General features: G+C 45.8%; 55 protein-coding genes (1 of these 55 only partly in view). 26 read left to right on the plus strand and 29 right to left on the minus strand.

The window, feature by feature from the left end:
- Positions 1 to 896 carry the 5' portion of a tRNA uridine-5-carboxymethylaminomethyl(34) synthesis enzyme MnmG gene (mnmG, locus tag ORJ00_RS13370; protein ID WP_306140094.1) on the minus strand. The gene continues 994 nt to the left of window position 1, outside the view, so the window shows 896 of its 1,890 coding nt (coding positions 1–896); the start codon lies at positions 894 to 896; the stop codon falls past the left edge of the window.
- A 579-nt stretch (positions 897 to 1,475) separates the two neighbouring features.
- Entirely contained in the window at positions 1,476 to 1,913 is a 438-nt protein-coding gene (gene mioC, locus ORJ00_RS13375) for an FMN-binding protein MioC (protein WP_027670553.1), read from the minus strand.
- Positions 1,914 to 2,076: 163 nt separating this feature from the next.
- On the opposite strand from mioC, the gene ORJ00_RS13380 reads away from it, so the two are divergent.
- The 6 genes from ORJ00_RS13380 (at position 2,077) to ORJ00_RS13405 (ending at position 9,318) form a co-directional block, all read left to right on the plus strand.
- On the plus strand, positions 2,077 to 3,849 hold the full coding sequence (locus tag ORJ00_RS13380; RefSeq protein WP_305975002.1) for a DEAD/DEAH box helicase: 1,773 nt from the start codon (positions 2,077 to 2,079) through the stop codon (positions 3,847 to 3,849).
- A 155-nt stretch (positions 3,850 to 4,004) separates the two neighbouring features.
- Complete coding sequence (locus ORJ00_RS13385; protein ID WP_306140095.1) at positions 4,005 to 6,512, plus strand: M1 family metallopeptidase; 2,508 nt, start codon at positions 4,005 to 4,007, stop codon at positions 6,510 to 6,512.
- The gene (locus tag ORJ00_RS13390; RefSeq protein ID WP_027670556.1) at positions 6,512 to 7,000 is read left to right on the plus strand and encodes a DUF6702 family protein; all 489 of its coding nucleotides are present in this window, start codon (positions 6,512 to 6,514) and stop codon (positions 6,998 to 7,000) included. Before ORJ00_RS13385 ends, ORJ00_RS13390 begins: the two co-directional genes overlap by 1 nt.
- Positions 7,001 to 7,066: 66 nt before the next feature.
- Positions 7,067 to 7,489: a thioredoxin TrxC gene (trxC, locus tag ORJ00_RS13395; protein ID WP_370304647.1), complete on the plus strand. Its 423-nt coding sequence runs from the start codon at positions 7,067 to 7,069 to the stop codon at positions 7,487 to 7,489.
- Between the two features lie 26 nt (positions 7,490 to 7,515).
- Entirely contained in the window at positions 7,516 to 8,007 is a 492-nt protein-coding gene (locus tag ORJ00_RS13400) for a YbhB/YbcL family Raf kinase inhibitor-like protein (protein WP_306140097.1), read from the plus strand.
- 84 nt (positions 8,008 to 8,091) lie between these two features.
- Positions 8,092 to 9,318: a YbfB/YjiJ family MFS transporter gene (locus ORJ00_RS13405; protein ID WP_306140098.1), complete on the plus strand. Its 1,227-nt coding sequence runs from the start codon at positions 8,092 to 8,094 to the stop codon at positions 9,316 to 9,318.
- Here the strand turns inward: ORJ00_RS13405 and ORJ00_RS13410 are convergent.
- The 7 genes from ORJ00_RS13410 to rpmH form a co-directional block, all read right to left on the minus strand.
- Entirely contained in the window at positions 9,311 to 10,084 is a 774-nt protein-coding gene (locus ORJ00_RS13410; RefSeq protein ID WP_306140099.1) for a sensor histidine kinase, read from the minus strand. The genes ORJ00_RS13405 and ORJ00_RS13410 overlap by 8 nt on opposite strands.
- A gap of 3 nt (positions 10,085 to 10,087) precedes the next feature.
- Complete coding sequence (locus tag ORJ00_RS13415) at positions 10,088 to 11,212, minus strand: PAS domain S-box protein (RefSeq protein WP_306140100.1); 1,125 nt, start codon at positions 11,210 to 11,212, stop codon at positions 10,088 to 10,090.
- A 193-nt stretch (positions 11,213 to 11,405) separates the two neighbouring features.
- Positions 11,406 to 12,770, minus strand: coding sequence for a tRNA uridine-5-carboxymethylaminomethyl(34) synthesis GTPase MnmE (mnmE, locus tag ORJ00_RS13420; protein ID WP_027670561.1), 1,365 nt, complete (start codon positions 12,768 to 12,770; stop codon positions 11,406 to 11,408).
- A 180-nt stretch (positions 12,771 to 12,950) separates the two neighbouring features.
- The gene (gene yidC / locus ORJ00_RS13425) at positions 12,951 to 14,588 is read right to left on the minus strand and encodes a membrane protein insertase YidC (protein ID WP_027670562.1); all 1,638 of its coding nucleotides are present in this window, start codon (positions 14,586 to 14,588) and stop codon (positions 12,951 to 12,953) included.
- A gap of 3 nt (positions 14,589 to 14,591) precedes the next feature.
- On the minus strand, positions 14,592 to 14,855 hold the full coding sequence (gene yidD / locus ORJ00_RS13430) for a membrane protein insertion efficiency factor YidD (RefSeq protein WP_027670563.1): 264 nt from the start codon (positions 14,853 to 14,855) through the stop codon (positions 14,592 to 14,594).
- Positions 14,810 to 15,178 (minus strand): ribonuclease P protein component, encoded by a 369-nt coding sequence (gene rnpA / locus ORJ00_RS13435; RefSeq protein ID WP_027670564.1) that lies wholly within the window; start codon positions 15,176 to 15,178, stop codon positions 14,810 to 14,812. Before rnpA ends, yidD begins: the two co-directional genes overlap by 46 nt.
- 18 nt (positions 15,179 to 15,196) lie before the next feature.
- Positions 15,197 to 15,334: a 50S ribosomal protein L34 gene (gene rpmH, locus ORJ00_RS13440; protein ID WP_027670565.1), complete on the minus strand. Its 138-nt coding sequence runs from the start codon at positions 15,332 to 15,334 to the stop codon at positions 15,197 to 15,199.
- A 437-nt stretch (positions 15,335 to 15,771) separates the two neighbouring features.
- Here rpmH and dnaA point away from each other — a divergent pair, with 437 nt between their 5' ends.
- The 6 genes from dnaA (at position 15,772) to glyS (ending at position 24,822) form a co-directional block, all read left to right on the plus strand.
- Positions 15,772 to 17,142 (plus strand): chromosomal replication initiator protein DnaA, encoded by a 1,371-nt coding sequence (gene dnaA / locus ORJ00_RS13445; protein ID WP_027670566.1) that lies wholly within the window; start codon positions 15,772 to 15,774, stop codon positions 17,140 to 17,142.
- 12 nt (positions 17,143 to 17,154) lie between these two features.
- Positions 17,155 to 18,258, plus strand: coding sequence for a DNA polymerase III subunit beta (gene dnaN / locus ORJ00_RS13450; RefSeq protein ID WP_306127036.1), 1,104 nt, complete (start codon positions 17,155 to 17,157; stop codon positions 18,256 to 18,258).
- 2 nt (positions 18,259 to 18,260) lie between these two features.
- Positions 18,261 to 19,379 (plus strand): DNA replication/repair protein RecF, encoded by a 1,119-nt coding sequence (recF, locus tag ORJ00_RS13455; RefSeq protein WP_305974985.1) that lies wholly within the window; start codon positions 18,261 to 18,263, stop codon positions 19,377 to 19,379.
- A complete protein-coding gene (gyrB, locus tag ORJ00_RS13460; protein ID WP_027670569.1) occupies positions 19,363 to 21,780 on the plus strand; it encodes a DNA topoisomerase (ATP-hydrolyzing) subunit B in 2,418 nt (805 codons plus the stop codon). Before recF ends, gyrB begins: the two co-directional genes overlap by 17 nt.
- 61 nt (positions 21,781 to 21,841) lie before the next feature.
- Positions 21,842 to 22,765 carry a glycine--tRNA ligase subunit alpha gene (gene glyQ, locus ORJ00_RS13465; RefSeq protein ID WP_027670570.1) on the plus strand — a complete coding sequence of 308 codons (924 nt, stop codon included), beginning with the start codon at positions 21,842 to 21,844 and terminating at the stop codon, positions 22,763 to 22,765.
- Positions 22,765 to 24,822 carry a glycine--tRNA ligase subunit beta gene (glyS, locus tag ORJ00_RS13470; protein WP_306140101.1) on the plus strand — a complete coding sequence of 686 codons (2,058 nt, stop codon included), beginning with the start codon at positions 22,765 to 22,767 and terminating at the stop codon, positions 24,820 to 24,822. Before glyQ ends, glyS begins: the two co-directional genes overlap by 1 nt.
- Before the next feature lie 74 nt (positions 24,823 to 24,896).
- Here glyS and ORJ00_RS13475 read toward each other — a convergent pair whose 3' ends face one another.
- The 4 genes from ORJ00_RS13475 to ORJ00_RS13490 all read right to left on the minus strand — a co-directional run bounded on the left by ORJ00_RS13475 (position 24,897) and on the right by ORJ00_RS13490 (position 29,813).
- A complete protein-coding gene (locus ORJ00_RS13475) occupies positions 24,897 to 27,026 on the minus strand; it encodes a carboxypeptidase-like regulatory domain-containing protein (protein ID WP_306140102.1) in 2,130 nt (709 codons plus the stop codon).
- Between the two features lie 203 nt (positions 27,027 to 27,229).
- A complete protein-coding gene (locus ORJ00_RS13480; protein WP_306140116.1) occupies positions 27,230 to 28,276 on the minus strand; it encodes a GGDEF domain-containing protein in 1,047 nt (348 codons plus the stop codon).
- Between the two features lie 156 nt (positions 28,277 to 28,432).
- The gene (locus ORJ00_RS13485) at positions 28,433 to 29,227 is read right to left on the minus strand and encodes a response regulator (protein WP_305974979.1); all 795 of its coding nucleotides are present in this window, start codon (positions 29,225 to 29,227) and stop codon (positions 28,433 to 28,435) included.
- A gap of 91 nt (positions 29,228 to 29,318) precedes the next feature.
- Positions 29,319 to 29,813 carry a GAF domain-containing protein gene (locus ORJ00_RS13490; protein WP_306140103.1) on the minus strand — a complete coding sequence of 165 codons (495 nt, stop codon included), beginning with the start codon at positions 29,811 to 29,813 and terminating at the stop codon, positions 29,319 to 29,321.
- A gap of 301 nt (positions 29,814 to 30,114) precedes the next feature.
- On the opposite strand from ORJ00_RS13490, the gene ORJ00_RS13495 reads away from it, so the two are divergent.
- Together ORJ00_RS13495 and ORJ00_RS13500 are read left to right on the plus strand one after the other, a co-directional pair.
- Complete coding sequence (locus tag ORJ00_RS13495) at positions 30,115 to 30,306, plus strand: hypothetical protein (protein WP_306140104.1); 192 nt, start codon at positions 30,115 to 30,117, stop codon at positions 30,304 to 30,306.
- Positions 30,307 to 30,424: 118 nt separating this feature from the next.
- Entirely contained in the window at positions 30,425 to 30,820 is a 396-nt protein-coding gene (locus ORJ00_RS13500; RefSeq protein ID WP_051219930.1) for a hypothetical protein, read from the plus strand.
- A 56-nt stretch (positions 30,821 to 30,876) separates the two neighbouring features.
- Here ORJ00_RS13500 and ORJ00_RS13505 read toward each other — a convergent pair whose 3' ends face one another.
- The 5 genes from ORJ00_RS13505 to ORJ00_RS13525 all read right to left on the minus strand — a co-directional run bounded on the left by ORJ00_RS13505 (position 30,877) and on the right by ORJ00_RS13525 (position 33,922).
- Positions 30,877 to 31,617 (minus strand): LytR/AlgR family response regulator transcription factor, encoded by a 741-nt coding sequence (locus ORJ00_RS13505; protein ID WP_306140105.1) that lies wholly within the window; start codon positions 31,615 to 31,617, stop codon positions 30,877 to 30,879.
- 26 nt (positions 31,618 to 31,643) lie between these two features.
- On the minus strand, positions 31,644 to 32,651 hold the full coding sequence (locus tag ORJ00_RS13510) for a sensor histidine kinase (protein WP_306140106.1): 1,008 nt from the start codon (positions 32,649 to 32,651) through the stop codon (positions 31,644 to 31,646).
- Entirely contained in the window at positions 32,651 to 33,235 is a 585-nt protein-coding gene (locus tag ORJ00_RS13515; RefSeq protein WP_306140107.1) for a hypothetical protein, read from the minus strand. The genes ORJ00_RS13510 and ORJ00_RS13515 overlap by 1 nt, the downstream gene beginning before the upstream one ends.
- The gene (locus tag ORJ00_RS13520; RefSeq protein ID WP_306140108.1) at positions 33,232 to 33,378 is read right to left on the minus strand and encodes a hypothetical protein; all 147 of its coding nucleotides are present in this window, start codon (positions 33,376 to 33,378) and stop codon (positions 33,232 to 33,234) included. Before ORJ00_RS13520 ends, ORJ00_RS13515 begins: the two co-directional genes overlap by 4 nt.
- Before the next feature lie 280 nt (positions 33,379 to 33,658).
- Positions 33,659 to 33,922: a type II TA system antitoxin, ParD family gene (locus ORJ00_RS13525; protein WP_027671930.1), complete on the minus strand. Its 264-nt coding sequence runs from the start codon at positions 33,920 to 33,922 to the stop codon at positions 33,659 to 33,661.
- Positions 33,923 to 34,114: 192 nt separating this feature from the next.
- Between ORJ00_RS13525 and ORJ00_RS13530 the strand changes: the two genes are divergently transcribed.
- Positions 34,115 to 34,414: an excalibur calcium-binding domain-containing protein gene (locus ORJ00_RS13530; protein WP_306127030.1), complete on the plus strand. Its 300-nt coding sequence runs from the start codon at positions 34,115 to 34,117 to the stop codon at positions 34,412 to 34,414.
- 9 nt (positions 34,415 to 34,423) lie between these two features.
- Here ORJ00_RS13530 and tusA read toward each other — a convergent pair whose 3' ends face one another.
- From tusA to fadB, 3 genes are all read right to left on the minus strand, one after another.
- Positions 34,424 to 34,672, minus strand: a complete 249-nt coding sequence (gene tusA, locus ORJ00_RS13535; protein WP_305974966.1) for a sulfurtransferase TusA — start codon at positions 34,670 to 34,672, stop codon at positions 34,424 to 34,426.
- Positions 34,673 to 35,107: 435 nt separating this feature from the next.
- The gene (gene fadA, locus ORJ00_RS13540) at positions 35,108 to 36,274 is read right to left on the minus strand and encodes an acetyl-CoA C-acyltransferase FadA (protein WP_440480649.1); all 1,167 of its coding nucleotides are present in this window, start codon (positions 36,272 to 36,274) and stop codon (positions 35,108 to 35,110) included.
- Between the two features lie 13 nt (positions 36,275 to 36,287).
- On the minus strand, positions 36,288 to 38,441 hold the full coding sequence (gene fadB / locus ORJ00_RS13545) for a fatty acid oxidation complex subunit alpha FadB (protein WP_027671926.1): 2,154 nt from the start codon (positions 38,439 to 38,441) through the stop codon (positions 36,288 to 36,290).
- A 190-nt stretch (positions 38,442 to 38,631) separates the two neighbouring features.
- Here fadB and ORJ00_RS13550 point away from each other — a divergent pair, with 190 nt between their 5' ends.
- Genes ORJ00_RS13550 through ORJ00_RS13560 form a run of 3 tightly spaced genes read left to right on the plus strand, consistent with a single transcriptional unit; the run spans position 38,632 to position 43,390 of the window.
- Complete coding sequence (locus ORJ00_RS13550; RefSeq protein WP_306140109.1) at positions 38,632 to 40,545, plus strand: transglycosylase SLT domain-containing protein; 1,914 nt, start codon at positions 38,632 to 38,634, stop codon at positions 40,543 to 40,545.
- Positions 40,546 to 40,590: 45 nt separating this feature from the next.
- Complete coding sequence (gene pepQ / locus ORJ00_RS13555) at positions 40,591 to 41,916, plus strand: Xaa-Pro dipeptidase (RefSeq protein ID WP_306140110.1); 1,326 nt, start codon at positions 40,591 to 40,593, stop codon at positions 41,914 to 41,916.
- Positions 41,917 to 41,938: 22 nt separating this feature from the next.
- Positions 41,939 to 43,390: a TrkH family potassium uptake protein gene (locus ORJ00_RS13560; RefSeq protein WP_027671923.1), complete on the plus strand. Its 1,452-nt coding sequence runs from the start codon at positions 41,939 to 41,941 to the stop codon at positions 43,388 to 43,390.
- Here the strand turns inward: ORJ00_RS13560 and trkA are convergent.
- Genes trkA through def form a run of 4 tightly spaced genes read right to left on the minus strand, consistent with a single transcriptional unit; the run spans position 43,387 to position 47,576 of the window.
- Entirely contained in the window at positions 43,387 to 44,763 is a 1,377-nt protein-coding gene (gene trkA, locus ORJ00_RS13565; RefSeq protein ID WP_027671922.1) for a Trk system potassium transporter TrkA, read from the minus strand. The two genes, ORJ00_RS13560 and trkA, sit on opposite strands and share 4 nt — an antisense overlap.
- Before the next feature lie 9 nt (positions 44,764 to 44,772).
- Positions 44,773 to 46,095 (minus strand): 16S rRNA (cytosine(967)-C(5))-methyltransferase RsmB, encoded by a 1,323-nt coding sequence (rsmB, locus tag ORJ00_RS13570; RefSeq protein WP_027671921.1) that lies wholly within the window; start codon positions 46,093 to 46,095, stop codon positions 44,773 to 44,775.
- Positions 46,092 to 47,048, minus strand: a complete 957-nt coding sequence (gene fmt, locus ORJ00_RS13575; RefSeq protein ID WP_306140111.1) for a methionyl-tRNA formyltransferase — start codon at positions 47,046 to 47,048, stop codon at positions 46,092 to 46,094. The genes rsmB and fmt overlap by 4 nt, the downstream gene beginning before the upstream one ends.
- 12 nt (positions 47,049 to 47,060) lie before the next feature.
- Positions 47,061 to 47,576, minus strand: a complete 516-nt coding sequence (def, locus tag ORJ00_RS13580; RefSeq protein ID WP_306140112.1) for a peptide deformylase — start codon at positions 47,574 to 47,576, stop codon at positions 47,061 to 47,063.
- 123 nt (positions 47,577 to 47,699) lie between these two features.
- Here def and ORJ00_RS13585 point away from each other — a divergent pair, with 123 nt between their 5' ends.
- The 4 genes from ORJ00_RS13585 to ORJ00_RS13600 are packed head-to-tail and all read left to right on the plus strand — an operon-like array spanning position 47,700 to position 50,956.
- The gene (locus ORJ00_RS13585; RefSeq protein WP_027671918.1) at positions 47,700 to 48,809 is read left to right on the plus strand and encodes a LysM peptidoglycan-binding domain-containing protein; all 1,110 of its coding nucleotides are present in this window, start codon (positions 47,700 to 47,702) and stop codon (positions 48,807 to 48,809) included.
- A gap of 24 nt (positions 48,810 to 48,833) precedes the next feature.
- A complete protein-coding gene (dprA, locus tag ORJ00_RS13590) occupies positions 48,834 to 49,925 on the plus strand; it encodes a DNA-processing protein DprA (protein WP_305974955.1) in 1,092 nt (363 codons plus the stop codon).
- 2 nt (positions 49,926 to 49,927) lie between these two features.
- Positions 49,928 to 50,401, plus strand: coding sequence for a DUF494 family protein (locus tag ORJ00_RS13595; protein WP_305974954.1), 474 nt, complete (start codon positions 49,928 to 49,930; stop codon positions 50,399 to 50,401).
- 15 nt (positions 50,402 to 50,416) lie between these two features.
- Positions 50,417 to 50,956, plus strand: coding sequence for a DNA topoisomerase family protein (locus tag ORJ00_RS13600; protein ID WP_306140113.1), 540 nt, complete (start codon positions 50,417 to 50,419; stop codon positions 50,954 to 50,956).
- 16 nt (positions 50,957 to 50,972) lie between these two features.
- Here the strand turns inward: ORJ00_RS13600 and ORJ00_RS13605 are convergent, their stop codons facing one another.
- Both ORJ00_RS13605 and purE read right to left on the minus strand, forming a co-directional pair.
- On the minus strand, positions 50,973 to 52,106 hold the full coding sequence (locus tag ORJ00_RS13605) for a 5-(carboxyamino)imidazole ribonucleotide synthase (protein ID WP_305974953.1): 1,134 nt from the start codon (positions 52,104 to 52,106) through the stop codon (positions 50,973 to 50,975).
- Complete coding sequence (gene purE / locus ORJ00_RS13610) at positions 52,103 to 52,594, minus strand: 5-(carboxyamino)imidazole ribonucleotide mutase (protein ID WP_306140114.1); 492 nt, start codon at positions 52,592 to 52,594, stop codon at positions 52,103 to 52,105. The genes ORJ00_RS13605 and purE overlap by 4 nt, the downstream gene beginning before the upstream one ends.
- Before the next feature lie 119 nt (positions 52,595 to 52,713).
- Between purE and tsaC the strand changes: the two genes are divergently transcribed.
- Complete coding sequence (gene tsaC / locus ORJ00_RS13615; RefSeq protein WP_306140115.1) at positions 52,714 to 53,268, plus strand: L-threonylcarbamoyladenylate synthase type 1 TsaC; 555 nt, start codon at positions 52,714 to 52,716, stop codon at positions 53,266 to 53,268.
- Between the two features lies 1 nt (position 53,269).
- Positions 53,270 to 54,202, plus strand: coding sequence for an oxygen-dependent coproporphyrinogen oxidase (gene hemF, locus ORJ00_RS13620; protein WP_027671911.1), 933 nt, complete (start codon positions 53,270 to 53,272; stop codon positions 54,200 to 54,202).
- Here the strand turns inward: hemF and ORJ00_RS13625 are convergent.
- Entirely contained in the window at positions 54,199 to 54,621 is a 423-nt protein-coding gene (locus ORJ00_RS13625; RefSeq protein ID WP_305974948.1) for a group II truncated hemoglobin, read from the minus strand. The genes hemF and ORJ00_RS13625 overlap by 4 nt on opposite strands.
- A gap of 29 nt (positions 54,622 to 54,650) precedes the next feature.
- Between ORJ00_RS13625 and aroE the strand changes: the two genes are divergently transcribed.
- Positions 54,651 to 55,466, plus strand: coding sequence for a shikimate dehydrogenase (gene aroE, locus ORJ00_RS13630; RefSeq protein WP_305974946.1), 816 nt, complete (start codon positions 54,651 to 54,653; stop codon positions 55,464 to 55,466).
- Positions 55,463 to 55,699 (plus strand): DUF1488 family protein, encoded by a 237-nt coding sequence (locus tag ORJ00_RS13635; RefSeq protein ID WP_305974945.1) that lies wholly within the window; start codon positions 55,463 to 55,465, stop codon positions 55,697 to 55,699. The genes aroE and ORJ00_RS13635 overlap by 4 nt, the downstream gene beginning before the upstream one ends.
- Here ORJ00_RS13635 and ORJ00_RS13640 read toward each other — a convergent pair.
- Positions 55,696 to 56,229: a gamma carbonic anhydrase family protein gene (locus ORJ00_RS13640; RefSeq protein ID WP_027671907.1), complete on the minus strand. Its 534-nt coding sequence runs from the start codon at positions 56,227 to 56,229 to the stop codon at positions 55,696 to 55,698. The genes ORJ00_RS13635 and ORJ00_RS13640 overlap by 4 nt on opposite strands.
- Positions 56,230 to 56,413 lie beyond the last annotated feature (184 nt).

The raw sequence follows: 56,413 nt of genomic DNA on the forward strand, positions 1-56,413 counted from the left end.
GGTTCTATAAAAATCTGGTGTTTGTCTTTATCAGCAAAACGGGTAATTTTGTCTTCTATTGATGGGCAATAACGTGGCCCAATACCTTCAATGACGCCGGTGTACATTGGTGAACGATCGAGGTTATTTCGGATTACGTCGTGTGTCTGTTCATTGGTATAAGTGATATAACACGGGATCTGTCTTGGTTGATCACTGTGTTTACCCATAAAAGAAAACACTGGTGTTGGGTTGTCACCAGGTTGTACTTGCATCAGCGAAAAATCAATAGTTCTTGCATCAATACGGGGTGGTGTACCTGTTTTTAGTCGATCTACCCTAAATGGTAATTCACGTAATCGTTTTGCTAGAGCGATTGATGGTGGATCACCTGCTCTGCCACCTGAACTACTTTGCAAGCCTATGTGGATTTGGCCACCTAAAAATGTCCCTACCGTTAAAACCACAGATTTAGCTTTAAACTTTAAGCCCATCTGAGTAATAACACCGGTCACTTGATCATTTTCGACGATGAGATCATCACAAGATTGTTGGAAAATACTCAGATTCGGCTGATTTTCCAGTATTTGCCGGATTGCTGCACGGTATAACTGACGATCAGCTTGAGCTCGAGTTGCGCGTACTGCTGGGCCTTTTGAACTATTTAATGTTCTAAATTGAATGCCGCCTTTGTCAGCGGCTAGTGCCATAGCACCACCTAAGGCATCAATTTCTTTTACTAAATGGCCTTTGCCTATACCACCAATTGCTGGGTTGCATGACATCTGACCTAGTGTTTCAACATTGTGTGTCAGCAATAATGTTTTTTGTCCCATACGCGCAGCTGCTAAAGCGGCTTCTGTGCCAGCATGGCCACCACCTACAACAATGACGTCGAAAGTTTCTTGGTACAACATAATTGCCTCTGTTTCCTGTTGAACTGATCTATCGTTAAAGGGCACATATTGTATCTTGATCTACTGTCTAGGGGAATGGCACAACGGCAGAAGGATCTTCTAAATTAAATAAGATCTTTTTAGAGATCTTTTTATTACTGTTACTATTAAGCAGCAGGTTTTCCGTGCATAAGCAGATCTTTAATTGAAGGATCAGATGCTTATGAACGATCGGATCCTGTGATCAAGCTAGGATCTACTACCTTTAAACCGGTGATCAAAATAGCTAGTTATCCACAGACCGAAATAATATTTTTTTTATAAATAGGATAAATACAGCTTAATCACCACTAATTAGATAACTTATACACATATAGGATATAAAAATACATAAGCTGTATATAACTTGGGTGTAAGCAGATCCTTGCTTAAATTAGCTTTTATCATGCTTTTATCATACTGATATCAAGACACTGATACTTAAGGTATTTATTGTATTGCCAAGTTGGTTTTATTGCTGAGGCCAGCCTGGGAGAGAGTTACGTAATCCTGATCTTCCTGAGATATACTTGTTTTTGCGGGTGCTAGTCACCCGCTTTTTTATGGCAAGACTTTTATTAATTGAGGCAACCATATCAAAGCAGTATCTTCGGGTAGCCTAGGATGCTGAGCATCTATTTCTAACGCGTCCAGCAAGCATTTAGCGCCTTTATTTTGTAGTAATTTGGCTAATTTTCGACCTGCTTCGCAAAAAGTATCATATCCAGAGTCACCTAAAGTGATCATGGCATAAGAAAGTGTGTTAAGATCACGCCGATCTTGTGCTAATTGATCCGCAAAGGGTTGAATATTATCAGGCAGATCTCCTGCGCCATAGGTGGATGTGATTACTAACCAGACATGGGTTTGGTTGAGGTGATCCAGTTCGGGTTTCAGATGTAGATTAACGTCATAGCCCGCTTGTACCAGTGTTTCAGCAACTTGTTCTGCCACATATTCCGCTGCGCCCATTTGGCTGCCAACGAGGATGTCTATCATGATATGCCTCTTGTCATAAGAATGTTTGGCTATACTACTGGAATAAAATCTGTCAAAGCTATGTTTTTGGCATGATTTACGTGTTTTTACTGCTTTGCAGGCTAAGTAAAAACAACAATAGCACTACCACTACGCCTGCGTGTTATTGAGGTTTAAACAACGTATGTCTGACACTGTGTCATTTTCCCAGCTAATGCTGCCTGAAGCTATTGTTCGTGCTGTTACTGAACTTGGCTATGAATCGCCGTCGCCTATTCAAGCGGCTGCTATCCCTAAACTATTAGCTGGCGAAGATGTATTAGGCCAAGCGCAAACGGGTACCGGTAAAACGGGCGCTTTTGCTTTGCCTTTATTAGCGCGTCTGGATCCTGCGCAAAACGATCCACAAATTTTGGTGTTGGCACCAACACGTGAACTGGCAATACAAGTTGCAGAAGCTTTTCAAGCTTATGCGCGTTATATGCCAGCCTTTCATGTACTGCCGTTATACGGTGGCCAGAGCTACACGAATCAGTTGAAATCATTAAAACGCGGTTCACAAGTTATTGTGGGTACTCCAGGCCGTATTCTTGATCACTTAGATCGTGGTACGTTAAAGCTGGATAAACTGCGTGCTATCGTGCTGGATGAAGCCGACGAAATGCTACGCATGGGCTTTATTGATGATGTGCAGACCATTATGGATGCTACACCACCGGGTCGTCAGGTAGCGATGTTCTCTGCAACAATGCCTGCACCTATCCGCGCTATTGCTCAGAAGCATTTAAAGAATGCTGAAGAAATTAAAATTGCATCGAAAACCAGTACTGTTGAGCGTATTACTCAGCGGTATGTGATGTTAGATGGTAACCAGAAGCTGGATGCGTTAACGCGCTTACTTGAAGGCGAAGAGTACGATGCCACTATCGTGTTTGTGCGTACGAAAAGCGCTACTGAAGAAATTGCTGAAAAACTCGGTGCCCGCGGTTATGCTGTTGCCTGTTTAAACGGCGACATGAACCAGGCACACCGCGAACTGACTATCCGCAAAATGAAAGCGAATCAGCTCGACGTTATTGTTGCAACTGACGTTGCTGCCCGTGGTTTGGATGTAGAGCGTATCAGTCTGGTAGTAAACTACGACATTCCATATGACAGCGAAGCTTATGTACACCGTATCGGCCGTACTGGCCGTGCTGGCCGTGAAGGTAAAGCGATTTTATTCGTGTCGCCGCGTGAACGCCGCTTACTGCGTACAATTGAACATGCGACTAAGCAACCGATTGAGCAGATGTCACTGCCAACTGGCCGTGTAATTGAACAACGTCGTATCGAATCGTTCCGCGAGCAGTTAGCGCAAACGATAGAAACTCAGGATCTGAGCTTTTTCCAAACGTTAATTAATGACTGGCGCGAGAAGATTGAAACCACGGAAAACGATCTGGCCGCGGCGTTGTTGTATTTAGCGCAGAAAGATCAGCCGTTAAATGTGGCAAGTCAGTTCCCGGAAATTCGTGAACCGCATGCACGTGGTGAACGTGAAGAGCGTCCGCGTCGTGAACGTAGCGATCGTCCAGACCGCGGCGGTGACCGTCCTGATCGTGGGCCACGTGTTAAGCGTGAAATGAAAGGTGATTACCAGACTTACCGCATTGAAGTAGGTAAAGAGCATGGTGTTCGTGCTGGTGATATCGTTGGTGCTATTGCTAACGAAGCCAACATTGATAGCCAGTTTATTGGTAATATTAAGTTGTTTGATCATTTCAGTACCGTAGAGTTGCCAGCGACGATACCAAGTGAGATTTTCCAGCACTTGAAGAAAGTTTACGTGCGTAAGCAAAAACTGAATATCACTGTAGACAGTGGAGCGGCGCCAGCCGGTGACCGTCGCCCGTCTAATGGTCCAGGCCCGCGCCCGGGTGCTGCACCACGCGCACCACGTAAGCCACGTGACTAAGTTTTAGTGTAATAATAAAACCCTGCAAAGCAGGGTTTTTTATTGGCGACAGAATAACCACTGCACGTGATGAACCGTGCTTGTCTGACAAGCTGAAGTTTCTTATTGTATAAGGCTTGCTTAACGAGCTTAAAACAATAAGAGAATAGCTGATTATGCCCATCGTTTTATCCCGAAGTTTGTTGCCCACATTATCTCTGTTTAGCCTGCTGGCTACACTGTTATGTAGTTCTGTAGTAGATGCCAGTGCCATTCGCCAAACGAAAGGTGATTTTGAAGATAAGTTTCGCCAGTTAGACGAAGTATTGCCCACACCTAACGTTTACCGCAATGCAGCCGGTGAACCTGGCCAGCAATACTGGCAGCAACAAGTTAACTACAAAATGGATGTAGAGCTTGATGAAACAAAACGCCGGCTTAGCGCTAAACAGCGGATAAGCTACAAAAATAACTCGCCTTATAGCCTGAAGTATCTTTGGCTGCATCTTGATCAGAACATTTTTAAATCTGACTCGATGGCTGAGTTAAGTACTGACTTTGGCGGCATTGGCCGACGGGGACCTGCAACGTCGATTAGCGATGGTGATATCACTGCACGCTTAAGCCTGGAAGAGCTGCGCCGGCAGCAATTTATGGCTGACAACGAGCTGGGTTTCCAGATCAGTAATTTAAAAAACAGTAGCGGTAAACCCTTGCCGGTTACTTCGGTGGGTACCTTAATGCGTATCGATCTGGATAAACCGCTAAAACCGGGCCAGACCACCGATTTCAGCCTGGATTTTGCTTTTAATATCGTTGAAGAAGATGCTGTTTCGGCCCGTTCAGGCTATGAGCATTTCCCCAAAGATGCCCGCGAAGGCGGTAATGATATTTTTTTATTAGCGCAGTGGTTTCCGCGTTTGGTCGCTTATACCGATTATGAAGCCTGGACCAATAAAGAGTTTCTCGGCCGTGGCGAATTTACCCTGGAGTTTGGTGATTACGATGTAAAACTCACCGTACCAGCCGACCATATAGTTTCCTCTACGGGCGAACTACAAAACAGTAGCAGGGTACTTACTAAACAACAATTAACCCGATTAGATCAAGCTAAAACGGCTAAGCGTCCCGTATTTATTGTCACTGAAGCCGAAGCATTGGAAAATGAAAAAGCAGCTACTGACGACACCAAAACCTGGCATTTTAAGGCCAATAATGTACGTGATTTTGCCTGGGCTTCGTCACGTAAATTTATCTGGGACGCTAAAGGTTATCAGCAGGGCGGTGATGACCAACCCTTTGTAATGGCTATGTCATTTTACCCAAAAGAGGGTGGTGAGTTATGGCAGAAATACTCTACTGAAGCCATAGTGCACACTATGGAGGTGTATTCGCGTTTCTCGTTTGATTACCCTTATCCGGTTGCGCAATCGGTAAATGGTCCTGTAGGTGGCATGGAATACCCCATGATCACCTTTAACGGTCCGCGCACTAAGTTACAGGATGATGGTAGCCGTACATACTCACAAGCTGAAAAACGCTTTTTAATCGGCGTGGTTATTCACGAAGTTGGACATATTTATTTCCCGATGGTCGTTAATTCTGACGAACGGCAGTGGACCTGGATGGACGAAGGCTTAAACAGCTTTTTAGATGGTGTGGCCGGCCGCGAGTGGGACCCGACTATTCCCTGGGGTGTTGAGCCGCGTGATATTGTCGATTACATGAAGTCGGATGTACAAGTACCTATTATGACACAATCTGACAGTGTATTACGGTTAGGTCCTAATGCTTATACCAAGCCTGCTGCGGCATTGAATATTCTGCGTGAGGTTATTCTGGGCCGGGAGTTGTTTGATTTTGCCTTTAAAGAATACGCAACGCGTTGGAAGTTTAAGCGCCCAACGCCGTCTGATTTCTTCCGTACCATGGAAGAAGCCAGCGGTGTTGATCTGGATTGGTTCTGGCGTGGCTGGTTTTACAGCACTGATCATGTCGATATCTCATTGGACAAAGTATTCCAGTTGCAGCTAGACACCAAAAATCCGGATATTGATTTCCAACGTCAGCGCCAGCAGGAGCTAGATAAACCGATGCCGCTTTTTGTTGAGCGTAACAAAGCGGAAGGCAAAGTGTTGTGGATTGACAAGAACTCCGATGTGAGCGATTTCTACGACGAAAATGATCGTTTTACCGTGACTAATAAAGAACGCAATGCTTACAACAAGTTTTTGCATGACTTAGAGCCATGGGAGCGCATCGCATTTGAACGCGCTGTAGCCGAAGACAAAAACTACTATGTGCTTCAGTTTAGTAATATAGGCGGCTTGGTTATGCCAATTTTATTACAGCTAAACTTCACCGATGGCAGCAGCGAACAGCAAACTATTCCGGCTGAAATTTGGCGTCGCAGCCCTAAAGCAGTCAATAAGCTGATTGTTACTGCCAAAGATAAAGTGCTAAAAGATGTGGTCGTCGATCCGAAATGGGAAACAGCTGATGTGGATATCGAAAACAACTTCTATCCGCGCCGCATAATTCCATCTCGTATTGAAGCGTATAAAGCGGACAAGAGCAAAGCTAAAGTAAGTCGCGATATTATGCAGGATATTAAAACTAAGGTGAAAGATCCTGCCAAAAAGCCGGCGTCTGAGATAGAACCTGGTTCAGAGGGCAACAACTAATGCGCCTTTTAGTTGGCTTGCTATTACTGGCTGGCTGCTGTGGTCAACTTGCCGCACATGAAATGAAAACAGCACTTACCAAGGTGTTGTTTAATTCACGTAGTGGCAACATTGAAGTCATGCACCGGTTTTATGTGCATGACGCCGAGCACGGCGTAAAGCAGTTGTTTGATAAAAGCGCAGACTTACTTAACAATGAGCAAACGCAACAGCTATTTAGTCATTATGTAAGTGAGCACTTTGCTTTGACGACCCTTTCGGGTGAGGCGATTAGTTTAACTTTAATTGGTGGTCAGCTTGATGGCCGGTTTTTTTGGGTTTATCAAGAGGTGCCCGTTCCATCAGAATTAAGTGGCTTGCGGGTTAAGCACAGTTCTTTGCAAGCGCTTTGGCCTTCGCAGGTAAATACCGTCAATATTGAGGGCCGCGGCGAGGTTAAAAGTATTAGTTTTGATAATAAAACAGGCTGGCAGCAGCTGAGTTTTTAGCGTTGCCTTTAATTTTGGTTTGCTCGTCGCTATATAACAAAGAGTACGCTTACTTTGGAGTTTGCCATGATTATTGCCTGCCCAGCTTGTAATGGCCTCAACCGTTTGCCACAAGATAAACCCGCACTGGATGCTCATTGTGGCAAATGTAAACAGTCACTGTTTCGTGGTGAGCCATTGGAGCTAACCAGCATCAATTTTTCTGCCCATGCTAATAAAGCCGGATTGCCGTTAGTGGTCGACTTTTGGGCTAGCTGGTGTGGCCCGTGTCAGAGTTTTGCCCCGGTATTTAGCCAGGCGGCGCGAGAACTGGAACCGCAGTTTCGCTTTGGTAAAATTAACACCGAGCAACAGCAGTCGTTGGCGGCGCAGTTTAGTATTCGCTCTATTCCTACATTAATGTTGTTTAAACAAGGTAAGGTTGTGGCACAACAAGCAGGTGCGTTGCCAAAGCAAGTCTTTTATCAATGGCTATCTAATTATAAGTAAGTATTCACTTACATGTTGGAGACATTATGACTAATAACATTTTTACCCTAAGTAGCCCGGATATTAAAGAAGGCCATTTTATGGCCAAAGATCATGAATTTGATGGCTTTGGTTGTAGTGGCAGCAATGTGTCACCAGCACTAAATTGGGTTAACGCCCCTGTGGGTACCAAAAGTTTTGCCATTACGGTATTTGACCCTGATGCACCCACTTGTTCGGGTTTCTGGCACTGGCTGGTAACCGATATTCCGCCAGCGGCTACAGGCTTAGCTCGCGGCGCCGGTAAAGGCAGTTTGCCACCAGGCTGTCGCAGCTTTAACAATGATTACGGTAGCAAAGACTTTGGTGGTGCCTGCCCGCCAGAAGGTCATGGTATGCATCGTTATCAGTTTACAGTTTGGGCCTTACCTGATGAAACCTTACCCGCTGACGATGGCGCCAGTGCCGCTGTGGTGGGCTTTATGCTTAATGCCATGGCGTTGGGTAAAGCAACCCTCACGGCCACCTACGCCCGATAACCACCAATACAGCAATATGATACTAAGGCCGTATACCACGGCCTTTTTTCTTACGCTAAGCTGGCACTTTATCCTGCCGGAGTTATGACTCTGAACGCGACGACTACCAACCCAATACCGCAGCGTTTTTTTGTATTACTGGCGGGTTTTTTTAGTCAGCTTCTTTGCCTGGGCGTGGCACGTTTTGCTTATACACCGCTGTTACCCCTGATGCAGCAACAAACAGGACTAGATGATGCCGGTGGAGGATACCTGGCAGCGGTGAATTATCTGGGATATATGGCTGGGGCACTGCTCGCCAGTAACCTTAGTAGTGTGACATTAAAAGATACCCTATATCGGCTTGGTCTGGTTTTAGCTGTGCTGAGCACTATTGGTATGGCGTTAACCGAGAACGTCTACCTGTGGTCATTCTGGCGCTTTGTCGCTGGGTTAAGCAGCGCTGGCTCAATGTTATTGGCGTCGGCATTAATACTGCACTGGTTACTTAACCATAAGCAGCGTGCTGAACTGGGTATCCACTTTGCCGGGCTTGGTTTTGGTATTGCGTTAGCTGCGCTACTAGTAGAGTTTATGTTGCAGGCTCAGTTTGATTGGCGCACACAATGGCAATACTTAGCCGTATTTGGAGTGTTACTTGCTATACCAGCCTGGCGCTGGCTGCCAAAACCCGTTATGTCTGCTAGCAGTATGCAGACTACCATTGCTGATGCACCTCCAGGAAAACGCTTTATTCGCCTTATGTTGGCTAGCTATTTTTGTGCCGGTTATGGTTATGTTATTAGTGCTACTTTTATTGTGACGATAGTTGAACGAATGCCGGGTTTAGCGGGCAGTGGTAACCTGAATTTTATTGTATTAGGCCTTGCGGCGACACCGGCGGTGTTGTTGTGGGATTTAATCGCCCGCAAAATGGGTTATTTAAAAGCGGTTATGTTGGCATTGTTGGCACAAAGCGTGGCTATTTTATTGCCATTGTGGTGTAGCTCGTTAACCGCGGTGTTGTTAAGCGCAGCGCTGTTTGGTGCAACCTTTGTTGGTGTTGTAAGTTTAGTATTGACCATGGCAGGGCGTTTGTATCCCGGCAAACCTGCCAGGTTAATGGGTAAAATGACACTGGCCTATGGCAGTGCACAAGTTCTGGCGCCAGCGCTCACCGGCTACCTTGCCAGCCGCACGGGGTACTACGATATTGGGCTTTATCTGGCTTCGGCTTTTGTCGCGCTGGGTGCGGTACTAATAGCGGTGCTTATTGTCACTGACCAAACGGCGCAGCAGTTAGATGCGCTGTCGGCGGCTGCGGTTAAGTAATGGCATGTGGCGGTTGTGCGGCTATATCAGTTGGTACCGCGATAGGAATGCGAATAATATAGCAGGTGCCCTGGCCAGGTGTACTCGACATGGCAATAGACCCTGCCAGTAGCTGTGTAATGTTTAGGTAGACGATATGCAAACCCAGTCCGCTAAAACCCCTATTGCGTCCAGTGGTAAAGAACGGGTTAAATACTTCGCTCTGCAATTCGTTGGGTATACCTGCACCGTTGTCTTCGTAGACTAGCTCTAACCAGTCTGTGGGTTGCTCCATTAAGTTTAGTTTTACTTCTATATTGCCAACATCATCATCGGTAAAACCGTGTTTTAGTGAATTTAATATAAGGTTTGTCAGAACCTGAGCAATGGCACCAGGGTAACTATCCATCATAATGTCTGGTGGGCAGCTGACGTTAATAGTGATTTGACGGTCTTTGAAGCTTGGTCGTAAACTCAGAATCACTTCATTGAGGTATTTTGCCATATCAAACTGCCGCTTTAGCGCGCCGGTTTGATCAACTGCAACCAATTTAAAACTCTGAATTAATTCAGCGGCGCGGCTACAGCAATGACTTATAAGGCCTGAACTGTCTACGGCAATTTGCAGGTAGGCAGATAGTTGTTTCGCGCTAAGCGTTTCATGCGCAAATTTGTCAGCGGTGGCAGCTGATTCATTCTGCAGATGAGAGGCAGCCGTTAAAATAGTTCCTACCGGTGTATTAATCTCATGCGCAACACCAGCAACCAGCTTGCCAAGTGCCGCCATCTTTTAGGCCTGTACCAGTTCGTCTTGCATGGCCTTTTGTCGCATTAAATTTTGTTCTGCTTCCTCTTTAGCTTTTATAAGCGCTTCGCGCAGCTGCAATTGCTCTGTGACATCTCTTAAGGTCAGCGTTGTGATTGTAACGTTGCTAGTTGTGGTATCAGCCAACTTAATTTCTACACTTCGCACTTCGCCATCAACAATTGTGCTGGCAATGACTTGCTCACCGTTGTTTTGTTTTCTAACAAGTCTGTTTATGTATTGCATATAGTCCGCAGGCTGGTTCTGAGCGCTGCCGACCTGCAGCAGTGCTAATATCGGTTGGCCTAATAGGGCTGCTTCTGCTTGGCTAAAATACGCCACTGCCATCTTATTTACTCTGATGATTAAACCAGAAGTGTTAACGCTTAACGTTGGATCGGGGGAGGTGGCGAGCAAGTTGTTCAGTTCTTTTTCAGCCACAATAACGTCATTTGTTACGACAATAATACGACGTAACAGCCAGGCAATAGCAATTGCTGCAATAAGTAAAACCGGTAGCAGTAATAAACTGGCTATCAGCAGGAACTGTCTGGCCCGGCTATTTAGCTGTTTTGCATCCAGTATTATTGCAGCACTTTGCTTACTGATGCTTTGGTCAAGCTGCTGCAGTGCTTGCAGCGCTTTCGTGTCATCTACTTTTACTTCGCTATCTATTTCATCAGTGTTGGCCTGCTGTGTCAGCATATTTAGCGCTAAATAGTATTTGCTTTGGTATTCAATAAAAGTTTGCTGTACCTGCTCTAATGCTTGAAGGTTTTCTTTATTCTCTAGCAGCTTTTGTAGCCTAGCCAGATGTTGTTGCACCAACGAAATGTCTTGTTCAATCTTCGGCTGATAGACAGCTATATCTCGACGTAGCACCAGATTTTTAAAATTGTGTATAAAGCCGCCATAGCCCAAATGATGGCGGATGTTAGCCATCTCAAATGTAATAGCGTTTGATTTAGCCGTATGCTCAACCCAGGATGTTTCAACTTGCTTAAAATCAACCAAGCTTTTTGAGATTAGTGCAGCCGCCGCTGTGATAATAATCAGGACCATTACCACAATGGTTTTCGCATGTAGCTTATAATCTGTTGTTGAAGTCATCATCTATCCTTAAATGCGAGACATAGTGCCGTCCAACTAGCTATTCGCCATTTACAAGGTTAACGTAATGATTTTTGCAGTGTGTTTCAGGTTAATTAAATGCAATTTTAGCTATGTATTTAGTAAGTACCAAATAAGTAAACAAAAAAACCTGCCGAAGCGGCAGGGAGATATTGCATCCATTATTGAAAGGTTATTTACCGATACAAAACGAGCTGAAAATCTTGCCGAGCAAATCATCCGAGCTAAACTCGCCGGTTATCTCGTTCAGGTGTTGTTGCGTTAAGCGCAGCTCTTCTGCGAGGATTTCACCAGCGATATAGCTGTGCAGTTGTTCCTGGCCGATGCTAAGGTGCTCTGCGGCACGATCGAGTGCGTCAAGGTGGCGGCGGCGGGCAAGGAAGCTGCCCTCGGTACTGGCGTCAAAGCCGATACATTGTTTTAGATGTTCGCGCAGGCCGTCGATACCATCACCGGTTTTGGCTGACAAACGGTACACCGGCGTATTACTGGTCGTATTGGGTGTCATGGGTTCGCCGGTTAAGTCGGCTTTATTGCGAATAACCGTTACACCCAAATTGGCTGGCAGGCGGTCGATAAAGTCGGGCCAGATATCGTGCGGATCGGTAGCATCGGTTGTGGTGCCGTCTACCATAAACAGCACCCGGTCGGCCTGTTCTATTTCTTTCCAGGCACGTTCAATACCAATTTGCTCAACCTGATCGGTTGCATCACGTAAACCGGCGGTATCGATAATATGCAGCGGCATACCGTCAATATGAATGTGCTCGCGCAGTACGTCACGGGTGGTGCCAGCTATTTCAGTCACGATAGCAGCTTCTCGCCCGGCTAACGCATTTAGCAGGCTCGATTTACCCGCATTTGGCCTACCCGCAATAACTACTTTCATGCCTTCACGTAAGATACTGCCCTGGGTAGCTTGTTTTTTTACGCTAGCCAGGTAGTCGATAATATCGGCTAAGTCGGAAGCCACTTTGCCATCGGAGAGGAAATCAATTTCTTCATCCGGGAAGTCTATTGCGGCTTCGACATACATACGCAGGTAAATGACTTTTTCTACCAGCTCATGAATTCGTCTGGAAAATTCACCTTGCAGTGATTGCATGGCACTGCGCGCGGCTTGTTCGCTGCTGGCGTCAATTAAGTCGGCAATGGCTTCGGCCTGGGCTAAGTCGAGCTTGTCGTTTAAAAAGGCGCGTTCTGAAAATTCACCCGGCTTGGCAATACGTACATTGGGCAGTGCCAACACTTGTTTTAGCAACATATCCAGTAACACAGGGCCGCCGTGGCCTTGAAGTTCAAGTACGTCTTCGCCGGTAAAAGAATTGGGCCCTGGGAAGTACAGCGCAATACCTTGGTCTAGTACTTGTGTATTAGTATCATAAAACGGCAGGTAGTCGGCGTAACGTGGTTTAGGTAACTTGTGCAGTATGGCTTGCGCTACTGCTTTAGTGTCCGGTCCGGAAATACGGATAATACCCACACCGGCGCGGCCCGGAGCAGTGGCTAAAGCGGCGATGGTGTCGGTAGTAAACATGGTGTTGCCTCTGAATAGAAAAAGCCTGTCAGCGTTAGGCGACAGGCTTAAGGTTTAATGGCAAGGGTAAGGAAATCATCATTTCGCTGCTTTCGACAGTACGTCCGTGTACTGTCTCAACCTGTGCAACATCCCTGTTGCTGCTTCATGATGACACGCTTACCCTAGCGTTGAGTCTGGTTAAGCCTTTTTAGTATGTAAGCCTTTCTTTTCCATGCCTTTATAGATATATAACATCTGCGCCAGTGAAATAAGGTTACTTACAAACCAGTAAAGTACCAGGCCACTTGGGAACCACAGGAAGAACACGGAGAACGCAACTGGCATCCACATCATGATCTTTTGCTGCATTGGGTCGGTAACCTGCATTGGCGTGAGTTTTTGCATTAAAAACATGCTTAAACCAAATAATACCGGTAATACGTAGTACGGGTCTTGCGCAGATAAGTCGTTAATCCAAAGCATAAATGGTGCATGACGTAATTCAACGCTTTCAACGAATACCCAGTATAGCGCCAGGAAGATAGGCATCTGAATGATCATCGGTAAGCAGCCACCCATCGGGTTAACTTTTTCTTTGCGATACAGTTCCATCATTGCCGGGCCCATCTTTTGACGGTCTTCTTTATAACGGGCCTGTAGTTCGTCAATTTTTGGCTTTAAGTTACGCATTTTCGCCATCGACTCGTACTGTACTTTGGTCAGTGGGTACATGGCACCTTTGACGATAAGGGTAATGCAGATAATGGCTACACCCCAGTTAACGACAAAACCCTGAATGGTCGTGAGTAACCAAAACAACGGTTGTGAGATAAACCATAAGAAACCGTAATCAACCGTTAAATCCAACCCGTTGGCAATTTTAGCCAGGCTGTCTTGATCTTTGGGGCCAGCATAAAAAGTACTGGTTAAGGTTATTTCAGCGCCGGGCTCAATATTAACTGCCGGGCCCTTAGCACCAATAACACCTTGGCCATTGCGAACTAAGCTGTATAGCTGGTTATCGGTTTGGGCATCAGGTACCCAAGCCGACACAAAGTAGTGCTCTAGCATGGCAACCCAACCACCAGTTGTGGCTTCCAACAGGTTTTTCTCTTGCATGTCATCAAAGGCGTATTTGTTATAACGCTCTGAAGAAGTACCAAAAGCTGCACCGCGGTAGATTGGCATCATCATGCTGCTGCCTTCACCGTTGTCGATAGTTTGGACCATATGCTGATAAGGTTGAACCGTTTTTACTTCAGTACTTTGGTTTTTAATAAAATATTCTACCCGGACATCATATTGACCAGCAACAAAGGTAAAACGTTTTTCAATTTGCAGGCCGTTATGGTTAAACAGTAATGGCACCACTAACTCGGTTGCACCGCTACTTAACGCATAACTACTTTTTTCCGCAGTATAAACAGGCCGCGGGTTACGGCTGTCGTCTGGGCCATCACGGCCTATAAGTCCGCTTTGAGCTACGTATTCAAAGCCGTTCAGCTTACGCATCAGCGGATAAGCGTCACCTTCACCTTTATTTAGTTCAAACGCGGGTAATTCTAAACCAACGATGTCACCACCGCGGCTGTCTATGCGTAAGTTAAATACGTCTGTGCTGACAGTAATGGTTCGTGCGGCTGCCGCTACAGTGGCTACAGATTGTTCCGCGTCAGCAGTGGTAAGTTGTAAGTCAGCAGAACTGCTGCCGGTACTGTCGCTATTTTGTGTTACTGGTGTAACCGGCTTTGGCGCGGTGTCGATATTCCACTGTTGCCAAAGTAAAAAACTGACCAGGGCCAGACCAATAACTAATAAACTACGTTGTGATTCCATGGCTTAGCTTTTCTCATTGTGCTTTTCAGGAACAGGATCATCACCGCCTTCGTGTAGAGGGTGACATTTTAATATACGTTTCGTTGCTAACCAACTGCCTTTCAGCACGCCAAAGCGTTCAATTGCTGAAATAGCATAATGCGAGCAGGTGGGATGAAAACGGCAGCTAGGCCCAAATAAGGGGCTAATCAGTCTCTGGTAACCGTGCAGCAGCGTTAACACTAGGCTGACAGCGAAGCGGTGTACTGCCGAGCGATTTTTCGCCATAACTTTTCCAGTTGCCTATGTAACTCATCATTAGCAGTATTGCTAATATCACCTTTTACCATCAGTACCAAGTCGACACCGGGCAACTCATGTTGATGCAAACGAAAGCTGTTACGCACGCAGCGCTTAATGCGATTACGGTGCACCGCTAATTTAACACGTTTTTTCGCGATAGTAAGGCCTAATCGGGCATGTGGCAGATGATTGGCTTTCGCCAGTATGGTAAAAAGCGGAGAAGAAACCCGAAAAGGGAGTTGGAAGACGTTATCGAACTGACCGGGAGTTAATAGTCTTAACTCCCTGCCGAATTTCAAGCTGACCACGCAGCGATTAGCAGCTAATTATGCTGATAAACGCTGACGGCCTTTAGCACGGCGACGCGCTAATACTGCACGACCATTTTTAGTGGCCATACGTGCACGGAAACCGTGGTTACGCTTGCGTTTTAATACGCTTGGTTGAAAAGTTCTTTTACTCATAATTCATCCGTCCGGTCGAAATATTTACTAAAGTTTTCTGTGTTTTAGTAAATGTACCAAAACGCAGCTGACAAAAATGAGCGCGAATTTTAAATAGTCTGCAGCGCAAAGTCAATCTGATCCTGTGTTTTATTCGTACGCGATCTTTATCGATCCTGTTTTTACAAAAGTTTTCCACAGGCATATTTTTTTCCGTGAATAAAGTGTGGGTTATTTGGTTTTAGTTTAAATATCGCAGCGAAAAAGCTGAAGTATTATTAAAAGGTATAAGAGAATTTAAGTTATTTAAAACAATGGGATAGATTTATTTTTTGCGTCATTTTGTTAATTTTAAAAAGTCAATATTGAAGTTGTGGATAAGATAGTACGATAATGTGCGCTTCGTTAACTTACGCCAGCCTTTTGTTCATGATAGTTAAGAGGCTTCAGGAGATATGGTGTATCAGTCCGTTTGGCAAAATTGTCTGCAAGCGCTGCAAGCCGAATTACCTGCGCAGCATTTTAGTATGTGGATCCGTCCCTTACAAGCTGATAGTTCTGATTCAGGCCTTACGTTGTATGCGCCTAACCGCTTTGTGTTGGATTGGGTACGTGAAAAATACCTGAGCCGGATCATGGAGCTGATCCATGATTACTGCGGTGATGATGCGCCCCGGCTAAAATTTGATGTGGGTTCTAGTCAGGCTAATAAAGCCCGCAGTACGGTACCTGCGCCCGCAATTACTGCTGTGCCGCAAGCTGAGCCTGTTGCTCGAGAAAAACCAGAGCCCGCACCTAAAACCATTGTGACCAGCAATGTTCGAGCAAACTACACCTTTACTAACTTTGTCGAGGGTAAATCGAACCAACTTGCGCGTGCGGCAGCAAGCCAAGTAGCTGATAACCCGGGTACGGCTTATAACCCCTTGTTTATTTATGGTGGTACCGGTTTAGGTAAAACGCACTTGTTACATGCAGTAGGTAATGGCATTTTGGCGAAAAAGCCAGATGCTAAAGTGATTTACATGCATTCAGAACGTTTTGTACAAGATATGGTAAAAGCATTGCAAAACAATGCCATAGAAGAATTTAAGCGTTATTACCGGTCGGTTGATGCGCTGCTGATTGATGATATTCAGTTCTTCGCTAATAAAGAGCGGTCTCAAGAAGAATTTTTCCATACCTTTAATGCCCTGCTTGAAGGTAATCAACAAATCATCCTAACCAGTGATCGTTATCCTAAAGAAATTGATGGGGTAGAAGATAGGTTAAAGTCTCGTTTTGGCTGGGGTTTAACCATTGCCATTGAACCGCCAGAATTAGAAACCCGCGTGGCGATCCTGATGCGCAAGGCACATGAGAACCAGATTCGCTTACCGGAAGAGGTTGCCTTTTTTATTGCTAAACGGCTGCGATCTAACGTGCGCGAATTAGAAGGCGCATTAAACCGTGTCATCGCCAACGCTAACTTTACTGGTCGACCTATTACTATTGATTTCGTGCGCGAAGCATTGCGCGATTTACTGGCGTTGCAAGACAAGCTGGTGACAATAGAAAACATTCAAAAGACGGTTGCTGAATACTACAAAATTCGAGTGGCGGATTTACTGTCTAAGCGTCGCTCGCGCTCTGTAGCGCGCCCGCGCCAGATGGCTATGGCATTATCTAAAGAACTCACCAATCACAGTTTACCAGAAATTGGTGATGCGTTCGGTGGTCGCGATCACACCACAGTGCTGCATGCCTGTAGAAAGATTGAGTCGTTAAAAGAAGAAACGCACGAAATTAAAGAAGACTTTCAAAATTTAATCCGTACTTTGTCATCGTAAAGGGACGTGTTCATGCAATTTACCATTAACAGAGATGCCTTACTCAAACCACTACAAATGGTATCTGGCGCTATTGAACGTCGCCATACGTTACCTATTTTGTCTAATGTTTTGCTTGAAGTATCTGAGGCTGCGTTGTCTTTAACGGGCACTGATTTGGAAGTAGAGTTGGTTGCGACAACGGATGCTTTAACAGTACAAAGCCCTGGGCGTATTACCGTACCGGCAAAGAAGTTGTTAGATATTTGCCGTAGTTTGCCTGAGGGGTCAGATATCCGAGTGCAATTGCAGGGTGATAACTGCGTGCTGACGTGTGGTAAAACGAAGTTCACGTTGTCTACGTTAAGTGCGTCTGAATATCCTAACTTAGAAAGCTGGCAGGGCGAGGTTGATATTCAACTAACGCGCATGCAGCTGCGCAAGCTTTTAGACGATACTGCGTTCTCTATGGCAAATCAGGATGTACGTTATTACCTGAATGGTTTGTTATTTGAAGTTGATAACGGTGCAGTAAAAGCTGTGGCTACCGACGGTCACAGACTTGCGTTAAGCGGCGTAGAGCTACCTGGATTAATGGCGCAGCAAAAACAAATTATTATTCCGCGTAAAGGCGTAATGGAAGTGATGCGATTACTGGCTAGCGACGAGCAGCTTGTTACATTGAGCCTGGGTCAAAACCATATTCGCTTAACCGATAGTAACTATGTTTTTAGCAGTAAGCTGATTGACGGTCGTTTCCCTGATTACCGCCGCGTGTTACCCCGTAATAGTACAAAACTGGTTACGGCACATCGTAGTGTGTTAAAAGATGCCTGTACCCGGGCTTCTATTTTATCAAATGAGAAATACCGCGGTGTGCGATTTACTTTAAGTAATGGCGAGTTACAAATAGTTGCTAATAACCCCGAGCACGAGCAAGCAGAAGAGATCATCGAAGTTGAATACCAGGGTGATAACCTTGAGATTGGCTTTAATGTAGGCTACTTGTTGGATGTGTTAAATACGTTAGCAACAGATTTGGTTTTATTGCATTTGAATGATGCTAACTCCAGTGCCTTAGTTGAAGGCGTTGGTAATGTCGGTGCGTCTTACGTCGTTATGCCAATGCGCTTGTAATCATGTCACTGTTGTCAGTTAACGCCAGTCAGTTTCGCAATCTGACGGCAGTGTCGTTTAATGTTCATGCGCAGTTTAATTTAATCGTTGGCATGAATGGCAGCGGTAAAACCAGTTTGCTTGAAGCGATATATTATTTGGCACATGGTCGATCTTTTCGTACCAGTCGATCACAGCGGCTTATACAGCATAATAGTGACGCCTTTGTTATACACGCAAAGGTTGCAGTGCAACAACAAATATATAGCCTTGGCTTACAGCGTGACAAACAGGGGGAGTTGTTACTGCGATTAAATGGCAGTAACGTAAATCGATTGGCTGAGATTGCTAGCTTATTGCCGGTACAGCTTATTACTCCCGACAGTTTTCGTTTGTTTTTTGGCGGTCCAAAGGAGCGTAGGCAATTTTTTGATATGGGATTGTTTCACGTGGAACAGTCCTTTTTTGATTATTGGCTGCGGTTTAATAAAGTGCTGAAACAGCGGAACGCCTTGTTAAAAACAAACCGCCATTATGACAGCCAGTTTGAATTCTGGGATCAGCAGTTCGTCGAACTCGCGTTTGAGTTGCAAAGGTTGCGTTACAGTTATGTCGCACAATTAGAGTCGGCATTTCGACAGCTGACAACAGCTGATGATCTTATGCAATCGCTAAACTTTCAGTTACAACAGGGGTGGCCAGAAAAGGTGACAACGTCTGAGGAGTTTAAGCAATTACTGCATCAGAGCTTCTCGCACGACAGTCGTATGGGGTTTACCCAATACGGCCCGCAGAAGGCGGATTTACGGATTAAAAAAGACCAATGGGCAGCTGAAGAAGTGTTATCCCGTGGTCAGTTAAAAGTGTTATTATTTGCGCTTAAAATTGCGCAAAACAACGTAATTCGTGACAACGGTCAGAAACAACCGTTGTTGTTAATCGATGATTTGGCGTCGGAGTTAGACCAAGAGTCAACCCGACAGATATTTAGCTATTTACGCGATATTAACTCACAGGTTTTTATTACTGCAATTAACGCTGATCATGTTTCACCATTTATAGACGCCGGGCAACTGGCGATGTTTCACGTGGAACATGGGCAGCTAACAGCACGGACAGATGACGATGGCCGAACAACATAACTACGATTCCTCGAGCATAAAAGTATTAAAAGGACTGGATGCAGTTCGTAAAAGACCAGGCATGTACATCGGCGATACCGATGACGGCTCAGGCTTGCACCACATGGTGTTTGAGGTGGTCGATAATTCTATCGACGAAACCTTAGCTGGCCATTGTTCTGATATTTGGGTCACCATTCACAGCGATGGCTCGGTATCGGTGCGTGATAACGGTCGTGGTATTCCAACCGACATGCATGATGAAGGCGTATCAGCAGCAGAAGTTATTATGACGGTACTGCATGCCGGTGGCAAGTTTGACGATAATTCATATAAAGTATCAGGTGGTTTACACGGCGTAGGTGTGTCGGTAGTAAACGCGCTGTCAGATAAGCTAGAACTGACAATTCGCCGCAAAGGCCAGGTACACCAACAAATTTATCATCTAGGTGTACCGCAAGCGCCGTTGGCAGTAATTGGTGAGACAGAAGACAAAGGCACCACTATCCGTTTTTGGCCAAGCCCTACGGTATTTACCGACATAAACTATCATTTTGATATTTTGGCTAAGCGTTTACGCGAATTGTCGTTCTTAAACTCTGGCGTTAGTATTATTCTTTCTGATGAACGTACTGATAAAAAAGACCACTTTAAATACGAAGGCGGTATTGAGGCTTTTGTACAATATTTGAATCGTACCAAAACCAGCGTACATCCTAAGGCATTTTATTTCACAGATCAGCGTGACGATGGTATTTCGGTAGAAGTTGCCATGCAGTGGAACGACAGCTATCAGGAAAACGTATTCTGTTTTACCAATAATATTCCACAACGTGATGGTGGTACGCACTTAGCGGGTTTCCGTGGTGCCTTAACACGCGTGTTAAATAGCTATATTGAACACGAAGGTTATGCTAAAAAAATGAAGGTACAGGCTTCGGGTGATGACGCACGTGAAGGTTTAACAGCAGTTATCAGCGTAAAAGTTCCTGACCCTAAGTTTAGCTCTCAGACCAAAGACAAGCTGGTATCTTCAGAAGTGCGCTCTGCTGTTGAAAGCGTGATGGGTGAGAAACTAAACGAATACCTGTTAGAAAACCCAGGTGATGCCAAAATTATCGTGGGTAAAATTGTTGATGCTGCGCGCGCCCGTGACGCTGCCCGTAAAGCCCGCGAAATGACCCGGCGTAAAGGTGCGCTGGATATTGCAGGCTTGCCCGGCAAGTTGGCAGATTGTCAGGAAAAAGACCCGGCATTATCTGAACTGTACATAGTGGAAGGTGACTCAGCGGGCGGGTCTGCTAAGCAGGGCCGTAACCGTAAAAACCAAGCAATATTGCCGTTAAAGGGTAAAATTCTTAACGTAGAAAAAGCGCGTTTCGACAAAATGCTATCGTCTCAGGAAGTGGGTACACTTATAACTGCGCTGGGTTGTGGCATTGGTCGTGAAGAATATAACCCAGACAAAACCCGTTACCACAGCATTATCTTAATGACGGATGCTGACGTCGACGGTTCTCACATTCGTACTTTGCTGTTGACGTTCTTCTACCGTCAAATGCCTGAATTAATTGAACGTGGTTATATCTACATTGCTCAGCCGCCACTGTACAAAGTGAAAAAAGGTAAGCAAGAACAGTATATTAAAGATGAAATGGCGTTAACGGAATACCTGACGACCTTAGCTTTGGATGAAGCATCACTGCATGTTAACGCTGATGCGCCCGGTATTGGTGGTAGTGCGCTAGAGAAACTAGTACGTCAGTATCATAAGGTTTCTGCGACTATCGTACGCTTAACACGTAAAATTCCATTTAACTTGTTAAATGAACTGATATACGTGCCGGCATTGGACGTTGCTCAAGCAAAAACTGAAGCGTATAGCGAGCAGTGGGCCAAAACATTGGTTGAGCGGCTAGACGCAAAAGAGGGTGACGGTTCAAGCTATCGTTATGAAATTCACGAAGATCGCGAACGTCAGTTATTCCTGCCAAAAGTTATTATTCGTCAGCACGGTATCGATAACGAATACCTGCTACACCATGACTTTGTTACGTCTCGTGATTACTTAAGCATTGCTGCCTTGGGTGATGAAATACGCGATTTAATGGAAGAGGGTGGTTATATCCGCCGTGGTGAGAAAATTAAACCAGTTGAAACCTTCTTGGAAGCGTTAGAGTGGCTGATGAGCGAGTCGAAACGTGGATTGTACATTCAGCGCTATAAAGGGTTGGGTGAGATGAACCCAGAGCAGTTGTGGGAAACCACCATGGACCCAAATACTCGTCGTATGCTGCAGGTAACCATTGAAGATGCCATCGGTGCAGACCAACTGTTTGCAACTCTGATGGGTGACCATGTTGAACCACGGCGGGCCTTTATTGAAGAGAACGCTTTATACGTTGCTAACCTGGACGTATAGCAATACCAGAAAAAACTACAGGGGCTGCGGCCCCTCAGTCATTTTAGCGAGTTAGAAGCGAATGCATAAATACGATATAAAAACCTTCCAGGGTCTGATATTAGCCCTGCAAGACTACTGGGCACGTCAGGGCTGCGTAATAGTGCAACCGCTGGATTTAGAAGTGGGCGCCGGTACGTTTCACCCCATGACCTTTTTACGTTCATTGGGCCCAGAGCCAACAAATGTAGCCTATGTGCAGCCTTGCCGCCGTCCTACCGATGGCCGCTACGGTGAGAACCCGAACCGTTTACAACATTACTATCAGTTTCAGGTGATCTTAAAGCCGTCGCCAGACAATATTCAGGAGCTGTATTTAGGCTCGTTGCGCGAACTGGGCATCGATACCTTAGTGCATGATATCCGTTTTGTGGAAGATAACTGGGAATCACCAACTCTAGGTGCCTGGGGCCTGGGCTGGGAAGTCTGGCTAAACGGTATGGAAGTTACACAGTTTACCTACTTTCAACAAGTGGGTGGCCTGGAATGCCGGCCGGTTACCGGAGAGATTACCTACGGTTTAGAGCGTCTGGCAATGTATATTCAGAACGTCGACAGCATCTATGACTTAGTTTGGGCTGATGGTCCTTTAGGCCGTGTAACCTATGGTGATGTGTTCCACCAAAATGAAGTAGAGCAGTCAACATACAACTTTGAGCATGCTGATGTTGCTGCGCTTTTTGCTTCATTTGATCAGTGCGAAAAAGAAAGTCAGTACTTAATTGAGCAAGGCCTCGCATTACCTGCCTACGAGAAAGTAATGAAAGCATCGCATGCGTTTAACTTACTTGATGCGCGCCATGCTATCTCTGTCACCGAGCGTCAGCGCTACATTCTACGGGTACGTGCACTTGCCAAAGCCTGTGCTGAAGCGTATTACGCAAGCCGTGAAAAACTGGGTTTCCCCCTTTGTAGTGATAGCAAGCGTAGTAAGCAGGAGGCATAATGTCGGCACAAGATTTTTTTGTTGAAATTGGTACGGAAGAGCTGCCACCAAAGGCGTTAAAAACCCTGGCAACAGCGTTTGCAGCTAATTTGAAAGCGGAACTGGCTAAGTTAGAACTTACGCACGCAGATGTAAGTTGGTTCGCAGCGCCTCGTCGTCTTGCTGTAAGGATTAACGCACTGGTGCCACAACAAGGCGATAAAGTAGTAGAAAAACGTGGCCCAGCATTAACGGCAGCTTTTGATGCTAATGGTAATGCAACCAAAGCGGCCCAGGGTTGGGCTGCAGGTTGTGGCATTACGGTAGCTGAAGCCGAGAAGTTGGAAACCGATAAAGGCGCCTGGTTGCTGCATAAAGCATTGGTTAAAGGTGAAACAACTCTTAATCTGTTACCTGAGGTTGTTAGCCAGGCTCTCGCTAAGTTGCCAATTGCTAAACCCATGCGTTGGGGCAACTCTAGTGCGGAATTTATTCGCCCAGTACACACTATTATTATGTTGTATGGCAATGACATCGTTCCTGCAACCATATTAGGCCGTGTTAGTGGCAATCAAACACATGGTCATCGTTTCCATGCACCTGCAAAGGTTACTATTACGCACGCTGATACCTATCTTGACACGTTGCGTAATGCCTTTGTAGTGGCTGACTTTGCTGAACGTAAAGCCTTTATCGCAGAAGGTGTGGCTAAAGCTGCCGCTGAGGTAAATGGCAAGGCTTTAATGGATGATGCTTTATTAGAAGAAGTGGCGTCATTAGTTGAGTGGCCAGTAGTGTTGGTAGGCAGCTTTGAAGAGAGCTTCCTGCAGGTACCGGCCGAGCCGCTTATTTCAACCATGAAAGACAACCAAAAGTATTTTCCATTGTTAGATAACAACGGAAAGCTGCTGAACAAGTTTATCTTTGTCACCAATATCGAGAGTAAAGATTCGCAGCAAATTATTGCCGGTAATGAAAAAGTCGTACGTCCGCGTTTATCGGATGCGCAATTCTTTTTTACTACAGACCGCAAACAAAAGCTGGCAGACAGGATAGAGAGTTTAAAAACGGTATTGTTCCAGCAGCAGCTTGGTACTCTGGCTGAAAAGTCAGAGCGTATCAGCAAGGTAGCAGGTTTTATAGCTACAAAAATTGGTGCTGACATTGTTGCTGCCGAGCGAGCAGGTTTACTGTCCAAAGCTGATCTAATGACCAACATGGTAGGAGAGTTCCCCGAAGTGCAGGGCATCATGGGCATGCACTATGCACGCTTAGATGGCGAACAAGAAACCGTGGCTCTGGCATTAAATGAGCAGTATATGCCGCGCTTTGCCGGTGATCAGCTTCCAAGCCGTTTAGAAGGTGCTGCCGTAGCTATTGCTGACAAGCTGGACACCTTAGTGGGTATCTTTGGTATTGGCCAGGCCCCGAAGGGAGACAAAGACCCGTTTGCGCTGCGTCGTGCTGCCATAGGTGCTCTGCGGATCATGGTAGAAAAGCAGTTACCGTTAGATCTTGTTGACGCTATTGCTTTTAGCCAACAAACGTTTGGCGCAAAGTTAAGCAATACCAATGTGGCTGAAGACGTACTGGACTTTATGCTAGGACGTTTCCGTGCCTGGTATCAAGACGAAGGTTACAGCGTAGATGTCATTCAGGCTGTTTTAGCGCGTAGGCCAACTAACCCAAGTGACTTTGACCTTAGGGTAAAAGCCGTAGCGGGATTCCGTAAGCTGGAAGCTGCAGAAGCATTGGCTGCTGCCAATAAACGTGTCGCCAATATTCTTGCCAAGGTGGAAGGCAGTATCGCTGATACTATTGACGTAGTCTTACTGCAGGAAGATGCCGAGAAAGCATTGCATAAGGTTATTTGCGCCGAGCAAGTATACCAGAGTGAGCAACACAGCTATGCTGAAGGACTCGCGCATCTGGCAGCTATGCGAGACGTTATTGATACCTTCTTTGACAAGGTAATGGTAAACGCAGATGATGTGGCAGTGCGGGCCAACCGACAGGCACTATTAAAACAGCTAAGAGAGCTGTTTCTGCAAGTTGCCGATATTTCTGTTTTGCAGTAATTGAATGATTCTGAATAAAAAAGCCAGCTTAATGCTGGCTTTTTCGTTGGAAATTAAGCGAACGTTATACAGGATTACTGTATCGACTTAAGCTCTTTACTAAACGAGGTTGTACCGTTAGCAACATCAGCAATATCTTCACTACCTCTGCGCATATAGGTATTAACCGGAACTACATTTATAGCGCCTTCTGAAGTAACGACAACGTCGAAAACCACCCAGCTATCAAGTTCACTATTGGTATCTTCATCCATTGTAGGACTAAAAATAAAGGTCTCTCCCTGAACACGTGCTTCTACTCGAGTTGGCGACTGAAACACTGTGCCACTGCCGGCATAATGATGAACAGCATAACGATAGCGCCCAGCTACTGGAAACTGCGGTACCGTTAAAACTTCTGGACCAAAGCTACTGACATCGTCACGGTCAAGATACATAGTGATATCGTTAACCATTTCTTGTTTTTTGCTAAAGTAAATTCTAAAACGGTCATCAACACTATTGGCTGTTCGTGGGCCTAAGAAATGCGTGTCTAAGTCGTTAGGGTTTTCACCCCAGGTAAGTGTTACTGTCATAGCGCCGGTATTTACAGCTAAGCAATTCTCCAAGTCATAATCTGTTGTACCAACATCAATAATACGTGTGTTGCTCTGACCATCAGCATCACGAACAGATAACAGCACCTGGCTGTTAGGCCGCACAGCAATATCAAACTCACCTTCACTGTTGGAATAAGTAACTGAACGCCCTATGTAATCTGTACCATCAGCCACAATTCTAACATTGGCCAAGCGTTCGGATGAATCGCTTTCAAAAACACAACCAATAATACGCACTGATTCAAACAATACATCGGCATTCCAAGTAGAGAAATGGCTAACGCTACCTAAGTAGTAAGGCCGGCTCATCTCATCAATTTGTAAGGTCGCTTCACCTTCTACATCCCAAATGCCCGTTTGCTGATTAAAATGCATCAGGGGAATGGTTGCAGGGGGTGTGTCAGCACGCTCTGCTACTGGAATACGGATAGTGGCATCAACACCTTGTGCTAATTGAAGGGCTTTTCCTCTTGCATCAGTAAATTGGGCATTGATTGCACCAAAAGACTCTATAGCTTGCACGTTACCTGTTTGAGGATTAGTCGCAAGATAGTAGCCTGGCATAATAGCCGGATCCGAAGAGGCGTCGACATTTGTTAGTGCAGCAGTGATACTGCCACTTGCTGGCAGGCCTTCGCTGGTGACAAAGGCTGAAGCAGGTAGCGAAACCTGCATGGCGCTGTTTGTGTCAGAGATAACAGCTGCAGCTGAGGCATCAAAAGTTGTGACAACATCTGCTGCTAACAACGCTATGCTCATTGTAGTTTCTGCATTATTCTCACTGGTTCTGGCAACATCTGAACGACTGGCAAAGCCTGTACTTGCGGCCTGAACAACAATACGTTGCTGATAACCAACTGCACCAATAGTAAACCGCCCGGTTTGGTCCGTGGTTGTTTGCTGTAATAAACTAGAAATGTTGTTTGCGCTTATAACAAAAGCCGATACATCCGCATTACTAATAGGTAACCCTGTACCGTAAGATGTCACCCGGCCTGACAGGGCTCCGAAGGTTGAGCAGTTAAGCACCATGTTGCTAATAGCAGTATCAACTGTGACCTCGGTGGGTGTAACACTGCAGCTGTGGCCAATGCTGTCAACGACACTAAAGGTGATTGCGGTGCCGGCAGCAAAACTTTCGTTTAATACAAATGCACCTTGCTCATCAATGTTTAGGCTCGCTTCAGCTGAACCATTAACCTGATATTGTAACGTGACCGGCCTTAATAAACCTGTTGCTGTGCCACTAATATTAAAAGTAGGCAAGTTTTCACATGCAACGGTTACGTTTTCAATGTTGGTATTAGAAAAGGATAAAGTAGTAGCACTGGTAATAGCACAAATTTGATTGGTTGGCTGTTGCTTAATGGATAAGCTAACTTGGTTACCACTTTTAAAATTGTTACCTAAGCTTATGCTGCCGTTTTGGCTTATTGAAATACGGGTATCATTAACACCGACTATAACGGTGCCATTTAACCCACTTACTGTACCACTTAACGCGTAAGATGGCGATTCAACTGGGGGCGTATCATCAGAACTGCCACAACCACTAAGCGCAAGAAATACGCTACTACAAATCAGAAGGTGTTTAACACTTGTCATTAAAATCTCCATATACCGACATAACTGCAATAAGTTATTGCAACGGAGCGTTTTACCGATTTATGCCTTTTGTTGTCAAATAAAAATAACAAATTAATTGGCAAAATATTAAATGAAGTGACTTAAGGTTTATGGAAGTAACATTAATGAGCCTTCAAGCAACACAAACGCTAGTTAAATATTCTGTTGCGAGCCGTTGCATGCTAACCGCAGACTTGATTACGCCCGTTGTTTTTGGCTTTGTATAGCATGGTGTCGGCTAATTTCACTCCGGCATGAAACTGTTCAGCATTGTCACAAATAGCGACACCAAAACTGGCGCTGACCTTATAGCTTTTATCTTGTTGTACCATCGGCTGCTGATAAAGTTGGGTGCGTATTTTCTCCGCAACACTTAGTGCGTCTTGATGAGTAATATGCGGTAGTATAAGCAAAAACTCTTCGCCGCCGACCCGACAGGCGAAATCTTGTTGGCGTAAATTACGACGGAATAATTGAGCGACGGCTTTGAGCACATCATCTCCGCCATCATGTCCAAACCGATCATTCAGTTTTTTAAAATGGTCAATGTCACACATGATAAATGCAAGCGGTAAAAACTCTGCTGGCTGCTGTTGGATATTAAGCAGTAATGCAGAGTCGATAAAGCGGCGGTTAGCCATTTGCGTAAGTGAGTCTGTGTTAGCTTGCAACTCCTTGCTTTGTTGCAGTAAATCCATGGCTCTATGACTGCGCTCACGATAGTGATCGTTAATCCAGCAAACAATAATGACAATAACTAATGATGCAATAAACCGGCTAGATTCAGCCTCTTTATAGTGCGCCTGAATAAGATCTGGAAAAAACAGCATAATACAAAGAGTTATGAGCAATAAGGCATTGCAAAGTAATGCGTTACGAACACCTAGTAGGCCAAATAAAATAGCAGGAAACGGAAATACCCAGTATAAGGCCGTATTATTAAAGCCACCCTGATAAACCAAGCTAAGCACAAAACTACCGACAAGCATTGCTTCGATAATACAGGCTCGTTCCAGATTATGACTGACATGGAATACAAAAACATTCAGCAGAAATAAAGCGGCAGTAGTAAACAGAATAATAGGCAGCAATACTTGTTCCGCGCCCAAATTCTTAATGCCGTAAATAAACATTACTGCGCTGGTGATATAGCTTACAAATGCAAGGATATAATGCCTTCGGCGATCATCAATATGCTGAGCCTGTTTCTTGGCTGCTTTATAAGGCATTGATTTCAAGCGCGACACCCAGTTGTTATTGTTTTAGGCGATATTAGCACAAAAAAAAACCAATTCACCTACCTCTAAAACAACAACAACGGTAGGGTGTGCCTTAAGCTGAGTAAGCAAGTTGAATATAATTTGATCAATCTGTTGATTTCATTACTATTGCTCTAGTAATCGGTACAGCAACTGTTTTACTGCATCAGGTTCAAATGGCTTATCACACATTGCGTTGACGCCACTTTGTGCAATATTGGCTAAATGCGTATCATTGGCCTCGCTGGTTACCATAAGCACAGGGATATGCGATAAAGTGCTGTGTTCACGTATAAATTCAGTGAGCTCCCGGCCATTCACTTCTGGCATGTTGTAGTCGGTAACAACCAAGTCAAACATTTGCTGCTCCAGTCGAGCTATGGCTTGTTTACCATCTTCCGCTTCAACAATATGTTGCATACCCAGATTGGTTAAAACCCTACGAATATGGTTTCTTGCGAGCTTGCTGTCGTCAACAACCAGCACACGCACGTCATGGACATCAAACAGGGTTAATTCAAGTTCGGCCGGACTAAGTAGGTCTATTGCGGTATTTAGAGCTTTACCTAACTGCATAGCGTCAAAGGGTTTGGGTAGAATAGCAATAGCGCCGGATTGCTTAAAAGTTTCGAGTTGCGACTTTCGACTTTCGCTCGATACCAGCATAAAGGGAATGTCGGCAGTGTTACTGTCGTTTTTAAGTTGCTTTAGCAACTGCTCTGCCGTGCCATCTGCAAAATGTAACGCACAGGCAATAGCATCGGGTTTATGCTGGGCGATAAGTATAGCGGCAGCTGCAAGGCTATCTGCTTCAGCTATTTGACTGACATTTTCTTCAGCCAGTTTTTTGCGAATAATTTTGCGCTGCACTTCAGATGGTTCTACCAGCAATATATGTAAATCGGCAGGGGATAGCTGCATAACGGCTCCGCAAAAGGATAAAAGGCGAATATTGCCACAAATATTAATTTTGTGGCATAGGGTGATTAGGTACAGTTAAGGCCTTTAACGCTTAGCTAAGGTACTCACTGTAGCGACTGCAAAGCGCAATAACAAAATCAACTTCTTCTAAGGTCCAGTGTTTAACAACATTAGTTTGTTCACAGCAAATAATACCAATCACCTTATCTTGCTGTTTGATGGGCACATCCATTAACGATCGGATATTGAGCGGCCGTAAAAAGTGTTCACACAGTTCTGCCGTCACCGGATCATTAAACGCATCGACCGCAAGTATAACTTTTTTAGAATCTAACGCTGCAAAGTAGCCTGGAAAGCTCCAGCGGTCGATCATCAGCGGTTCTTGCGTAATACCTTTGGTTTTATCAAGCAACATTTGACAGCTCATTAAATCATCGTCTGCAAATAACCATAATCCAGCACGCTGGATTTGCAGCGTATCCAAACAGCATTGCAGTGCAGCTTGAATAATATCTGGTTTACTTAGGTCAGGCTTATCTAACGTAGAGTGTAACTGTGCCAGCTGCTCAGTAAAACGGTTATGCATAAAGTTTTACTCTCTGATTTAATGTTCTGGTTTTCACTAAAATGCCGCTTTTGTCAAAGGAATGCAAGTGGACTTGATCATGATTGCATGGGCATAAAATGAGTTTGATGTGCTTTGGTATCACACTAAAAATATTGAGGGGGTAATTGGTAAATTTAACGCCCTATAATGTAAATTAAATGTTTTTGCTTTTTTGCTTTTTTGGTTTAAACTTCTAACTGTGAAGTAAATAAATACTAAAGCAACTTAAGTTTGTACGTCGAAAAATGTGTTTTTTGTGGTAACAAATGAGGTTAGTTGTATGGCTAATAACGCAGCGCTCGATTCTGGTATGTCGGAATATCAACAGTGGTCAATCCGCCACTCTAATTCCTTGATAAATAGCTTATTTGAACATGTTTTCTTCGGCTATGTTCCGCAAGCTGAACCCGGTATAACAGTTGGCCCGGATGCATATAAATTAACAGACGAAGATCTGGCTCAATTCGATTAAGCGAGGGATAAATCATGGCCTTTAAGCTAAAACCTGATTTTGATTACGGTATGCAACATTGTTAGCTGCTGCTATTTCCTTACAACCGCTAATAACAGAGTCACCAGGAGCAGCTACGGTGGCTGAAATTTGGCTTGGCGGTACCACTACCGCTAAGTTGATAGAAGGTGCAGTGCTTGAAGCGGCATTTCACTGCGAGCATGGTTATTTGCTATTTGTCACCGATGATATTCCCTTTGAAGATACGCTGACTATTTACCTACTGAACCCTCAATTTAAGCTGTTGGACAGTGTCAATATTGGTACGGCGTATTCTACGGGTAACTTCCACCTAACTGTTGAACCCTCTGCACGTGAAGTGCAATTTAGTTTTATTGGCGGTTTTAACTGGCAGCTAACGCTATTGGCTGCAGCAGAGTTTTGTCTACCACTGTTCAATGAACCGGCTGGCGTGCGGCGCAAACCCAACTTCAAACGCTGGTTTAAGCTAAGCTGTTCGCATAACAGTGTTTGATCTTCAAACTGTCTCAATACCCCGACCTAATCATGATTAGATGTGAACTGAATGAGTTACTGATTTAACCACTTTCGAAATGCGGCAGTGCGGGTTTTGCTGGTAATAATGGGCGCCTTTTCACCGCTGAGTATCACAGCGACAGACTCTTTGTTGTAAGGCTCAACCTGCAAAATCGTGCTGATATGCACGATATCACTGCGGTTGAGCCGGAAGAATTCGCTGGGATCGAGCTGACCTTCTATCTCGCCTAAGTGACTTTCTGTCAGGATATGAACGGTGTTGTGTTTATCTGTCGCCAACAGCACGCCATTGGCTGCGCGAATAAGGCCAATATCGGCTACCGGCAATAGCGATAAGCTTTGGCCTTTACGTAATAAAAATCGCTTTTTATAGCAGGTCTCAGCCACCGGGCTGGCTTGTTGCAGCTTATGTTTGAGCTGGGCAAAATTTAACATGGCTTCGGCAAAGCGTGGGTAGGAGAATGGCTTAAGCAGATAATCTACCGCCTGATAATGAAACACCTGCATCCAGTACTGATCGTAGGCGGTGGTAAAAAGTACCGGGCAAGGTAAATCCAATTGTTCTAGTGCGGTAAAAACCTGGCCGTCTGTCAGCTCTACATCAGAAAAGATCAGTTCTAATGAGGCCGCTTGTGTGTTGTTGCTGAAAAAGTCGACAACCTGGGCGACAGAGCTCAGCTGAGCAATTATGTGCACGTCGGGCTGATGCCGCAACAGGTAAGCTGCCAACTTTTCTGCCGCTAAGGGTTCATCTTCGATAATCAGTACTTTCATCGATAGTCCTTGCCTGTACTTAGGTGTTAGATGCTGTGTTGCAGCGGCACCAGCACGGTAAAGCTGTCATTTTGCACGACTTCAATAGCTTTGCCATGCACTGCCTGGCAGCGCTCGGCTAAATTACGTAAACCAATACCGGTTCCGGGCTGAGCAAACGCTTTAGGCCGCAGTAAGTGGCGCACCATCAATTGTTGTTGCTGAAGTGCTATCTCAATGGTTAATGGCTGCTCGCTTGAGGCAACGTTATGCTTTACTGCATTTTCCAATAATAGCTGCAGACAGCAGGGCACCAGATAAAAGCTGGCTTGTTGCTGTGGGTCAATATTGATGCGCAGCTGGAAACTGGCCGGGAAGCGCTGCTCCAGCAATGCCATATAATGTTTTGCAAACGCCAGCTCGTCAGTTAACGGTACCAAGGTTTTGCTGCCTTGCTGCAACTGATAGCGGTAAATTTCGGCAAAATACTCGAGAAACTGCTCGGCCGACTCTGGGCTTTTATGAATAAGCACAGATAACACATTCAAGTTGTTGAATAAAAAGTGAGGGTCTAGTTGTTGCTGCAACAGTTGCAGCTTGTAATGCTGGCTATGTTGTTGTGCCTGCAGCAGTGCCACCTGTTGCTGTTGTTGACGTTTTAAAGCCTGCCACAGTAAGTCTGCTCCGGCTATTAAGCTGTGAACGAGCAGGTACATCAGGCCAACCCGCAGATAGTGCTGAACCAGCAAGGGTTGGCCGGTCGCTGCATCGATTAAAAGCTGTACCCCGGTCATCAGGCTAACAAAAATAAGTAAACTCAAACTAAAACTTTGGCTATAACGCTGTAGCAGTGTATCAGGCTGGCGTTTCGCCCAAAGCCAGGCATCCAGTTTACGACTTAACCACAGCGCAATAGCGGCCTGCAACGTAAGCCACAGCGGCGCATCGGCGTGAAATTGCAGGGTTTGCCCTGGCGCGGTTTGTAACAGTGCCAGGTATAGCATCAAGCAATAAGAAAACAGCAGTAACAGCAAAAAGGTTTTGAGCTGATTCATTATTTCACCTGCACCGCTTCAGGTAAGCGCATTAATTCACTGCCATCTTCGGCGTAAAACACCAGTTGCGGTTTACCATCGGTACCCACAGCCATTTCAATTCGCTTATTACCTTGTGGATCATTTAGTTGCAGCATCGCTTTTTTGTTTAATGTGCCATAAAAAGCCCGCCGGTTGCCATGAATATCTGGATGCAGCTGCTCAAGTTCTTTAATTTTGGTCGCTGCGGCACTGTCACCGGCTTCGACAGCAAGCATCAACTGCATATATTGATCAATTGGGTACTGTGGCCGGTCTATCACATTTAGGCCGGTGATCAGCATGCCATCCTGCTCGATATGTTGTAGCGCCAGGCTTTGATCCTGATTGTAGCGGTCAAAGGACAAATGCAGGCCATGTTCAACTTTGCCGTTTTTCGCAAAACCACGGAATACAAAGCCGCCATTTTCTGAGCCCTCGTCATTGTAAAAAATCATGCCCGGGCGTGGGCCGGGATCAAAAAACACTTTGCCTTCTTTAATAGCTTTAGGAGCGTGCGCGGTATTGGCGATGACCATACGCGGATGTCCGCTGGGCTCCATCACACATTTATACGTTGCACATTAAGTTCGCGCACGGTGCTGCTGTCGCTGGGTAGCAGTTGAGTTTTTACTGTAAGTGCAGCTATGGCAACGATCAGAATCAGGTTTAAATGGGTTTGCGTAAAAAAATTCCTGGCTTGCTGCATGATATTTCCTTGGTATGGGTTGATGCAGCGAGTGTGGCGCAACGCTGTTGCCGCCAACAGCGTAAACGGTTAAACAGCAGAAAACGGCCAGTAAAGGGGGGATAAATTAAAATAAGCCTCTGGGCCTACAATATTTTCAATTAAGGCCAAACAAACAATTGTAACAACAGGTGTAATTGCGCTATTTCCAACATAGCTAGTTACATTTAAGGGCTTAATTGTAATACAGGCGATATACCGCAGGTCTTGAACGGCCTCAGTAGTTAAACGATAACGCTTTCTAGCGCTTATCATGCTCAGTTATAGCCTGATCAAATATATCGGTAACACTTTGCTCAGAATAGTTGCCGTTATAGGCGCTGGTTAGCCGCTGTTGCAGTAGAGTTTCCAACTGCTTCACAGAGTAGTTTTGCGGTTGCTCTTCCGCTTGCTGTGGTAGCACCTTGTCCAGAATAAAATCTTTAATGCTTTTGCCCTGCAATGCCGCCATCGCTTTTAAAAGCTGATGCTGCTCAGGTGTCACTTCAATGGATAGTCGGCTCACTGTGCGCTCCGGTGCTTATTGCTTAGACAGCAACAAGTATAAACGTGATGCACTAATGTGCAAATGTACATTTGTGTATGATAGGCAACCTAAGCGTGAATAAAACTATTATCGTTACCTATTTTATCTACTAAGTTAGAACCTTGCAGCCACCTCAGAGTGGTAAAGGATTACATAACAGGGAAGAGTGTATTGAAAAAGCTGTTACTTATCGCGCTGGTTGCCTTCGGTGCCTGGAATTACTACCAAAAACAAAACACGGCAAAGCCTATCCTTGAAAGTGTGCCGCAAGTATTACCCGATTACACCGTGCCAATTAATAAAGCCCGTGCTGTGGCCAATGCATCACAGTTCCGCTGTGATGGCCGGCAACACTGTAGTGAAATGAACTCTTATGAGGAAGCTGTATTCTTTCTAAGAAATTGCCCGGACACGAAAATGGATGGTGATGGGGACGGTGTACCGTGTGAAAGGCAGTTTAATCGCTTCTAAGATACCGCGCTAACCGCTAACCTTTTTAACCACATACCTATACGGCAATTCAGCGGTATCACTGTCCACTAACTCGTGATCCATAAAGCGGCAGAATGCCGGGATATCGCGGGTGGTGGCCGGGTCGTCGGCGATAATCAGCAAGGTTTCACCGACCTGCATTTTACGCAGTTGCAGTCTTACCATCATTACCGGCTCGGGGCAACGCAGGCCTAAGGCATCGAGGGTTTGATCTGCGTTGCTGAAAATATCTTCCATTTGTACTCCGGTAAAATTGTACGTTACAGCTGCCACGAAGCAGGCATTTAGGTTAAAACACTGACAGCACAGACACAGATAACGAGCGCAGCGAATGCGACAGGCGAGGCTGCCGGAGCAGCAGCGCCCGGCGTAGCCGCGTCGCACAGTTGCAGGGCTGGATGCCCGTAAACCCGCTGTGGCGAGCATGGCAGTGTTTTAGCCGGTGCAGGGTTATCATCAGCAGCTTAGCGAAGCTTGTAACACCCGCTGTCCTCACCACAGCAACTCGGCTTTGCTGGCGCAAATCCTCAGACACTCTGTGGTTGCGGGATCGGGGTTGCAAGCTTCAGGGCTGCAGTTTGCTGCATCGTTTCAGCCAATAAATAAGGGCCGTAAAAACGGCCCTTATTCTATGCGATTGTGTTTGTTGCTGCTAGCTTATGGCCTCTCAAACTAGGGGCGCTCGAAAACAGTCGCAATACCCTGGCCTAAACCGATACACATGGTTGCCAGGCCAAACTTACCGCCCTTATCTTCCATTACGTTAATCAGCGTGGTGCTGATACGTGAACCGGAGCAGCCCAGCGGGTGGCCCAGCGCTATGGCGCCGCCGTTCAGGTTTACTTTCTGCTCTTTAACTTCCAGTAAGCCTAAGTCTTTCATAACCGGCAATGCTTGTGCCGCGAACGCTTCGTTAAGCTCGGCGTAGTCGATGTCGGCAATAGTAATACCGGCCATTTTCAGCGCCTTTTTCGACGCCGGTACCGGGCCATAACCCATAATAGACGGGTCGCAACCCGCAACACCCATACCGCGCACGTAAGCACGAATTGGCAAACCCAGTGCTTTGGCTTTGTCTTCGCTCATTACCAGCATGCCAGAGGCACCGTCAGATAACGCTGAAGAGGTACCCGCTGTAACTGTGCCGTTAGCCGGGTCGAATACCGGACGTAAAGCGCCTAAGGTTTCAACTGTGGTTTCCGGGCGAATAACTTCGTCGTAATCCATCAGCTTCAGTACGCCATCAGCGTCGTGGCCTTCAGTAGGGATGATTTCGTTTTTAAAACGACCTTCAACACTGGCTTCTTGGGCCAAACGATGTGAGCGGGCGCCAAATTCATCTTGCTGCTGGCGGCTGATGCCGTGCATTTTGCCGAGTAACTCTGCGGTTAGTCCCATCATGCCGGCTGCTTTGGCAATCGACGTAGATAAGCCCGGGTGGAAATCAACGCCGTGGTTCATTGGCACGTGGCCCATGTGCTCTACACCACCGATTAAATACACCTCGCCCATGCCGGTTTGAATAGCACGTACGGCGTCATGCAAGGCTTGCATGGATGAACCACAAAGCCGGTTTACGGTAACAGCTGGCACTGAGTGCGGAATACCGGCTAACAACGAGGCATTACGCGCAATGTTAAAGCCTTGTTCTAGCGTTTGTTGCACACAGCCCCAAATAATGTCGTCGATATCGGCAGGGTTAAGTGCCGGGTTCCGTGCGACTAAAGATGCCATAACATGAGCTGATAGCTGCTCGGCACGCACATTGCGATACATGCCATTTTTAGAGCGCCCCATTGGGGTGCGGATACAATCTACAATAACTGCGTTTTTCATCATTCTGCTCCTGCGCTTAAACCGGGAAGAAACGCTGGCCAGCTTCGGCCATAGCGCGGGTTTTATCTGTTACCTGATAAATTTCGCCTAAATGGGCGTATTTATCGGCCAGAGCGACAAAGTTGGTTAAACCGATAGTGTCAGCATAGCGCAGTGGGCCGCCTCTAAACGGAGGGAAACCTAAACCGTAAATTAAGCCCATATCGGCTTCAGCAGCGCTGGCAACAATACCTTCTTCTAAGCAACGAATGGTTTCGTTAATCATGGGTACCATAACGCGGGCAATAATGTCATCGGCACTAAACTCTTGCTTGTCGCTGGCTATGCCTGCTAACAGGCTAACTGACGCAGGGTCGATATCTTTTTTCGGCTTACCTTTGGCATCTTTACTGTAAGCATAAAAACCAAGGCCGTTTTTCTGGCCGTAGCGGTCAGCTTTAAACATGGCTGCTACCGGGTCGTTATCCAGTTTTGCCATCCGTGTTGGAAAGCCATCGGCCATTACGTCGGTACAGTGATAAGCGGTATCTAAACCAACAACGTCAAGCAGATACGCCGGGCCCATAGGCCAGCCGAACTGTTTTTCCATCACTTTATCAACTTGGGCGAAATCGGCACCGTCTAATACCAGTTTGCTAAAACCGGCAAAGTAGGGGAACAGTACGCGGTTAACAAAGAAACCAGGACAGTCATTCACCACGATAGGCGATTTGCCCATTTTTGCGGCGTAGGCAACTACAGCTGCAACGGTTTCTTCACTGGTATCTTTACCACGAATAACCTCTACTAATGGCATGCGATGTACTGGGTTGAAAAAGTGCATACCGCAGAAGTTTTGTGGACGGCTTAAGTTCGCTGCCAGTGAATCAATAGAAATGGTAGAGGTATTAGAGGTTAAAATAGCGTCCTCTGCAATTAAGCCTTCTACTTCTTTTAACACTGCGCCTTTAATTTTCGGGTTTTCAACAACGGCTTCAACCACGATGTCTGCCGATTTTACCGGTTCGTTGCTGAGGGTTGGTGTAATAGAGGCAATGACTTTTGCCATACCGATAGCGTCAAGTTTTTTACGCTCAACCTGCTTGCCCAACAGTTTAGTGGCTTCGCCCATACCCAATTCAAGAGCTTTGTCGGCTATGTCTTTCATCACCACTGGAACGCCTTTTAACGCCGACTGATAGGCGATACCGCCACCCATAATACCTGCGCCTAATACCGCCGCTTTTTTCACTGCTTTAGTGGCCGTTTTGGCGGCTTTTTTTGCTTTGCCTTTTATCAGCTGGTCATTTAAGAACAGGCCAATTTGGGCAGTGGCAGCATCGGTTTTCGCCAGTTTAGCAAAACCCGCATTTTCCAGTGCCATGGCGCCAGCACGGTCTAAACCAGCAGCGGCTTCAATGGTGGTTACGGCAACCATAGGGGCTGGGTAATGTTTACCTGCGTTCGCGAATACCATACCTTTAGCGGTAGAGAAACTCATGATGGCTTCGGTTTTGTTTAATTTAAGTGGCTGTAGTTTAACGGCACGTTTTTTACGCCAGTCAAGCTTTCCGGCAATTGCATCTTCAAGCATGCTAAGTGCCGCGGCTTCTAACTTCTCAGGCGCGACTACAGCATCAATTAAACCTACTTTCTGTGCTTGGTCAGCACTGTGGTCTTTACCGGTAGTGATCCACTCCATTGCATTGTCTGCGCCGATAATACGCGGTAAGCGCACGGTGCCACCAAAGCCTGGCATTAAGCCTAGTTTTACTTCTGGCAAGCCAATACGGGTAGTAGTATCGGCAACGCGATAATCACCAGTTAGTGACCACTCACACCCGCCACCCAATGCGAAGCCTTTGACAGCAACGATAGTTGGTACTGGCAAGTCTTCCGCCAAATCAAAAATATCTGATGCCTGTTTAATCCAAGGGATCAGTTCGCCTTCAGGGCGTAAAAACGTGGTTAAAAATTCGGTAATGTCAGCGCCAACAATAAAAGCGTCTTTTTCACTACAAAAAATAACGCCTTGCAAGGCTTTGTCAGCGTGCAGTTGCTCTAAAGCTGTCTTACAATCAGACAGTGTTTGCTGATCAAACTTATTAACTGAGCCCTTAGCATTAAAAGCAAAACGGGCAATACCAGGTTTCAGGTAGGCAACACTGATGTTGTCACTCTGGTAAATCATAACGGTGCTCCTTGGTCGCGTATGTTAGGGTTGTTCGCAACTGGTACGATGAGGTTTCTTTGTCAGTGTGTCGCGGATTAGAAAAAAATTCAACCGTTATTTAAACGGGCGTTTGAATCTAACCGAGGTGATCAGCAGTAACTATAGGTGTTATTTCTTTTAGTTTAGAATTTTTGTCGGGGTTATCGTCGTGAAACGTATTGTTTTTATGCTGACGAACCTGCTTTTGGCGCCCTTGTCGGTGGCGTCAGTGTCTTCTGAGGCAGCGTTACGTAATGAGTTTTTACATGCAGAAAGTCAAATTGGCAGTTTAAAGTATGCGCAGGCGCAAAAGCTGTTAAAAAAATTCGATGGCTATGTATTGCAGCCGTACTTAGAACAAAAAAGGCTACAACATTTTTTAACGGCTGATGAGCAGATTGCAGATTTTCTCAAGCGATATCAAGGTACGCCAATGGACTGGCCATTGCGCAGAGCGTGGCTGTATGACTTGGCCAAACGTCAACAATCTGAGCGCTATTTAGCCAATTTTAAGCCTACATCAGACGCGGCTTTGCACTGCTACGCACTGAGGTTTGCACTGGAAAAAAAAGATGCTGTGCCTAGCCAAATATGGCCAGAAGTAGCGACATTGTGGGTTAGTGGCAAATCTCAACCAAAAGAATGTGACCCGCTATTTAGCGCATGGCGCAGTGCGGGGCAGCAAACACCCGAGCGGGTATGGCAACGTTTGGCATTAACTGCTGAAGAGGGCGATACCAGCCTTATTCCGTATTTAAAAAAATTATTGCCCACCGACCAGCAATATTTAGCAGATTTGTATTTAAAGACGCGCCGCAGTCCGGCATCTATTGCTGGCTCGACATTCTTCCCATTGAAAAAGCTGCAAGAGCGCGATATTGCAGCCTATGGTATGAAGCGCTTAATCTGGCGAGACCCGGATAAGGCGCTGAAGGTGTGGCAACGATTTAGTAATGACCCTTACTTTTCCAGTGCGCAACGGTTAGATGTGCAGCGCCAATTTGCTATTGCTTTGGCTAGTAAGGGCGATACCAGAGCCGGTGAATGGTTTAATGATTTGCCGGCAGAGTTAATTGATAGCGCTTTGGCTCATTGGCAGGTGAGCCATGCCCTGGCTGAGTTAGATTGGCCAAAAGTTCAAGCGATTATTCTACGTTTTCCTGCTGACTTAGCGAAAGACAATAGTTGGCAATATTGGTTGGCGCGCGCTTACGAAGAGCAAGGTAATAGCGAAAGCGCACAGCCTGTTTTTCAGCGACTGGCATTACAGCGGCATTTCTATGGCTTTATGGCCGCAGCCCGATTAGGGTTGCCGCCAAGTTTGGCGCATAGTCCGGTTAATGTGAGTGAACAAGAGCTTACCGATCTTAAATTACACCCTGCTGTGCAACGGGCGCAGGAATGGCTAGCGCTGGGACGTTTACTTGAGGCGCGTCGTGAGTGGAATCATCTACAAGACAGCTCCACTGAGCAGCAAAAGCTGGTGTCGGCGAAACTAGCTTATCAACTGCAATGGTATGAGCGGGCTATCTTCTCGCTGGCGGATGTGGGGTATTGGGATGATATTGAATTACGTTTCCCATTAGCCTACCAGGATGAAATTGCAAAATCGTCGGCGCGGGCGGAAATTGATTCCGGTTGGGCGATGGCGATTGCAAGGCGTGAGAGTTCTTTTATGGCCGATGCCAACTCGCCAGTGGGGGCGAGAGGGCTAATGCAGTTAATGCCCGCAACAGCAAGGCAAGTAGCGAAAAAGCCGATTCAACTGACGCAGCTGTATGAGCCTGGTATTAATATTGACTATGGCACCGACTATTTAAACTACCTGATGAAGCGTAACGATGGCAATTTACTCATGGCCACTGCGGCCTACAACGCAGGCTTTAGTCGAGTGAAACAATGGGTGCCAAGAGACTTCGCCTTGCCTGCAGATGTATGGATAGAGACTATTCCATACCGGGAGACACGGGAATACGTCAAGGCCGTTATGGCTTATTACCAAATTTATAATATTCGGCTAAATTCGCCGATAGACGTATTCAAACCCCTTACAACGATGCAGATTGGGGTCATAGTGGAATAATGTTATGATGCCCCGCATATTTTTCAGCCAACAGGTCAGACACTTATGACAGCTTCTTATCAAAGCCTGTATCAGGCGCATGTTGCCGAATTACAATTACGTACCCGCCGTCTTTTGGAGCGGGAAAATTTGGATGCGTTGGTTATTCACTCCGGTCAGACACAGCGTAAGTTTTTAGATGATATGGATTATCCGTTTAAAGCTAATCCGCTGTTTAAAGCCTGGTTGCCGGTGGTGGATAATCCGCACTGCTGGCTTATTGTTGACGGCGTGAACAAACCCAAACTCATTTTTTACCGCCCGAAAGACTTCTGGCATAAAGTGCCAGACGAGCCTCATGATTTTTGGGCAGAGCATTTTGATATTCAGTTGTTAGACAAAGCGAATAAGGTTGAGACCTTGCTGCCTTATGACAAGGCACGTATGGCTTACCTGGGTGAATATTTGGAAGTGGCTCGTGCACTGGGCTTTAACGAAATAAACCCAGAACCTGTGCTAAATTCTATTCATTTTTACCGCGCGTATAAAACCCCTTACGAGCAGGAATGTCTGCGTATTGCAAACCAGATGGCTGTAACGGGGCACCAAGCGGCAAAGGCTGCATTTTATGCCGGCGGCTGCGAGTTTGATATTCAGCAAGCGTATTTAAATGCGGTTAGGCAAACAGAAAACGAAGTACCCTACGGCAATATTATTGCCTTGAATCAGAACTGCGCTATTTTGCATTACACAGCGCTAGAGCGTAAAACGCCAAAGCAACATCATTCATTTTTAATTGATGCTGGCGCAGAGTTTCATGGATATGCGGCAGACATTACCCGCACTTATAGTTTTCAACCGCAGGATGAATTTGGCAGCCTGATCAGTGCGGTAAACCGTGTAGAGCAACAGCTGGTGAGTGAATTAAAACCCGGATTAAAGTACGGTGATCTTCATATCCAGTGTCATCAGCATATTGCCGAAATTTTGCAGCAATTTGATTTTGTAAAGTTGTCTGCTGAGGCAATAGTGGAAAGTCAGATCACCCGTACATTTTTCCCGCACGGTTTAGGGCATCATTTAGGCTTACAGGTGCATGATGTCGGCGGTTTTATGGCGGATGAGCGCGGAACTCATGTTACGCCACCAGAGCAACATCCATACTTACGCTGTACCCGAACAATAGAAGCCAATATGGTGTTCACCATTGAACCTGGTCTGTATTTCATTGACAGCTTGCTGGCAGACTTAGCTGCCACCGAGTTTGATAAATACATTAACTGGAGCAAAGTTGATGCATTTAGGCAGTACGGTGGTATACGTATTGAAGACAACATTATTGTGCATCAGGGACATAATGAAAATATGACTCGTGATCTACACTTGGCTTAAGTAGTAAGGACGCCAATAAGGTATGCAATACCGCTCTATTATCCGGATTTTGGGCCTGCTGATTGTTATATTCAGTATTAGCATGGTGCCGCCGGCATTTGTCGCATACTGGTATAAAGATGGCGCTGGCGTCCCTTTTATTTTGTCATTTGTCTCTTGCGTGGTTATTGGTTTTCTAATTTGGTACCCCAACAGGCAATACAAAGCTGAATTAAAAGTACGCGATGGGTTTTTAATTGTCGTGCTGTTCTGGATAGTGCTGGGTGCGGTAGGGGCTATTCCTTTTATGTTAGCCAGTAATCCTCATCTTAGCTTGGCCAGTGCCATGTTTGAGGCCTTCTCTGGCTTAACCACCACTGGCGCAACGGTGTTGACGGGTATCGAGTTTTTACCTAAAGCGATATTGTATTATCGCCAGCAGCTTCAATGGCTTGGTGGCATGGGGATTATCGTATTGGCGGTGGCTATACTGCCGATGTTAGGTGTTGGTGGTATGCAGCTGTACCGGGCGGAAACGCCAGGCCCGGTGAAAGATAACAAAATGACGCCGCGTATCGCCGATACCGCAAAGCATTTATGGTACATCTATTTAGCGTTAACATTGGCCTGTACACTGGCATTTTTTCTGGCGGGTATGAGCTGGTTTGATGCTATTTGTCATGCGTTCTCTACTGTAGCCATTGGTGGTTTTTCCACTTACGATGCCAGTATTGGCCATTTTCAAAGCCCGTTAATTAACGGCATTTGTGTGTTGTTTTTGCTGCTTAGTGCGATTAACTTCCCTCTGCATTTTGCCGCGGTCAGAGGCAAAAGTGTGTCTACATATTTTCGAGACCCCGAATTTAAGGCATTTTTGGCGATACAGGCAGCATTGATATTTATTTGTTTTGCAGTATTACTGCATACCAATGTGTATAGCAGTACCGCAGAAGCATTAAACCATGCCAGTTTTCAGGCTGTATCTATTTCTACAACGGCAGGATTTGCCACAGATGGCTTTGCAGCCTGGCCGCTTTTTTTACCGATATTACTTATATTCTCCAGTTTTATTGGTGGGTGTGCTGGCTCAACAGGGGGTGGTTTAAAAGTAGTACGAGTGTTATTACTTTTCTTACAAGGTATTCGTGAGCTTAACCGGTTAATTCATCCCAGAGCGGTGTATTCTATAAAATTAGGTCGCCGACCCGTAGCTGATCGTATCGTTGAGGCGGTGTGGGGCTTTTTTGCCGCCTATGCATTGGTTTTTGTCGTCATCATGCTGTTGTTATTGCTTACCGGCTTAGACAATATTACCGCTTTTACCGCAACCGCAGCTTGCTTGAATAACCTGGGCCCAGGGCTGGGGGAAGTCGCCGCAAATTTCGGCTCTATACCTGACGCCAGCAAGTGGCTGTTAATTGTTGCTATGGTGTTTGGCCGCTTAGAGGTGTTTACCTTGCTGGTGTTGTTTACACCAGCATTTTGGAAAGATTAGATAAAAATTGCGCTAACCTGGAATAGCTTTTCCACTTCAACGATGTGTTTTTTATCAACCATAAATAGAATGATATGATCGTCTGTTTCAATCACCGTACTGTCGTGTGCAATAAGGACGTTTTCGCCACGAACAATTGCGCCAATCGTGGTGCCTGGTGGCAACTTAATACTGCCGATGGCTTTGCCTACTACTTTACTGGTACTGCTGTCGCCATGTGCAATAGCCTCTATGGCTTCTGCCGCGCCACGCCGTAACGAATACACATTAACAATATCACCACGACGAATGTGGGTTAGCAGTGCCGATATCGTGGCCTGTTGCGGTGATACCGCAATATCGACTTCGCCGCCTTGCAGTAAGTCTACATAGGCACCACGCTTGATCAGTACCATCGTCTTTTGCGCGCCCATGCGTTTAGCCAACATAGCGGACATAATGTTGGCTTCGTCGTCGTTTGTGACGGCAATAAATACATCAACTTGTTCGATATTCTCTTCTTCCAAAAGTTCTGGATCTGAAGCATCGCCCACATAAACCACGGTATTGTCTAAAGCACTGGATAGAAATTCAGCGCGTTCCTTGCCTCGTTCAATTAACTTAACGCTATGTGTTTTCTCCAACGCTCTAGCCAAGCCAAAACCCACATTACCACCACCTGCAATCATAATGCGGCGATAGCTGCGTTCCAATTTTTGCAGTTCACTCATTACGGAACGGATATGTTTAGTCGCTGCGACGAAAAACACCTCATCGTCGGCTTCAATAATGGTCGTGCCTAGCGGTTTAATGGCGTGGCCACGTCGATATATCGCGGCAACCCGGGTTTCAATATTTGGCATATGCTCTTTTAATGCAGACAAAGCATGCCCGACCAGTAAGCCGCCATAATAAGCTTTAACGGCAACCAGACTGACTTTCCCACCGGCAAACTCTACAACCTGAAGCGCACCTGGGTAGTCTATTAAGCGCCGAATATAGTTCGTCACCAAAGCTTCTGGTGCAATGAAATGGTCAACGGGCATATCGTCTTTATGGAACAGCTGCTCACGATATTTCAGGTATTGGTTGGTGCGAATACGAGCAATTTTTAGCGGAGTATTAAATATACTGTAGGCTACCTGACAGGCAACAATGTTGACTTCGTCGCTGTTGGTTACCGCAACAATCATGTCAGCATCTTCTGCGCCAGCACTTTTTAAAATATCAGGATGTGCGCTATGACCGTGCACAACTTGCAAATCAAAGCGGTCTTGCAGAGCCCTTAATTTGTCGATATTAATATCGACAACGGTGATGTCGTTCTGCTCACCAACCAGGTTTTCTGCCAGGGTTGCCCCCACCTGACCTGCACCTAAAATAATAATTTTCATGCTGACTCGCTATTTTGGGCTGATGCTATTGAGGTCGGTTTTTAGTAACCGGGCATAGAAAAAACCATCCATATCTTGCTCTCCGGGTAAAAGCTGCCAACCGTAAGGCTGCTCTGCTAATTGCTGTGGCAAGATGTCGAGTTTGGCATCGTTGTTTTGTTGTAAAAAGTAACTGATTTGGTCGCTATTTTCCTGCGGTAGTACGCTACAGGTAGCATAAAGCAGGGTGCCGCCTGGTGCCAAAAGTGCCCAGCATTGTTGCAAAATGTGCTGCTGCAATGATGCCAAGGCGGCAATATCAGCTTTTTTTCGTAACCAACGAATATCTGGATGACGCCTAATAACGCCACTAGCCGAGCAGGGCACATCCAAAAGAATGCGATCAAATAGTTGGCCTTGCCACCAGCTGTCTGGCTCGCTGGCATCAGCGGCAATAACGTTTGCAGTCAAACCAAGCCGGTTTAGGTTCTCATGCACGCGAAGCAAGCGTTTGGGTTCTTTATCAACAGCAGTAACGTCTGCTTGTGGTGCGAGCTCCAGAATATGGCAGGTTTTCCCCCCCGGCGCGCAGCAAGCGTCTAAAACGCTTTGGCTACTATCGACCTGCAACAACGTCGCAGCATATTGTGCTGCGCCGTCTTGTACTGAAAACCAACCTGCATCATAGCCAGGCAAGGTGGTGACATCTTGCGCCTGCATTAGCTTTATGGCAGCGGGTAAATCGGCAATTGGTCGGCTGTATTCAATGCCGTCGCGGGTCAGTGCTGCCGCATAATCGGTAGGGTTGATTTTAGCTACGTTGACTCTTAACCAAAGCGGAGCTTTCTGCTGGTTCGCAGCTAATATTTGTTGCCACTGCTGCGGATATGCTTGCTGCAATTCAGTAATCAGCCAGCCTGGATGGTTAAATTGTACTGCAGCGGGGGCATTATCGAAGTCAAATAATGCAGGCTGGCGCTGAACGTTACGCAACACGCCATTAATCAGTTTGGTAAGGGATTGACCTTTTAACTCGCGTGCAGCGTCGACTGTTTCGCTAATGGCGGCATGGTCTGGAATACGCATGAATTTAAGCTGATAAATGCCGACGTAAAGCAAAAACTGTAACGGTCTTAGCTGCTTAACCAAGGGTTTGCTCATCAATTGGTTGCAAACAGCTTCTAACTGAGGCAAAAAACGCATTACGCCAAAACAAATTTCTTGCAGTAGCGCTTTATCTAAAGGGTTGTCTAGCAATGCTTGCGCTTTTGGCAACACTTCTGACAAAGACATACCTTGATCGACTACGTCATAACAACTGCGTGCTGCTAAGGTGCGAATGTTATAGCTCATAATTCGGCGCCAAGCACCAAACCGGGAGATAGCCAGTCAGAGCGGCCATTTAAAAAGTCGGCAGCTGCCATCGCTTTTTTACCCGGTGGTTGCAATTGAGTAATGACTAATATGTTGTCGCTGCACGCAATGCGGATACCCTGTTTGTCTGCTGACAACACGGTTCCGGGTTTAGCCTGGTGTGTTGCAGTATCCACACTGGCTTGCCAAATTTTTACATTGCCTTGTGGCAGGGTAATGTAACTCACGGGCCATGGGTTAAACGCCCTTATCTCTCGTTCGAGCACATTAGCCGGTTTAGTAAAATCAACAGCGGCTTCGTCTTTGTTTAATTTTTCGGCGTAATTGGCCAGGTTTTCATCTTGTTTTTGTGCTTGTTGCTGTAATGACGGTAGGTTGTTTAGCGCTTCAAGCAAGGCTGACGGCCCAAGGTCGGCGAGCTTGTTGTACAAAGACGCACTAGTATCATTGGCTTCAATATTACAGCTGACCGTGCTTAACATTGCGCCGGTATCTAACCCTGCATCCATCTGCATGATGGTGACACCGGTTTGGGTATCACCGGCCCAAATGGCGCGCTGAATGGGTGCAGCACCACGCCAACGTGGCAGCAAAGACCCATGCACGTTAATACAACCAAAACGTGGCGTATCTAATACGACTTGCGGCAAAATTAAGCCGTAGGCTACTACTATCATCAGATCTGCATTCAGCGCGGCCAACTCAGTTTGAGCCCGAGCCTTTTTTAGCGACTTTGGTTGATAAACGTCTATAGCATGTTTTAACGCCAGTTGCTTTACCGCGCTAGGCTGTAGTTGTTGTCCACGGCCTGCAGGCCGGTCTGGCTGGCTATAAACAGCAATAACCTGATGTTCTGAGTTTAGTAGCGCTTGCAAGTGGCAAGCTGCAAAATCAGGCGTACCCGCGAAAATAATACGTAAAGGAGTGGTCACGGTATTTCCTGTTTACAGCGCATGACGCTGTGCCATTTTGGCTTCTTTTTCCAGTTTTTTACGAATGCGATCGCGTTTTAGCGGCGATAAGTAGTCGATAAAGAGTTTACCCAGTAGATGATCAAGCTCATGTTGTAAGCAAATTGCGAGTAAGCCATCAGCATTCAACTCAAAAGGATTACCGTTTTTATCCAATGCTTTTACTGTCACTTCTGCTGCGCGATCAACCATGGCATAATTCTGAGGTACAGATAAACAGCCTTCTTCATAGCTGGTTCCACCTCTGCGTGCGGTAATTTCCGGATTGATAAACACCATAGGTTCGTTTCTGTCTTCGGAAATATCGATTACAACTACGCGCAGATGAACGTTCACTTGTGTTGCTGCCAATCCAATACCATTTTCGTCATACATGGTATCTAACATGTCTGCAACCAATTGTTTAATATCAGCAGTAACGGCATCAACCGGTTTAGCTACTGTGCGAAGTCTTTCGTCTGGAAAATGTAAAACTTGTAAAACTGACATAACACCTACAAAAATATGCTTTGTTTCAAAGGTTGTGGTATGTTTTAATTTTAGCCATTAATCCGCTGTATTAACAGCATAGTGTGTAATAATTACAACAAGAATTCGCTCAAGGATGCAGGCATGCTGAAAAAAATTGCAATAGTTGTCACTCTGGTAGTCATGAGTGGCTGTTTTAATGTGTTCGCCGATGTTTTAAAAATTCGCGACGACGCTCCTGCTAACTATGTTGTTAAGAAGGGCGATACGCTGTGGGATATTTCGGCTCTTTATCTTAATGAACCCTGGCTGTGGCCACAGTTGTGGCAAATGAACCCACAAATAGATAATCCACACCTAATCTATCCCGGGAATACGTTAACCCTGATCTATGACGCAGAAGGGCGGCCACGTTTAATCGTAAACGACAATGTGAAGCGTTTAACGCCGACTATTCGTAAAACGCTGAAAAGTGAAGATGCTGTTAGTACCTTACCTTTAAGTATGATTCGTCATTATTTAACGTTTGAGCAATCACTTACTGAAGAACGAATTGCTGGACTTCCTTATATTTTGGGTTCAAATGCGAATGTGAAAAATTCAGCAGCAGATCACATTATTTATGCTAAGGGTGTTTTGGAGGCGGGTGCATCGTATGGTGTCTATCGACAAGGTAAGCCCTACATCGACCCAGACACCCAAGAAGTGTTGGGTTATGAAACCAAGTTAGTTGCAACAGCGCGTGCATTTCGTAGCGGCAAAGACGCGACCGAAGACACACCTGTTGAAGCTGCGTCTTTAAATGTATTAAGCGTGAAACGCGAAATTAAACAAGGCGACCGGTTAATGCCGGCATTGGAAGGGCAGGCGTTGCCTGCGTTCTTTGTTATGCAAAGACCGGAGGTTGAAGTCGATGGTAGTCTTATCGAGTCAGCGTCTAACCTGCGTGAATTGACGAAGTGGGATGTGGTTGTGCTTAACCGTGGCAGCTTGAATGAGCTTAAAGCAGGGTACATGCTGGGTATTTATCGTAACTCTCCGACGGTAATTGATGGCAAAAACGGCCCTGTCTACGTTGAAGATGCCAGCAAGCTACAAAAAATATTTAAAAATTTCGGTGACAGCACGATTCAATTGCCACGGGAAAAAGTGGGTGAGTTGATGGTGTTCAAAGTGTCAGAGCGAACCAGCTTCGCCATCGTGACCAAAACTTCACGACCTATTCGTATTGGGGATAAGGTCGCAAATCTATAGGATATTTTGAAGGAGCCAGTTTGTATGGAGGATATCCGCAACTGGCTCGCTTTAGCCTCTGTTCATGGCCTGGATGGTCTGAAGTTTCAGCGTCTTAGCGAGCAAATTTCAGCAGCAGAGCTGGTAAAATTACCCGCTAGCACTTTACGCAATATCGGCTTTACCGAACGACAAGCGCACATTTTAGCTTACGAGGCCAATGCTAAGGCTGACTATGCAATACGTTGGCTGGAGCAAGCCGAGCATCACCATATTGTCACTTTTAATGATCCAATTTATCCCGCCTTACTTAAACAAACAAAACAGCCACCCCTGATACTTTTTGTAAAAGGCGATCCCCATGTGTTGGCGCAACAGCAGTTAGCGATGGTGGGTAGCCGGCAACCGACACCGACTGGTCGCAAAGTGGCATTTAATTTTGCCAGCGAATTAAGCCAACAAGGCTATGTTATTACCAGCGGTATGGCACGTGGTATCGACAGTGAAAGCCATAAGGGTGCATTACATGTTGGCGGTCTAACTATTGCCGTGTTAGGGCACGGTTTGGAGCAGGTGTATCCTGTTTCAAATAAAGCATTGGCTACTGCTATTTCCGAGCAAGGGGCGTTGGTGTCTGAGTATTTCCCGGACGTTCAAGCCAGAGCTGAGCTTTTTCCGCAGCGTAATAGAATAGTGGTGGGTTTGAGTATTGGCACCATAGTTGTTGAAGCGGGGTTGAAAAGTGGCACTTTGATTAGCGCGAATCTAGCCGCAGAGTACAGTCGTGATGTTTTTGCTGTACCAGGTTCGGTGTATAGCCCACAGTCAGCAGGTTGCCATAGCTTAATCCAGCAAGGGGCTAAATTAGTGACGTCTGTGGCCGATATATTGGAAGAGTGGCGCTTTTTCGGTAAGACTTGTCTAAAAATTGCACCAGAAGCTGAAAAAAGTATTGAAACAGACTTGTTTGCCCGACAGTTGTTGGCTAACGTAGGAGATGAAGTTACCGCAGTTGATCTGATTGCTGAGCGCGCCGGTGTTATTATCGCCGACGCAACAATAGCGCTGTTGCAGCTTGAATTAGCGGGTGAAGTGGCAGCAGTTCCTGGTGGCTACATAAGAGTGAGGAGTGCCTGAGTATGTTTGATATCCTCGTTTATCTGTTCGAAAACTATATTCACAATGAATCTGATATTTACGTTAATCATGCCGATCTGACCAAAGAGTTAAGCCGGGCAGGTTTTCATGACGACGATATCTTTAAGGCGTTAAAGTGGCTCGACAACTTATCTGCGCTGCAGGAAAGTCATGTTAAACCGTATTTATCTAAGGGCATTTCTAATGCCACTCGCATCTACAGTGCGCCAGAACTGGCAAAAATGGATGTTGAATGTCAGGGTTTTTTACTTTTTCTTGAGCAAGTTAATGTGTTGGATGCATTAACTAGAGAAATGGTAATTGACCGCGTGATGGAACTCGATAGCAACAGTATTAGCCTTGAAGATTTAAAGTGGGTAGTTTTGATGGTGTTGTTTAACGTTCCTGGCCATGAATCTGCTTACGCGCAAATGGAAGATCTTATTTTTGATGAACCGGAAGGGCCGCTGCATTAAGCGGCTTAACCTTTTATGACCGCTGATTCCAATTTATTTAACCTGCCGTTACAGCAACAGCTATGTCCGCTATGCCAGCACCCTCTGGCAATGAAATCAGGTAAAAATGGTCCTTTTCTTGGTTGCAGTGCTTATCCGGCCTGCAACTATATTAAAGCGTTACATCAGCATGAAACCAGTATTGTAAAAGTACTGGAAAGTGAACCCTGCCCGCAGTGTGGCAATGCGCTTGCAGTAAAAAACGGTCGTTATGGCATGTTTATCGGTTGTACTGATTATCCGCATTGCAATTTTGTGGTGCACGAGCATAGTGAGCAGCCAGACATTGAGAGATTAGCTTGCCCAAAATGTAACAACGGCCAACTGACCGAGCGGGTAAATAAGTTTGGTAAACAGTTCTGGGGTTGCGATAAGTACCCTAAATGCAAGTTTTTACTGAACGATAAACCCGTTGCAGGCGTGTGCCTCAGCTGCGGTTTTGGGGTGCTAATTGAGAAAAAAAGTGGGCTATATTGTGCAGATAAAGGCTGTGCAGAGAAACAGCCGGCCGCTTGAGCTGCCGGCATAAGCGTTAGTTAAGCCGATTAGCCATCAGTTGTAATTCAGGGAATGCTGCTGGTGAAAGCAAGCTGATAAGCTGTTCGAAGCGGGCTTTTAATTCACTATTATTTGCGGCAGATAAATTGATATGGCCCATTTTTCGGCCTGGTCGCTTCGACTTTCCGTACCAGTGCAAGTGGACCCCAGAAATAGACAAAATAGCTTCTGGCACCTTGTCTTCACCTAATATGTTTACCATCAGGCTTGGACGAACTAATTCGCAATTGCCTAATGGCATATCACACACCGCGCGTAAATGTTGCTCGAACTGACAAACATCGGCGCCTTGTTGTGTCCAGTGGCCTGAATTGTGCACCCGAGGTGCAATTTCATTGACTAATAGCTCACCGTCAACGTCAAAAAACTCTATTGCCAACACACCAACATAATTGAGCTTGTTGGCAACGGCGGTAAACATAGCTTGTGCTTGCTGCTGCAATTGTTCATTGCCTGGTACGGCTAATGAAACACTCAATACGCCATTAACATGGTGATTTTCTGTCAGCGGATAGACTTTCACTTCACCGTTTGCCCGGCGGGCACCAATTAAAGATACTTCACGTTGAAAGGGAATAAACTGTTCGGCAACGATACTTTGGTTTTCATCGGCCGCTAAAAAAGCGCTGATTTGCTGCCATACTTCTGCGGCGTCTTCAGCGCGCTTTAAGCGCCATTGCCCTTTACCATCATAACCGGCTAAGGCACTTTTAAACACCAGTGGTAAGCCCAATGTAGTGATAGCATGATTAAAATCGGCTTCTACATTAACGATGTGGTAGGCGGCAGAGCGGACTCCTGCATCATCTAGCAACTGTTTTTCTAATCGCCTGTCACCACCCGCTTTAATGGCCGTTTCTCCGGGAAGGAATTTACCACTTTGTTGGCATTGGGCTAATACGGTAAGGGGGATATGTTCAAACTCGGCGGTAACCACATCAGCATCGGCAATGGCATTGGCCAAACCCTTGCCCAAATTCTGCTGTGTTAAAGGATGCACTATGCTGTCGCTGTTGACATCATAAGCGCTGATGCTGATATTCAGCGGTGCACCGGCTAAAGACATCATTCGGGCTAACTGGCCGGCGCCTAAAACTAATACTTTCATAATTGCACCTGCGACGGATCAGGCTGGCTCAACACCATATCTGTCTGCGCTTTGCGGAAGGCATCAATTTTACTCATTAGCTCCGGGCTGTTTGTGGCCAGAATTTGTGCTGCAAGCAACCCAGCATTTGCAGCTCCAGCGTCACCAATGGCCAAAGTACCTACTGCCACGCCTTTAGGCATTTGTACTATGGACAGTAAAGAATCAATGCCTTTTAGTGCTTTAGACTGCACAGGTACTCCCAGCACTGGAAGGCTGGTGAAAGCAGCCGCCATACCGGGTAAATGAGCTGCACCACCGGCACCGGCAATTATCACTTTCAAGCCACGGCTAGCCGCACTGTTAGCATAATCTGCCAGCAACTGTGGGGTACGGTGTGCGGAAACAACTTTGGTTTCATAGGCAATACCGAAATTATCCAGCATATCAGCGGCGTGTTTCATAGTAGGCCAGTCTGAAGTAGAACCCATGATGATGCCAACTTGCATTGTTGTTTCCTTCTGTACGTGATGAACTATTAACGTGAAGTCGCTATTATAGCCAGTTGCGCTTCTGAAGAAAATTTTAACTGTGTTTTTCGTTAAATTTGCCAAGGTAAACTAAGTCCATGACAAAACTTGAATCCGTTTTACAAGCATTAAATAATGGTGAAGTCATCGCTTACCCTACAGAAGCCGTGTATGGCCTAGGCTGCGATCCAGACAACGAAGCTGCGGTAATGGCATTATTGGCAATCAAACAGCGGCCGGTTGACAAGGGACTAATTTTAATTGCAGCCAATTATTCTCAGCTTTTGCCCTATGTGGATGACAACGCGATTCCTTCAGAGAAGCGGTACCAGATATTTTCAAGTTGGCCAGGCCATGTTAGCTGGGTACTGCCTGCAAGTAAAACGGCCCCTAAGTGGATAACTGGAAATTTTAACTCTGTTGCTGTGCGGGTAAGTGGGCATCCTGTAGTACAACAAATGTGTATTGCTTATGGCAAACCTGTTGTCTCAACCAGTGCTAATTTATCCGGGCAACCTGCTATAACCGACCGTATTGAGTTGGAGCAAAGAATGGCCGGAAAATTGTCTGCTATTATGCCTGGCGATTTGGGGGGGGCGACACAGCCTAGCCAAATCCGTAATGCCTTAACCGGCGATATTGTAAGGAGTTAATGTGACACAGAGTCAACCGCATGACCATTTAGCCACCGTTCAGCAGTTCTTGCAGCAATTGCAGGATGCTATTTGTAAAACACTGGAGCAGGCTGATGGCGCTGCGCAGTTTGTTGAGGATGCCTGGCAGCGACCTGAAGGCGGAGGCGGCAAGAGCCGCGTGTTAACGGCTGGCAAGGTATTCGAGCAAGCCGGTGTTAATTACTCACATGTATTTGGTGCCAATATGCCTGCGTCTGCAACGGCGCACCGGCCTGAACTTGCAGGTCGAAGCTTTAATGCTTGCGGTGTTTCTTTGGTCATTCACCCTAATAATCCATATGTGCCTACTACGCATGCAAATGTGCGGTTCTTTATCGCTGAAAAAGACGGTGAAACACCAGTATGGTGGTTTGGGGGCGGCTTTGACTTAACGCCGTATTATCCATTTGAAGAAGATGTTGTGCACTGGCACCAAACTGCGAAAACGGCAGTCGATCCTTTTGGCTCTGAGTATTATCCTGACTATAAGAAATGGTGCGACGAATACTTCTACCTGAAGCATCGCAACGAAACCCGTGGTGTCGGCGGATTATTTTTTGATGACCTAAATGCTCCGGGTTTTGAGCAAAGTTTTGCACTGATGCAGGCCGTGGGTGAAGCGTTTATTCCTGCTTACTTGCCGATAATAGAAAAGCGTAAGGCGACACCTTATGGCGACAAAGAACGTCAGTTTCAGCTTTATCGGCGCGGGCGCTATGTTGAGTTTAACCTGGTGTATGACCGTGGCACTTTATTTGGCTTACAAAGCGGCGGCAGAACAGAATCAATACTGATGTCGATGCCGCCGCTGGTTAGGTGGCAATATGGTTTTGAACCAGAGCAAGACAGCCCTGAAGCTATACTATACGAGCGTTATCTTAAACCACAGGATTGGTTAAAGTTGAATGATTAGCAATTAATCATATGGCTCGCCAGTTGACCGATAGACTGGCGAATGCCTTCTCGCAGTAACTTATCTTCTACTACCTCATCTAACGCCTTATTCATACATAGCATCCACTGATCCCGTAGCTGCTCGTTAACGGTAAATGGCATATGCCTGGCGCGCAGTCTCGGGTGTCCATATTTTTGTTCAAACAGTGCTGGCCCACCTAACCAGCCTGACAAGAATTCAAAAAACTTTTGCCGGATAGTATCCAGTGGCAGCGGATGAATAGCATACAGCTCTTTGGCTAGTGGGTCGCTTTGCATAATGTCATAAAAGCGATTCGCTAAACGTCTTACACAGTCTTCGCCACCCATCATAATATAAGGAGTTTGCTCAGGAGTGGGATGTGGCTTGCTATTTACCGTCGTTTTATTAAAAATCATCTTTACTAACTTCTTTATGGACATTTGTTTTGGACCATTATGCTGTATTCGGTAATCCTATAGGGCAATCGAAATCACCTTTTATTCATTCTCAGTTTGCTATGCAATGCGAAGAGCGGCTGACTTACGAGGCTATGTTAGCACCACTAGATGGCTTTGCCGACAGTTGGCATCGCTTTGTTGGGTTGGGGGGTAAGGGGGCAAATGTCACAGTACCGTTTAAAGAGCAGGCTTTTCTGCTGGCTGACATACTTTCTGACAGGGCGCAGCAAGCGGGCGCGGTAAATACTCTTTATATAGATAAGTCCGGGAATTTATGTGGGGATAATACCGATGGTATAGGTTTAGTCGCGGATTTGAACCGGCTTGGTTTTCAGCTATTGGGGGCCACATTACTTCTACTCGGGGCAGGTGGTGCCAGTCGAGGCGTTATAGGTCCTTTACTTGATGCGGGTGTGTCAAAAATAGTATTGGCTAATCGCACTGAAAGCAAAGCTATTGCTATAGCAAATAGTTTTGATGCCAGAGTGCAAGCATGCAGTTTTGAGCAAATAGCTACATTGCAATATGCGTTAGTCATAAATGCAACGTCATCTGGCTTGAGTGGTGAACGCCCGCAAATCAGTGCGGTTCATATGCAACATTGCACACTTGCCTATGACATGCTGTATGGCCCTGAACCGACTCCTTTTTTACAATGGGCCCAAGCGCAAGGTGTATTACATATAGCCGATGGTTTGGGTATGTTATTGTCGCAAGCAGCAGAAGCATTTTACATCTGGCGAGGCAAACGACCTGATATAGAACCAGTGATGGCCTTATTAAAAGCACAGCTCTTTAAATGAACCAACAGCTGATTTTTAATAGTGACTTTTACTATGATGTTGCTAAACAGGCTGTGGCATTTACTTGCCTGGTGTCTGGCTTAAGAGTGAACTGCTTTATTCGTTTGCCACAGAATGTATCTGGTGATAAATTTTTGCAGCAGGTAAAAGCTGATGCGTTTAACTGGGAAGATAGCGCCGAGCATGCCATTGCTAACGACGCTTATAATAGTGTTGGTGAAATCTGGCTTTAATCCTGTGCCAGATAGTCGTTTTTAAGCAGCACATAGTTAGCCGCTGATTCCTTAAGAAACGACTTTTCGTCTGCATTAAGAGGGCGAGCTTGTTTCACCGGGCTGCCAACATACAAATAACCACTTTGCAGATGTTTACCTGGTGGTACTAGACTGCCGGCACCAATAATAACGTCGTCTTCTACTATAACGTCATCCATAACAATGGCGCCCATACCAACTAGTATCCGATTTCCGAGCGTACAACCGTGCAGCATGACTTTATGACCGACAGTAACATCGTCACCGATAATAAGTGGTGAACCTTCAGGTTTACTTTTACTGGAACGAGATAAATGCAATATCGAACCATCTTGTATATTGGTTCTGTTGCCAATGCGAATAAAGTTCACATCGCCACGAGCAGCCACTAAAGGCCAGATACTGACATCATCACCTAATACTACATCACCTATCAGTACGCTCGAACTATCTATATATGTACCTTTCCCCAAAGCGGGAGAGATACCTTTATATGCTCTTATCATCATAATCTCCTTTAATGCTGAGTTATTATGCAGTAAATGTACTAAAAAAGCGCTTATCGTTGAAACTTTATGCGAACGATCTAAAAAGCTATGTTTTTATTAAATAACCCCTTGCACGAGTTTCAAAACGCCCTATAATGCGCGCCATGCCACGGGGTGCTGCAGTAAGGGTGCTTCGGGTGAGTTA

This window comes from Rheinheimera baltica, from assembly GCF_030731985.1.
In the GTDB taxonomy this organism is placed as follows: Bacteria; Pseudomonadota; Gammaproteobacteria; order Enterobacterales; family Alteromonadaceae; genus Alishewanella; species Alishewanella baltica.

Excerpts from the sequence above, each read along its gene's own strand:
- mioC (WP_027670553.1), bottom strand. The coding sequence starts at position 1,913 with ATGATAGACATCCTCGTTGGCAGCCAAATGGGCGCAGCGGAATATGTG.
- ORJ00_RS13380 (WP_305975002.1), top strand. The coding sequence starts at position 2,077 with ATGTCTGACACTGTGTCATTTTCCCAGCTAATGCTGCCTGAAGCTATT.
- ORJ00_RS13385 (WP_306140095.1), top strand. The coding sequence starts at position 4,005 with ATGCCCATCGTTTTATCCCGAAGTTTGTTGCCCACATTATCTCTGTTT.
- ORJ00_RS13390 (WP_027670556.1), top strand. The coding sequence starts at position 6,512 with ATGCGCCTTTTAGTTGGCTTGCTATTACTGGCTGGCTGCTGTGGTCAA.
- trxC (WP_370304647.1), top strand. The coding sequence starts at position 7,067 with ATGATTATTGCCTGCCCAGCTTGTAATGGCCTCAACCGTTTGCCACAA.
- ORJ00_RS13400 (WP_306140097.1), top strand. The coding sequence starts at position 7,516 with ATGACTAATAACATTTTTACCCTAAGTAGCCCGGATATTAAAGAAGGC.
- ORJ00_RS13405 (WP_306140098.1), top strand. The coding sequence starts at position 8,092 with ATGACTCTGAACGCGACGACTACCAACCCAATACCGCAGCGTTTTTTT.
- ORJ00_RS13410 (WP_306140099.1), bottom strand. The coding sequence starts at position 10,084 with ATGGCGGCACTTGGCAAGCTGGTTGCTGGTGTTGCGCATGAGATTAAT.
- ORJ00_RS13415 (WP_306140100.1), bottom strand. The coding sequence starts at position 11,212 with ATGACTTCAACAACAGATTATAAGCTACATGCGAAAACCATTGTGGTA.
- mnmE (WP_027670561.1), bottom strand. The coding sequence starts at position 12,770 with ATGTTTACTACCGACACCATCGCCGCTTTAGCCACTGCTCCGGGCCGC.
- yidC (WP_027670562.1), bottom strand. The coding sequence starts at position 14,588 with ATGGAATCACAACGTAGTTTATTAGTTATTGGTCTGGCCCTGGTCAGT.
- yidD (WP_027670563.1), bottom strand. The coding sequence starts at position 14,855 with ATGGCGAAAAATCGCTCGGCAGTACACCGCTTCGCTGTCAGCCTAGTG.
- rpmH (WP_027670565.1), bottom strand. The coding sequence starts at position 15,334 with ATGAGTAAAAGAACTTTTCAACCAAGCGTATTAAAACGCAAGCGTAAC.
- dnaN (WP_306127036.1), top strand. The coding sequence starts at position 17,155 with ATGCAATTTACCATTAACAGAGATGCCTTACTCAAACCACTACAAATG.
- recF (WP_305974985.1), top strand. The coding sequence starts at position 18,261 with ATGTCACTGTTGTCAGTTAACGCCAGTCAGTTTCGCAATCTGACGGCA.
- gyrB (WP_027670569.1), top strand. The coding sequence starts at position 19,363 with ATGGCCGAACAACATAACTACGATTCCTCGAGCATAAAAGTATTAAAA.
- glyQ (WP_027670570.1), top strand. The coding sequence starts at position 21,842 with ATGCATAAATACGATATAAAAACCTTCCAGGGTCTGATATTAGCCCTG.
- glyS (WP_306140101.1), top strand. The coding sequence starts at position 22,765 with ATGTCGGCACAAGATTTTTTTGTTGAAATTGGTACGGAAGAGCTGCCA.
- ORJ00_RS13475 (WP_306140102.1), bottom strand. The coding sequence starts at position 27,026 with ATGACAAGTGTTAAACACCTTCTGATTTGTAGTAGCGTATTTCTTGCG.
- ORJ00_RS13480 (WP_306140116.1), bottom strand. The coding sequence starts at position 28,276 with ATGCCTTATAAAGCAGCCAAGAAACAGGCTCAGCATATTGATGATCGC.
- ORJ00_RS13485 (WP_305974979.1), bottom strand. The coding sequence starts at position 29,227 with ATGCAGCTATCCCCTGCCGATTTACATATATTGCTGGTAGAACCATCT.
- ORJ00_RS13490 (WP_306140103.1), bottom strand. The coding sequence starts at position 29,813 with ATGCATAACCGTTTTACTGAGCAGCTGGCACAGTTACACTCTACGTTA.
- ORJ00_RS13495 (WP_306140104.1), top strand. The coding sequence starts at position 30,115 with ATGGCTAATAACGCAGCGCTCGATTCTGGTATGTCGGAATATCAACAG.
- ORJ00_RS13505 (WP_306140105.1), bottom strand. The coding sequence starts at position 31,617 with ATGAAAGTACTGATTATCGAAGATGAACCCTTAGCGGCAGAAAAGTTG.
- ORJ00_RS13510 (WP_306140106.1), bottom strand. The coding sequence starts at position 32,651 with ATGAATCAGCTCAAAACCTTTTTGCTGTTACTGCTGTTTTCTTATTGC.
- ORJ00_RS13520 (WP_306140108.1), bottom strand. The coding sequence starts at position 33,378 with ATGCAGCAAGCCAGGAATTTTTTTACGCAAACCCATTTAAACCTGATT.
- tusA (WP_305974966.1), bottom strand. The coding sequence starts at position 34,672 with ATGGAAGATATTTTCAGCAACGCAGATCAAACCCTCGATGCCTTAGGC.
- fadA (WP_440480649.1), bottom strand. The coding sequence starts at position 36,274 with ATGATGAAAAACGCAGTTATTGTAGATTGTATCCGCACCCCAATGGGG.
- fadB (WP_027671926.1), bottom strand. The coding sequence starts at position 38,441 with ATGATTTACCAGAGTGACAACATCAGTGTTGCCTACCTGAAACCTGGT.
- pepQ (WP_306140110.1), top strand. The coding sequence starts at position 40,591 with ATGACAGCTTCTTATCAAAGCCTGTATCAGGCGCATGTTGCCGAATTA.
- ORJ00_RS13560 (WP_027671923.1), top strand. The coding sequence starts at position 41,939 with ATGCAATACCGCTCTATTATCCGGATTTTGGGCCTGCTGATTGTTATA.
- trkA (WP_027671922.1), bottom strand. The coding sequence starts at position 44,763 with ATGAAAATTATTATTTTAGGTGCAGGTCAGGTGGGGGCAACCCTGGCA.
- rsmB (WP_027671921.1), bottom strand. The coding sequence starts at position 46,095 with ATGAGCTATAACATTCGCACCTTAGCAGCACGCAGTTGTTATGACGTA.
- def (WP_306140112.1), bottom strand. The coding sequence starts at position 47,576 with ATGTCAGTTTTACAAGTTTTACATTTTCCAGACGAAAGACTTCGCACA.
- ORJ00_RS13585 (WP_027671918.1), top strand. The coding sequence starts at position 47,700 with ATGCTGAAAAAAATTGCAATAGTTGTCACTCTGGTAGTCATGAGTGGC.
- dprA (WP_305974955.1), top strand. The coding sequence starts at position 48,834 with ATGGAGGATATCCGCAACTGGCTCGCTTTAGCCTCTGTTCATGGCCTG.
- ORJ00_RS13595 (WP_305974954.1), top strand. The coding sequence starts at position 49,928 with ATGTTTGATATCCTCGTTTATCTGTTCGAAAACTATATTCACAATGAA.
- ORJ00_RS13600 (WP_306140113.1), top strand. The coding sequence starts at position 50,417 with ATGACCGCTGATTCCAATTTATTTAACCTGCCGTTACAGCAACAGCTA.
- ORJ00_RS13605 (WP_305974953.1), bottom strand. The coding sequence starts at position 52,106 with ATGAAAGTATTAGTTTTAGGCGCCGGCCAGTTAGCCCGAATGATGTCT.
- purE (WP_306140114.1), bottom strand. The coding sequence starts at position 52,594 with ATGCAAGTTGGCATCATCATGGGTTCTACTTCAGACTGGCCTACTATG.
- tsaC (WP_306140115.1), top strand. The coding sequence starts at position 52,714 with ATGACAAAACTTGAATCCGTTTTACAAGCATTAAATAATGGTGAAGTC.
- ORJ00_RS13625 (WP_305974948.1), bottom strand. The coding sequence starts at position 54,621 with ATGATTTTTAATAAAACGACGGTAAATAGCAAGCCACATCCCACTCCT.
- ORJ00_RS13635 (WP_305974945.1), top strand. The coding sequence starts at position 55,463 with ATGAACCAACAGCTGATTTTTAATAGTGACTTTTACTATGATGTTGCT.
- ORJ00_RS13640 (WP_027671907.1), bottom strand. The coding sequence starts at position 56,229 with ATGATGATAAGAGCATATAAAGGTATCTCTCCCGCTTTGGGGAAAGGT.